Source organism: Stenotrophomonas sp. YJH_SMC_127 (genome assembly GCF_059372445.1).
In genome coordinates this window covers 108,332-164,968 of the sequence record NZ_JCAFVO010000005.1, presented here as the reverse complement: position 1 = coordinate 164,968, position 56,637 = coordinate 108,332, and the positions used below count along the sequence as shown (strand labels likewise).

Genomic DNA, 56,637 nt, shown 5'->3' with positions numbered 1-56,637 from the left:
CCGGGTCGGTCTGCAGCTTGGCGTTGACGTCGGCAATGCGCGCGGCCAGGCCCACCGCCTCGGAGCCGGAATTCAGGCACATGAAGCGCGCGAACGGGCAGCCGCCACGGCGGTGGCCGATCTCGGCGCGCAGGGCCGTGATGAAGCGCTGCTGCGACAGGCTGGGGGTCATGATGTTGGCCATCACCTGTGGGCGTGCCATCGCCTCCAGCACGGCATCCGGGGTGTGCCCGAAGCCGAGCATGCCGTAGCCGCCGGCGTCGTACAGCACCGCGCCCTTCAGGGTGACCACCCAGGGGCCACGCGCGGCCAGCGCCACGTACGGGGTCACTGCATCATCGGCGTAGAAATTGACGAAGCCGTCCTGCATCGCGTCGATCTGCGCCTGTTCGTCCTGCGCCAGCAGCGGCCCCAGGTCGGCCTGCACGCGCGCGAACTCCTCGGCGGCGGCATCCACTGCGGCGATCAGCTGCGGGTGGCGGACGGACAGGGCGGTCAGGGTGGCGTCGTCCAGGCCGGTGGTGAGGCGGGTGCCGGGCTGGGTGCGCAGGGGGGCGAGGCGTTCGATGAAGCTCATTGCAGATCTCCTGAAACGATGGGTCGCACGGGCCTTCAAAAGCAAAACGCGCGTCAACGCGCGCTTGGGGGCAGGCTCGTGCAGCGGACTTCCGACTCGATGCTAGCACTTGTTTTTTTGCGCGATAACCCCGCAAAAACCTGCTGCATAGCAGCATTTTGCGCGACGTTCGCCGCGAAGCACGCCGGCTCGCAGACGCTGGACGTACAATGCGCGCCATTGTCGACCTGTTGCCGCCCACTGCCTTGAAGAAGTCCGATTTCAACTACGACCTGCCGGCCGAACTGATCGCGCAGGCGCCCCTGGCCGAGCGTTCCGCCAGCCGCCTGCTGCTGGTGCCGCAAGCCCCCGCCGCGTTCACCGACCTGCAGGTGCGTGACCTTCCGTCGCTGCTGCAGCCGGGCGACCTGCTGGTGTTCAACGACACCCGGGTGATCCCGGCGCGCCTGTTCGGGCAGAAGGCCAGCGGCGGCCGCGTGGAGATCCTGATCGAGCGCTTGCTCGGCGGCCAGCAGGCCCGTGCCCAGGTGGGCGCCAGCAAGTCGCCGAAGGCCGGCAGCCGCATCGCGCTGGATGCCGGTGGCGAAGCCGAGGTGCTGGGCCGCGATGGCGAGTTCTACGTGCTGCAGTTCCACGTGCCCGAGTCGCTGGAGCAGTGGCTGCTGCATGCCGGCCGCCTGCCGCTGCCGCCGTACATCCAGCGCGAGCCGGGCGTGGACGACCGCGAGCGCTACCAGACCGTGTTCGCGCGTGAAGTGGGCGCGGTGGCGGCACCGACCGCGGGCCTGCATTTCGACGAACCGTTGCTGGCCGCACTGAAGGAAAAGGGCGTGGAGTTCGGCCACGTCACCCTGCACGTGGGCGCGGGCACCTTCCAGCCGGTGCGTGCCGAAGACCTGAAGGACCACGTGATGCACCGCGAGTGGCTGAATGTCGGTGCCGAACTGGTGCAGCAGGTGCGGCGCACGCGCGCCGCTGGCGGCCGCGTGATCGGCGTCGGCACCACTGTGGTGCGCGCGCTGGAAAGCGCGATGCGCGATGGCGAGCTGCTGCCGTTCGCCGGCGAGACGCAGATCTTCATCACCCCCGGCTACCGCATCCGCAGCGTGGACGCGATGGTGACCAACTTCCACCTGCCGGAAAGCACGCTGCTGATGATGATCTCCGCGTTTGCCGGCAAGGAGCGCGTGTTCGAGGCCTACCAGCACGCGATCGAGCAGCGCTACCGCTTCTTCAGCTACGGCGACGCGATGCTGCTGTTCCCGCAGGCGGGGTAGCGCGCCCCGGGAGGGCAGGGGCCCCCTGTGGGTGCGCACCTTGGTGCGCACGCCTTCTTGGGAGACAATAGGCAACTATTTGCCCCAATGACCGCTCCATGTCCCGACTGCAGTTCCAGCTCCAGACCCGCGACGGCCGTGCCCGCCGTGGCCGCCTGACCTTCCCGCGTGGCACGGTGGAAACGCCGGCCTTCATGCCGGTGGGGACCTATGGCTCGGTCAAGGGCATCCTGCCGGACCAGGTGCGCGCGCTGGGCGCCGAGATCATCCTCGGCAATACCTTCCACCTGTACCTGCGCCCGGGCCTGGACATCATCGCCGACCACGGCGGCCTGCACGGCTTCTGCCGCTGGGATGGCCCGATCCTGACCGACTCCGGCGGCTTCCAGGTGTTCTCGCTGGCGCACCGCCGCAAGATCACCGAGCAGGGCGTGACCTTCGCCTCGCCGACCGACGGCGCACGGGTCTTCCTCGGTCCCGAGGAGAGCATGAAGATCCAGAAGGTGCTCGATTCGGACATCGTGATGATCTTCGACGAATGCACCCCGTACCCGGCCACCGAGGACGTTGCCCGCCGTTCGATGGAGTTGAGCCTGCGCTGGGCGCAGCGCAGCCGCAACGCGCATGACGAACTGGGCAACGACGCGGCCCTGTTCGGCATCGTCCAGGGCGGCGTGCATACCGACCTGCGCAGCCGCTCGGCCGATGCCCTGCAGGCGATCGGCTTCGACGGCTACGCCATCGGCGGCCTGGCCGTGGGCGAGCCGGAGCAGGAGCGCAACGCCATGCTCGACCACCTGGACCCGGAGCTGCCGGGCGACCGCCCGCGCTACCTGATGGGCGTGGGCCGGCCAGAGGACTTGGTCGAGGGTGTCGCACGTGGCGTGGACATGTTCGATTGCGTGATGCCGACCCGCAACGCCCGCAACGGCCACTATTTCACCTCGTTCGGCACCGTCCGCATCCGCAACTCCCAGTACGCGCGCGACATGGACCCGATCGAGCCGGGTTGTGGCTGCGTGGCCTGCACCGGCGGCTACACCCGTTCCTACCTGCGCCACCTGGACCGCTGCAACGAGATGCTGGCGCCGATGCTGGGCACCCTGCACAACCTGTTCTACTACGAAAAGCTGATGGCCGACATCCGCGCGGCGATCGAGGCGGGAACCTTCCTGGCCTTCCGTGAGTCCTTCTACGCGGCACGCGGGGCGGTGCCCCCGCCGCTGTAACCCGAACGCCCCCTGCCAAACGGCCCAAGGACGAACGCCCGGGGCCGTGGCATACTTCAAGGCTGACCCAGATCCGCGGTCGACACCCCCGTCCCTGAAGGGACGGGAGCGCCGCCCAACCAAAGGACCAACGATGAACCTGCTTGCTTTCCTGATTCCCGCCGCCCACGCCCAGGCCGCCGGCGGCCAACCGCAGGGCATGGGCCTGACCACGCTGCTGTTCCCGATCATCCTGATCGCCATCATGTACTTCCTGATGATCCGCCCGCAGATGAAGCGGCAGAAGGAACACAAGTCCATGCTGGAGAAGATCAAGCGTGGCGACGAAGTGCTGACCAACGGTGGCATCGCCGGCAAGGTCACCGACATCGGCGACAACTTCATCACCATCGAAGTGGCCGAGAACGTGCGCATCCGCGTGCAGAAGGGCGCTGTCGGCAGCGTGCTGCCGACCGGCACCCTGGATTCGGCCAAGTAAGCCACTCCCTTTCCGAAGCACAACCGCGGCGCCGGGGATGGCGCCGCGCGGGACCCAAGCAATGCTCGAATTTCCACGCTGGAAGTACGTCGTCATCCTGATCGTACTGGCGCTCAGTGCGCTGTACGCGCTGCCCAACATCTACCAGAAGGACCCGGCCATCCAGATCACCGCCAACCGTGGCGGGCAGATCGACGATGCGCTGCGCGACCGTGTGCTGGCCGACCTGAAGAAGGCCGGGGTCACTGCCATCGGTGCCGAAAAGGAAGGGGAAAGCCTGATCGTCCGTCTGCCGGACCTGAAGTCGCAGTCTGCGGCCAGCGATGCCCTGCGCGACACCGTCGGCGAGAAGTACACGGTGGCCCTGAACCTGGCCTCGACCGTGCCGGACTGGCTGGCCCGGCTGGGCGGTCGCCCGATGGTGCTCGGCCTGGACCTTCAGGGTGGCGTGCACTTCGTGCTGCAGGTCGACCAGAAGGCCGCCCTCGACAAGCGCCTGGATGCCTACACCGAAGACGTGCGCAGCACCCTGCGTGACGCCCGCATCGCCTACCAGTCGGTGGAGCGCCGTGCGGACAACAGCATCGTGGCCAACCTGAGCCCGTCCGCCGGTGACGACGCCGCGCAGCGTGCCCGTGCCGCCCTGGTCAAGGCACAGCCGACGCTCGGCTATGACGTCAGCGGCAACCGCATCACGGCCACCGTGCCGGAGACCGAGATCACGCAGATCGCCAACGGCGCCATCGAGCAGAACATCAACACCCTGCGCAACCGCGTGAACCAGCTCGGCGTGGCCGAGCCGATCATCCAGCGCCAGGGTGCCGACCGTGTGGTCGTGCAGCTGCCGGGCGTGCAGGACACCGCCGAAGCCAAGCGCATGATCGGCGCCACCGCCACCCTGGAGTACCGCGCGGTGGTCGAGGGCAATGCGCAGGACGCCATCAATTCCGGCCGCATCCCGCCGGAAGCGAAGGTCTACCAGCAGCGTGATGGCCGCGGCCCGATCCTGCTGAACAAGCGCGTGATCGTCACCGGTGACCAGATGGTCGGCGCGCAGGCGGTGACCGATTCGAATAGTGGCTCCCCGGCCGTCAGCGTGACGCTGAACAATGTCGGCGGCCAGCGCATGTTCGACTTCACCAGCGCCAACGTGAACAAGCCGATGGCGGTGGTCTACACCGAACGCGTGCCGACCGTGACCGTCGTCGACGGCCAGGAAGTGCGTGGCTTCAAGGTCAACGAGGAAGTGATCTCGGTGGCCAACATCAACGGCGTGTTCGGCAAGAACTTCCAGACCACCGGCCTGCAGAAGAAGGAAGCCGAGGACCTGGCCAAGCTGCTGAAGTCCGGCTCGCTGGCCGCGCCGATGGACTTCGTCGAAGAGCGCGTGGTCGGCCCGAGCCTGGGCGCCGAGAACGTCAAGAACGGCATGCGCGCGGTGGTGTTCGCGTTCCTGTTCACCCTGGTGTTCTTCAGCATCTACTACCGCATGTTCGGTGTGATCACCTCGGCGGCGATGCTGTTCAACCTGCTGATCGTGGTGGCGGTGATGTCGCTGTTCGGCGCCACCATGACCCTGCCGGGCTTCGCCGGCCTGGCGTTGTCGGTGGGCCTGTCGGTGGACGCCAACGTGCTGATCAACGAGCGTATCCGTGAAGAACTGCGCGCCGGCGTGCCGGGCAAGACCGCGATCGTGACCGGTTACGAGCGTGCCTCGGGCACCATCCTCGACGCCAACCTGACCGGCCTGATCGTCGGCGTGGCGCTGTTCGCATTCGGTACCGGTCCGCTGAAGGGCTTCGCGCTGACCATGATCATCGGTATTTTCGCCTCCATGTTCACTGCGATCACCGTGTCGCGTGCGCTGGCGACGCTGATCTACGGCCGTCGCAAGAAGCTCCAGAACGTGGCCATCTGACGGGACGACACGCACAATGAAACTGTTTCCGCTGCACATCCTCCCGAACGACACCAAGATCGACTTCATGCGCTGGCGCCATGTCGCCATGGCAGTCACCATCGTGGTGTTCCTGGCCTCGGTCGCCATCATCGGCATCAAGGGCTTCAACTACGCACTGGACTTCACCGGCGGCACCCTGATCGAAACGCGTTTCGAGAAGGCCGTGGACGTCGAGCAGGTCCGCGCCAAGCTGGAGCAGAACGGCTTCGACGGTGCCCAGGTGCAGAGCGTCGGTGGCAATACCGACCTGCTGATCCGCCTGGCGCCGCACGGCGAGCATGCGCCGGGCACCGGTGATGCCGCTGCCGAGGACAAGGCCACCGCCGCGGCCGTGGTGAAGGTGCTGTCCAGCGCCGACAACCAGGCCACGGTGATGAGTACCGCATTCGTCGGCCCGCAGATCGGCAAGGACCTGGCGAAGAACGGCCTGTACGCCACCATCTTCATGCTGGCCGGCTTCCTGATCTACATCGCGGTGCGCTTCGAATGGAAGTTCGCGGTCACCGCCAGCATCGTGGCGATGTTCGACCTGATCGTGACGGTCGCCTACGTGTCCCTGCTGGGCCGTGAGTTCGACCTGACCGTGCTGGCCGGCCTGCTGTCGGTGATGGGCTTTGCGATCAACGACATCATCGTGGTGTTCGACCGCGTCCGCGAGAACTTCCGCAGCCTGCGCGTGGACTCGATGGAGGTGCTGAACCGTTCGATCAACCAGACGCTGTCGCGTACGGTGATCACCGCGGTGATGTTCTTCCTGTCGGCGCTTGCCCTGTACCTGTACGGCGGTGCGTCGATGGAAGGCCTGGCCGAGACGCACATGATCGGTGCGGTGATCGTGGTGCTGTCCTCGATCCTGGTCGCGGTGCCGATGCTGACGATCGGCTTCCTGCGCGTCAGCAAGCAGGACCTGCTGCCGAAGGCGAAGGACGTCGAGGCCCTGGCCCGTCGCCCGTAAGCATCTGCTGCATGCGGCACACAGAGAACCCCGCGCAAGCGGGGTTTTTTGTGTGCAGGGCTTGCAGCCCTGCACCCACGGTAGTGCCGGCCGCTGGCCGGCAACAGCAACAGCAACAGAGTGCATTCCGTGGTTGGGCGGGACGGTGTCGGAGTGCGGGGACGCCGCAAGTACGTCCGTGTAGGCTTGGCAGCCGCATCCATGCGGCTGACACCCCGCACTCCGACACCGCCCCGTCTCTGACAGATTCCTGCGGCTGTTGGTAGGTGTCGACCTTGGTCGACACATCTGTCAGATATCGATAATCAAACTGGAATCAGATCTACCGTGTCGACCAAGGTCGACACCCACCAGAGAAGAATGCTGTCCCGACAGGTCGCGGAAGTCTGTCGAAGGCGGGGTGGGTCCGGTTGCGGGGGCGTGAGCCGCATGGATGCGGCGACCGAGCTTACATGGACGTACTTGCAGCGCCCCCCCGCAACCGAATCCACCCCGCCAACCCACAGGAACCCCGCTTTTGACGCTGCTGTTGAGGTTGCCGGCCAGCGGCCGGCACTACCGCGTGTGCAGGGTGCAGCCCTGCAAAGAGAAACCCCACCCTACGCCAGCGTCGGTTGTGCAATCGTCCCCCGCGCACTACGATCCTGCGGTTCGCGCGCGCAGGCGCGCGCCCGTATTCCTGCTGAGCGCCCCGTGCGCCGCATCTGCCAACCCGAGGTATCCATGGTCATCAAACCGCGCGTCCGCGGCTTCATCTGCGTCACCACCCACCCGACCGGCTGCGAGGCCGCGGTCAAGCAGCAGATCGACTACATCCGCGCGCGCCCACCGATCCAGAACGGTCCCAAGCGGGTGCTGGTGATCGGTGCGTCGACCGGCTACGGCCTGGCCGCGCGCATCACCGCTGCCTTTGGCAGTGGCGCCGCCACCCTCGGCATCTTCTTCGAACGGCCGGGCAGCGAGACCAAGCCGGGCACGGCGGGCTGGTACAACTCGGCTGCGTTCCACAAGTACGCCGACGAAGCCGGCCTGTATGCCAAGAGCATCAACGGCGATGCCTTCTCCGATGAAGTGAAGGCGAAGACCATCGAAATGATCAAGGCCGATCTCGGCCAGGTCGACCAGGTTGTCTACAGCCTGGCGGCGCCGCGCCGCAAGCATCCGAAGACCGGCGAGATCATCAGCTCCTCGCTGAAGCCGATCGGCGAGCCGATCACCCTGCGTGGCCTGGATACCGACAAGGAAGTGCTGACCGAGACCCACCTGCAGCCGGCTACCCCGGAAGAGATCGCCGGTACCGTCGCGGTGATGGGCGGCGAAGACTGGCAGATGTGGATCGACGCGCTCGCCGATGCCGGCGTGCTGGCCAACGGCTGCACCACCACCGCCTTCACCTACGTGGGCGAAGAGATCACCCAGGCGATCTACTGGAATGGCTCGATCGGTGCGGCCAAGAAGGACCTGGACACCAAGGTGCTGGGCCTGCGCGAGAAGCTGGCCAAGATCGGTGGCGATGCACGCGTATCGGTGCTGAAGGCGGTGGTGACCCAGGCCAGCTCGGCCATTCCGACCATGCCGCTGTACCTGTCGCTGCTGTTCAAGGTGATGAAGGAAAAGGGCACCCACGAAGGCTGCATCGAACAGCTGGACGTGCTGTACGACATCCTCTACGGCGGCAAGGCCGACGGCGTGGCGATCGATCGCCTGCGCCACGACCTGGTCGATGGCGATGGCCGCACCGTTGCGCTGATCGATGAGGAAGGCCGCCTGCGCGCCGATTACAAGGAAATGGCCGCAGATGTGCAGGGCAGGGTGGTCGCGCTGTGGCCGCAGGTGACCAACGAGAACCTGTACGAGATCAGCGACCTGGCCGGCTACAAGGCCGACTTCCTGCGCCTGTTCGGCTTCGGCGTGGAGGGCGTGGACTACGAGGCCGACGTCAATCCGGACGTGAAGATCGAAAATCTGGTCGACATGACCTGATCAACGAAAAGGCCGGCGAACGCCGGCCCTCTCGTTTGTGTAGAGCCGAGCCATGCTCGGCTGCTCTTCGCTTGAGTCCCGCAGCCGAGCGTGGCTCGGCTCTACAGAGAGGCGTCACCCGAACTCGAAGCCCATCTCCGGCAGCGCCGGGCCGACGAAGTCGCCCTGCACGTAATCCACGCCGGCACTGAACAGCAGCGTCATCGAGTTGGCATCGCTGACGAACTCGGCAATGGTGCGGATACCCGCTTCCTGTGCGCGCGCGGTGATCTGGCTGATGCGGTCGATGTTCTCGCGCGTGGCGGCCAGGTCGCTGGTGAAGCCCCGGTCCAGCTTGAGGAACTGCGGCTGGAAGTGGGCCAGCAGCTGGAATGAATCCAGCCCCGAACCGAACTGCTCCAGGCCGATGCGGCAGCCCAGCGGCGCCACTTCGGCTAGGAACTGCTGCGCACTGCGCAGGTGGGTGAAAACCTTCGCTTCCGGCGCATGCAGCCACAGCCGTTCGCCGGGCACGCCCTGTGCCTGCAGTTCGCGGCGCAGCGTGGCGATCATCTGCGGGTCCTCGAACGATTCCGGCGTCACCTTCACCAGCACCTGGGTGGCGTTGCCCTCGCGTGCCCGCTGGCCGAGCACCGCGATGGCCTGCGAGACCACCCAGCGGTTGATGTCGGCCAGCAGGCCGTGTTCCTCGGCGATGCCCAGGAACGCGGTCGGGCTCAGCAGCTCGCCATTGTTCTCCAGGCGCAGGTAGGCCTCGTACAGCTCCAGTGGCTCGCCCTGCAGGTTCAGCACCGGCTGGTAGTGCAGCTGGAAGCCGTCGCCAGACAGCGCCTCGCGGATGCGCGCAACCCAGCGCTGTACGCGTTCTTCCTCGACACGGTCGGCGGCAGCCGGGTCGAAGATGCGGCAGGTGTTGCCCAGTTCGGCGGCGGCCTGGGTGCAGTCGCTGGCGCGCGCCAGCACCTGGCCGATGCTGGCGATCTTCTCGCCCACCTGCACGCCACCGATGCTGACCGTCACCGTGGCCGAGCGTGCGCCGATGCTGAAGACATGTGCGGCATAGGCTTCGCGGATGCGCTCGGCCAGCGCCACGGTCTGCGCGTAGGGCCCGGCCTGCAGCACGGCGAAATTGTGTTCGCCGAAGCGGGCCAGTTGCGCGTCCTCGCCGACCACCTCGGCCAGCAGGGCGGCGAGGGCGCCGATCAGGATGTCGGCCGACGCCAGGCCGATATCCGGCAGCAGGCGCGCGTAGTGGTCAGGCTCGATCAGCAGCAGGCCGAACTGACCCTCGCTGCGCCCGGCCTGGGCCACCGCGCTTTCCAGCTGCAGCATGAAGGTCGGGCGATTGAGCAGGCCGGTGACCTGGTCGCGCTGGCGCAGGTCCTCGACCTCGCGTGCCAGCTCGGGGTCGAACTCCATGCGGCGGCGGAGCACCACCTGCAGGCAGGACTCGCCCTCGTAGGTGGCCGCGGCAAATTCCATCGTCGCCGGGAAGGAACTGCCGTCCTCGTGGCGCGCGTCGAGCTGGTACTGCGGCGGCGGCGCCTCGCCACGGCTGAGGCCTTTGAGCAGCTGTTTGAAGCCCTCCACGTGCTGGGCGGCGACCATGTCCAGCAGCGAAATGCCTTCGATGTCCTCGAAATGCTCGTAGCCGAACATCTCCAGATAGGCGTCGTTGGCGCGGATGTGCATGCCTTCATGCACATAGGCGATGGGGTCGCGCGAGGAGGCGATCAGCGCGTCACAGCGGCGCTCGGTCTCGCGCATCTGCGCCTCGATCCGGCGCAGGCCGCGACGCGCCTGCAGGTCGACCCACTGGTCGCGGACCACGGCGAGCAGATGCTCGGGGCGCTGGCGCAGGGCGAGGGCGCGGATGCCATGGCTGCTGGCCTGCACCAGTTCGTCCTCGTCGATGCGCTCGGCCAGCAGCACCAGCGGGATGTCCTTGCCGCTGGCGGCGATGTGCTGGGCCGCCAGCTGCAGCGGGATGCCCTGCGAAGGCGAGGCCAGCACCAGGTCGATGGCCTGGCTGGCCAGCACCTGGGCCAGCTCGGCCGCATCCTGCGGACGCCACGGGCGTACCGCGATGCCGCTGTTGCGCAGGGTGCTGACGATGGCTTCGGCATTCTCGCCGCTGTCATCGACGATCAGCAGGCGGATGGTGATGTCGTTCGCGTTCTGCATGCACTGCTCCCCAATCTGCGAATCTAGATACACGATGCGCGGCGAACCGTCCATGCGCGCGCCCCTGGCGCGCGTCGAACGGCGAAGTGGTTCACACCACGCCGCCCGCTGCGTGGCCGCTGGCCCAGGCCCATTGGAAGTTGTAGCCGCCCAGCCAGCCGGTCACGTCCAGCACCTCGCCAACGAAGTGCAGGCCGGGCACGCGCTTGGATTCCATCGTCGAGGATGACACTTCGGCGGTGTCCACGCCGCCCAGGGTGACCTCGGCGGTGCGGTAGCCTTCGGTGCCGCTGGCCACCAGCGGGAATGCGCCCAGCAGCTGCGCGGCCTGGCGCAGCACCGGCTCGTCCAGCTGGCGCACGGGCCGATCGGGCAGCCAGTGCTCGCACAGGCGTTGCGCCAGCCGCTTCGGCAGTACCTCGCCCAGCACCGTGCGCAGCTCGGCGGCCGGGCGGTCGCGCTTCATCTGGCGCAACCACTCGCCGGCATCCTGGCCCGGCAACAGGTCCAGCTCCAGCGCATCGCCGGGCTGCCAGAACGACGAAATCTGCAGGATGGCCGGGCCGCTTACGCCACGGTGGGTGAGCAGCATGAAGTTCTGGAAACTCTTTCCGTTGCAGCGCGCCTCGATCGGCAGTGCGACGCCGCTGAGGTCGGCCAGCCGTTCCTGGTGCTTGCCGCTGAGGGTCAGCGGCACCAGCCCGGCGCGGGTCGGCAGTACCTGGTGGCCGAACTGGCGGGCCACCTCATAGCCAAAGCCGCTGGCCCCCATGCTGGGAATCGACAGGCCACCGGTGGCAACCACCAGCGAGGCGCAATGGAACAGGCCCTGGGTGGTGTGCACGCGGAAACCATCGCTGCCGTGCTCGATGCGCTGCACGCTGCACTCGGTACGGATCTGTACGCCGGCCGCCTGGCACTCGTCCACCAGCATCTTCACGATCTGCTTGGACGAGATATCGCAGAACAGCTGCCCCAGTTCCTTTTCGTGATAGGCGATGCCGTGCTTGTGCACCAGCTCGATGAAATGCCAGGGCGTGTAGCGGGCCAGCGCCGACTTGCAGAAGTGCGGGTTGGCCGACAGGAAGTTGGCCGGGGTGGTGCCGGTGTTGGTGAAGTTGCAGCGGCCACCGCCGGACATCAGGATCTTCTTGCCGACCTTGTTGGCATGGTCGATCACCTGCACCTGGCGGCCGCGCTGGCCGGCAGTGATCGCGGTCATCAGCCCGGCTGCGCCGGCACCGATGACCACCACATCGCAACGGATGGTGCTCATGCCTTGGCGCGCTTGCGCCAGTCCGGGATCACGTCGAGCTGGATCTGGTCGTTGAGCAGCTGCACTTCGCCGTCCTGGATCAGCACGCTCCAACGCATGGCACGCTGGATCTGCTGGCCCCAGCGCTCGACGAATTCGCCGTCCAGAGCGACCACCGAAAGATTGTCGAAGCGCGCCAGGCCCTTGCCCTGCTTGCTCCACCAGATCTCCGAGGCGTTGCCGCCGTAGTTGACCACCTGCACCTGGCGGCTGCGATTGCTGGCCTTGCGGATGCGCGATTCGTCCGGATGGCCCAGGTCGATCCACTGCAGGATGTCGCCGGTGTAGTCGTGTTCCCATAGATCGGGCTCGTCATCGGTACTCAGGCCGCGGCCGAACTCCAGGCGATCGCCGGCGTTCAGCGCGAAGGCGAGCAGGCGCACCATCAGGCGCTCGTCGGTCTCGGACGGATGCTGGGCCAGGGTCAGGTTGTGGGTCGCGTAGTAGCCGCGATCCATGTCGCTGATCTGCAGTTCGGCCTTGCGGATGGTGGCGGTAAGAGCCATGGGGGATCCGTGGACTAAAGAGGACAATGATAGAGGTTTGCTCCGGGGGTGTCCGTGGCCGGACTGTCTGCGCGCCGTCAACGGTGGCACTCTTGCGCTCTTTCCCGTGGCCGGAGTGGACGCCATGAGCTTGCCCAGCCGGTTGCAGCTGCCGCCCGGCCCCTGGGCCACCCTGCTGGATGGCCTGTGTGCGCGTTTTCCGCGCATCGCGCGCGCGCAATGGCAGGATCGCTTCGCGCGCGGCCGCGTGCTGGACGCACAGGGCAGGGCGCTCACCGCGGACATGCCCTGGCAGGTCGGGCTGGACATCCAGTACTTCCGCGAGGTGGCCGACGAACCGGTGATCCCCTTCACCGAAACCATCGTCCATCTGGATGCGCACCTGCTGGTGGCCGACAAGCCGCATTTCCTGCCGGTGACACCGGCGGGCGGGCATGTACGCGAGACGCTGCTGGCGCGGCTGGTCGCCCGCACCGGCAATGCCGATCTGGTGCCGCTGCACCGGCTGGATCGGCTGACGGCCGGGTTGGTGCTGTTCTCGACCCAGCGTGCGTCGCGCGATGCTTACCAGCGCCTGTTCCGTGAGCGGCGCATCGAAAAGACCTATGAGGCCTTGGCACCGGCGCTGCCGGGGCGGGAGTTTCCGCTGCAGCGGTACAGCCGCCTGGTGCCGGGCGAGCCGTTCTTCCGCATGGCCGAAGTGCCCGGCGAGGCCAATGCGCGCAGCCGGATCGAGCTGATCGAGGCCGAAGGGCCGATCTGGCGCTACCGGCTGCTGCCGGAAACCGGCCGCAAGCATCAGCTGCGCGTGCACATGGCCATGCTGGGGGCGCCGATCATGGGTGACGACCTGTACCCGCAGCTTCGGCAACGGGCACCGGACGTAGCCGAGGCGCCGCTGCAGCTGCTGGCGCGGGCCCTGGCTTTCGATGACCCGTTGAGTAGTGCACGACGGATGTTCAGCAGCGGCTGCAGCCTGAGCCTTCCGGCTTAGGGCGGCCAGGCGCTCAGCGGGCCGGGCGTCGCGCCAGCCAGCGGTCCAGCTCGGCGGCGAACAGCTGCCGGTCGCGGGGGCCCAGGGGCGGCGGTCCGCCGGTCTGGACCCCGGCGCCGCGCAGTTCCTCCATGAAATTGCGCATCGACAGTCGCTCGGCCATGTTGTTCGGTGTGTACAACTGGCCGCGCGGGTTCAGCGCGACGGCCTGCTTCTCCAGCACCAGCGCGGCCAGCGGGATGTCCTGGGTGACCACCAGGTCCCCCGCGGCGACCCGCTCGACGATGGCGCTGTCGGCCACGTCCAGCCCCTGCGGCACCTGGATCGAGCGCAGCCAGCGCGAGGGCGGGGTGCGGATCCACTGGTTGGCGACCAGGGTCAGTTCGATCCCGACCCGTTCAGCCGCACGGAACAGGATGTCGCGGATGACGGTGGGACAGGCGTCCGCATCCACCCAGATGCGGGGAGAGGCGTGTTCAGCGGGGGTTTCAGCTTCAGTCATTTACCCAGTGTAGGGTAGGAAAAACCTGAATGGGGACTCGGAGTTAGCCGCGAGAGGCTGCCAACCCTTGTCACGCCTAGCGGGTGACGTATTCCCATGAACGTCGGGGCTATCGCTTTTTGCAGAAAACACGCGTATCGTGCGACCCACTGTGTTTGCTAGGGTCACCGTGAATCGTGGCCTGGTGCAGTTGATCTCACGATCCGCTCATCGATCCGCTTTACCAACGCCTGCAACTCAGTCTCGGCCCCGATACCCGGTGGCTGCGATTTTTTTCAACATGTGTTTCAGGAGTTAGTAAAAATGTCTGAACGTCAGACCGGTACCGTCAAGTGGTTCAACGACGCCAAGGGCTTCGGCTTCATCACCCCGGAAAGCGGCCCGGACCTGTTCGTGCACTTCCGCGCGATCCAGGGCACCGGCTTCAAGACCCTGCAGGAAGGCCAGAAGGTTACCTTCATCGCCGTCCAGGGTCAGAAGGGCATGCAGGCTGACCAGGTGCAGGCGGTCTAATCCGTCTGCTACCGTTGGGTAGCCAGAACGCCGGAAGCGAAAGCTTCCGGCGTTTTTTATTGCCCGCCGTTTTTTTGTAGAGTCGAGCCATGCTGGACTGCGCCCAAAGACAGTCGAGCATGGCTCGACTCTACAAAGGACATGCAGCCGGCGCGGTACGATGCGCGTCTCCCCAAGGGATCACCCCCATGCGCATCGTCCACCACCTGGAAAACTCCCGTTCGCTGCGCGTGCTGTGGATGCTGGAGGAGCTGGGATTGGACTACGAACTGCGCCGCTATCCGCGCGATCCGAAGACGCTGCTGGCGCCGCCGGAACTGCGCAGCGTGCATCCGCTCGGCAAGTCGCCGGTACTGCAGGATGGTGAGCTGGTACTGGCCGAGTCCGGCGCGATCCTCGACTACCTCGCTGACCGTTACGACACGCAACGCCAGCTGTCGCCGTCACCGATGCCGGCAGACGGGGCCGAACGCATCGCTTACCGCTACTGGCTGCACTACGCCGAAGGCTCGGCGATGCCACCGTTGCTGCTGACCCTGGTGATGGGCCGCATACGGAACGCGCCGATGCCGTTCTTCGCGCGCCCGATCGCACGCAGCATTGCCGACAAGGCCGAGCGCGGCTTCATCGGCCCGCAGCGGCGCCTGCACCTGGACTGGATGGAGCGCCGCCTGGCCGAAAGCCCGTGGTTTGCCGGCGATCGTTTCAGTGCGGCCGACATCCAGATGAGCTTCCCGATCCAGGCCGCTGCCGCGCGCGGTGGTGGCCTGGACGACAAACCGGCACTGCGTGGCTTCCTCAAGCGTATCGGTGAACGCCCGGCCTACCAGCGTGCCGAGGCCCACGGCGGCCACCTGCAGGCGCTCGGCGGCAATTGAGGAGGGCGGCCGTCGCCCTCATCTCCAGCACCATGGATACCGACACTCCCCGTTTCGACAACCGCCTGCTGCACACCCTGCCGGGCGACCCCGAATCCGGCCCGCGCAGGCGCGAAGTGCTGGGCGCCGCCTGGTCGCCCGTGATGCCGACCCCGGTGACGGCGCCCACGCTGTTGGCCTGGGCGCCGGACGTCGCCGAAATGCTTGGCTTCGATACCGCTGAAGTCGAAAGCGAAGGTTTCGCGCAGGTATTCGGCGGCAATGCGCTGTACGCCGGCATGCAACCGTGGGCAGCCAACTACGGTGGCCATCAGTTTGGCCACTGGGCCGGCCAGCTCGGCGACGGGCGTGCGATTTCGCTGGGTGAGCTGGTTGCGCCGGATGGCCAGCACTGGGAGCTGCAGTTGAAGGGGGCCGGGCCAACGCCGTACTCGCGGGGGGCCGATGGACGGGCAGTGCTGCGCTCATCGATCCGCGAATTCCTGTGCAGCGAGGCGATGCATCACCTTGGCGTGCCGACTACGCGCGCGTTGTCACTGGTCGGCACCGGTGAGGACGTGGTGCGCGACATGTTCTATGACGGCCATCCGCGTGCCGAGCCAGGCGCCATCGTATGCCGGGTCTCGCCGTCGTTCCTGCGCTTCGGTTCGTTCGAACTGCCGGCCTCGCGCGGTGAAACCGCCCTGCTGCAGCAGCTGGTGGATGCCTGCATCGCCCGCGACTTCCCCGAACTGCAGGGGCAGGGCGAGGCGCTGTACGGCGACTGGTTCGCGCAGATCGCGGTGCGCACCGCCGAGATGATCGCGCACTGGATGCGTGTCGGCTTCGTGCACGGCGTGATGAACACCGACAACCTGTCCGTGCTCGGTGTGACGCTGGATTACGGCCCCTATGGCTGGGTCGAGGACTTCGATCCGGACTGGACGCCGAACACCACCGACGCCCAGGGGCGCCGCTACCGCTTCGGCACCCAGCCGCAGGTGGCGTACTGGAACCTGAGCCGATTGGCGCAGGCGCTGTCGCCGCTGTTCGCCGATGTCGCACCGCTGCAGGCAGGCCTGGCGGCTTACCAGTCCACGTTCGTGGCCTGCACGCGTCGCGATGCTGCAGCGAAGCTGGGGCTGGCTGCTGCCGACGATGATGACCTGCAGCTCTACCAGCGCTGGCAACAGCTGATGCAGGAGGGCGCAATGGACATGACCCTGGCTTGGCGCGCACTGATGCGCATCGACCCGGCGGCAGCAGATGCGACGGTTCTGGACGCGGTGTACTACGACGAGGCGCGGCGACAGGCAGTGCAGGCACCGCTGCAGCACTGGCTGCAGGACTACGCAGCGCGCCTGCGCCGCGATCCGCTGGCGGCCAGCGAACGCCAGGCGAAGATGGCAGCGGCCAACCCGCTGTACGTGCTGCGCAACTGGCTGGCCCAGGAAGCGATCGACCGCGCAGAGCAGGGGGATCTCGGCGGCGTCCATGCACTGCAGGACGTGCTGCGCGACCCGTACACCGAGCGTGCCGGCCTGGAACACTTCGCTGGCAAGCGCCCGGCGTGGGCCGACAATCGCGCCGGTTGCTCGATGCTGTCCTGCAGTTCCTGAGGGTGGGTTTCGGCAGGGCTGCGCCCTGCACCTGCGGAGGCCAGATCAACAGCCAGAGCAAAAGCGGATTCCGTGGTTTGGCGGGGCGGTGTCGGAGTGCGGGGACGCTGCAAGTACGTCCCTGTAAGCTTGGCAGCCGCATCCATGCGGCTGACACCCCGCACTCCGACACCGCCCCACCTCTGACAGATTCCCGCGGCTGTGGGTAGGTGTCGACCTTGGTCGACACATCTGTCAGATATCGAATGAAATTCCGGGGTCAGATCCGTTTTCCTTCGTAAAACGGATCTGACCCCATGAGAAATTCCGACAGATCGCAGGAAACTGTCGAAGGCGGGGTGGGTCCGGTTGCGGGGAGGTGAACGCCATGGATGGCGCGACCGAGCCTACGCGGACGTATTTACGGCGTCACCCGCAACCGGACCCGCCCCGCCATCCGCCGGAATGCAGGCTGTTGCTGTTGCTGTTGCTGTTGCCGTTGCCGTTGCTGTTGAGGTTGCCGGCCAGCGGCCGGCACTACCGCAGGTGCCGGGCGCAGCCCGGCCGCCCCCCTCAACAGGCAGGCGGCGCCCGGAACAGGTACCCTATGCCGCCATCAGATAGCCAATGTGACATGACCGACGCCATCGTCGCTCCGCAGTGGGCCTCCCGCCTGCGCGACATCGCCGACTTCCCCAAGCCCGGCATCCTGTTCAAGGACATCATGCCGCTGCTCGCCCATGGCGAGGATTTCCGCGGCGCGATCACCGCGATGGCCGACCGTTGGCGCGACCAGAAGCTGGACGCAGTGGTCGGCATCGAATCGCGTGGGTTCATCCTCGGTGCCGCGATGGCGCTGGAGCTGGGCGTCGGCTTCGTGCCGGTGCGCAAGCCGGGCAAGCTGCCGGGCCAGGTCCTGCGCGAGGAATACACGCTGGAATACCGCAGCGACTGCATCGAAGTGCATGCCGATGCGCTGCCGGCCGGCGCCCGCGTGGTGATCATCGACGACGTGCTGGCCACTGGCGGCACGCTGGTCGCTGCGCTGTCGCTGGTGCGCCGCCTGGGCGTTGAAGTGGTCGGCGCCGGTGTACTGGTCGAGCTGGACGGCCTCGGTGGCCGTGCGCGCTGGGAAACGGACCTGCCGCTGCACACCGAACTGGTGTTCTGATCGAAGGGCAGGTGCCAACCAAGGTTGGCATCTACCAGAGCGAATGGCCGGGAGCCGGTAGTTGCCAACCTTGGTTGGCAGCACTTTTCGCGACGGGTGCCATGGACGGGCCAACCAAGGTTGGCCGCTACCAGGCCAGATCGTTACCAACCGTGGTTGGCAACGCTGCTTCAATCACATCATCCGCACGCGGAAACGACGGCCCTTGATCTTGCCGGCTTCCAGCTTGGCCACGGCCTTGTTGGCCTGCTCACGCGCGATCGCCACATAGGAGCGGGTCGGGAAGATCGCGATCTTGCCGATGAACTTGCTCGACAGGCCGGCATCACCGGTCAGCGCACCGAGGATGTCGCCCGGGCGCAGCTTGTCGGTCTTGCCACCGTCGATGCGCAGCGTGCGCATCGCGGCCTGCGGCAGTTCGGCCGGGCGCGAGGTTGCCAGCGGCGTCTTCTGCCAGTCCAGTGGCTGACCCATCTGCGCTTCGATGGCGTCGGCGCGGGTCTTCTCGCGGCCGGCCACCAGGCTGATCGCCAGGCCGCTGGCACCGGCGCGCCCGGTACGGCCCACGCGGTGCTGGTAGCTCTCCACGTCGGTCGGCAGTTCGTAGTTGATCACCGCCGCCAGCTCTTCCACGTCCAGGCCGCGCGCGGCGACGTCGCTGGCGACCAGCACGTTGCAGCTGCGGTTGGCCAGCAGCAACAGCACTTCCTCGCGGTCGCGCTGCTCCATGTCGCCATGCAGGGCCAGTGCGGAGAAGCCGAACTGCTGCAGCGAGTTGGCCACTTCGTCCACGTCCTTGCGGGTGTTGCAGAACACGACCGCCGATTCCGGCGTGTACTTCAGCAGCAGGCCGGCCAGCGCCTTCTGGCGATGCGCCGGTTCCACCTCGCAGAACAGGTGGCGGATGGCCGGTGCCTGGTCGGCGCCTTCCACGGTCACTTCCACCGCGTCGCGCAGCAGGTCACGCGCCATGGCGCGGATGCTGTCGGGGAAGGTGGCGGAGAACAGCAGGCTCTGGCGGTCCCTATGGGTGCGGCCGGCGATCTCGCGGATCGGCTCCTCGAAGCCCATGTCGAGCATGCGGTCGGCCTCGTCCAGCACCAGCGTGCGCACCGCGCCCAGGTTCAGCGCGCGCTTGCGTGCCAACTCCTGCACGCGGCCGGGCGTGCCGACCACCACATGCGGATCGTGGCCTTCAAGCGAGGCCAGCTGCGGGCCCAGCGGCACGCCGCCCACCAGCAGCAACAGCTTCAGGTTGGGGATGCCGGTGGCCAGCTTGCGGATCTGCTTGCCGACCTGGTCGGCCAGTTCGCGGGTCGGGCACAGCACCAGCGCCTGCACGCGGATCAGGCTGGGGTCGATGGACTGCAGCAGGCCAAGGCCGAAGGCGGCGGTCTTGCCGCTGCCGGTGGGTGCCTGTGCGATCACATCACGGCCATCGAGGATGGCCGGCAGGCTCTGCGCCTGCACGGGGGTGAGGGTGGTGTAGCCGAGGGCATCCAGGCCGGGCTGCAGGGCCGGGCTCAGCGGCAGGGTCGAGAAGTCAGTCATGGCGCATTGTACCTGCCTGCGCGGCCGGTCCCGCCTGATCGGATGGGGTCGAATCCCTTTCCGCAGGAAAGGGCTCTGACCCCATCGGAGTCGTCATCCACGCAGGGCGTGAATACACCGGGGGGCATCCACGCATGGCGTGGATCTACGGGTGGATGCCGACCTGGGTCGGCACGCTCCTGCTCAGCCAAGCACCGCCAGTACACCCTGATGGATCGCCAGGCCACCGAACAGCAGCCAGGCGAACAGGATCAGCGCCAGCAGCAGTGGCTTCAGCCCGGCCTGGCGCAGCGCCGAGACGTGGGTGGTCAGGCCCAGCGCGGCCATCGCCATCGCCAGCAGCACGGTATCCAGCTGCACCAGCCCCGCCTGCAGGCCCGCCGGCAGCAGATGCAGCGAGTTGAACCCGGCCACCGCCACGAAACCAAAAGCGAACCACGGCACCACGATGCGCGCCTTGCTGCCGTCGGCGCTGGCCTTGCCGCCACGCGCCAGCCACAGCGACAGCGCGACCAGGAACGGCGCCAGCAGCATCACCCGCACCATCTTGGTGATCACCGCCGTGTCGGCTGCTGCTTCGTTGACCGCGCGGCCTGCCGCCACCACCTGTGCCACTTCATGCACCGTCGCACCGGTGAACAGGCCGTACTGCCGCGCGTCCATTGCCAGCCAGCCGTGCGACTGCACCAGTGCATACAACGCCGGGTACAGGAACATCGCCAGCGTGCCGAACACCACCACCGTAGAGACCGCGACGGTGACCTGCGCAGCGCGGCCGCGCACCACCGGCTCGGCGGCCATCACCGCCGCCGCGCCGCAGATCGCGCTGCCGGCGCCGATCAGCATCGCCGCTTCGCGCTCCAACTTGAACACGCGCATGCCCAGCCAGCAGGCCAGCCCGAAGGTGCTGGCGACCACCAGCACGTCCATCAGCACGCCGGCCACGCCGACGTGGCCGATGTCCTGGAAGGTCAGGCGCAGGCCGTACAGCACGATGCCGGCGCGCAGCAGCCAGTGCTTGGAGAAGCCGACACCGGCCGCGCTGCTCGGCGCCAGCCGCGGGTAAAGGGTGTTGCCGACGACGATGCCGGCGACGATGGCCACGGTCAGCGCGCTCAGGCCATGCGCCTGGAGCCAGGGAAGCTCGGCCAGGTACAGCGACGCCGCCGCGATCAGGCCCACCAGCAGCAGGCCGGGCAGGCGAGGCTGCCAGCGTTGGCGCAGGGCGGGCAGGGACCAGGAGGAGAGAGCGGTGGCGTTCATGGCGCGACAGGACTGGGGTGATGGGCCAAGCGTGCGCCTGTGTCACTGACCTGTAAAACGAATAATATGGGTGAAACCTACCTATAAAGCGGGTACATTCCATGCGCCTGACCTTGCGCCAGCTGCAGGTGTTCGTCGCCATCGCCGACCATGGCACCACCACTGCCGCCGGCCAGGCCGTCGCGCTCTCGCAGTCGGCCAGCAGCGCCGCCCTGCAGGAACTGGAGGCGCACTTCGGCACCCCGCTGTTCGACCGCATCGGCCGCCGCCTGGCGCTGAACGGGCACGGCCGCGCACTGCTGGAGCCGGCGCGCACCTTGCTGGTCAACGCCGCCGATCTGGAGCGGCAGCTGGCCGCCGGCGGCAACCCGTCGCAGGGCGCACCGCTGCGGCTGGTGCTGGCCGCCAGTACCACCATCGGCAACTACCTGCTGCCGCCACGCATCGCCGAACTGCTGCGGCAGGCGCCGCAGGCCGAGGTCGATCTGCGCATCGACAACAGTGCCGGCGTGGTCGCCGCGGTACAGCGCCTGGACGTCGACGCCGGCCTGATCGAAGGCCCGTGCCATGAGCGTGGCCTGCAGGTGACCGCCTGGCAGCAGGACCCACTGGTGATCGTGGCTGCCGCCGATGCCCGCGCACGCTGGTCGCTGGATGAGCTGCGCCGCGCACGCTGGCTGCTGCGTGAGCCCGGCTCCGGCACCCGCGAAGCCGTGGAACAGGCCCTGCTGCCGCACCTGCGTGGCTTCGCGCAGACCCTGCAGCTGGGCAATACCGAAGCGATCAAGCAGGCCGCCATCGCCGGCCTCGGCCTGGCCTGCCTGTCGCGCCACGCGCTGGAAGAGCCGCTGGCCCTGGGCCGCCTGCGCGTGCTCGAGACTCCGCTGCCGGCCCTGCAGCGCACCCTGTGGCTGGTGCGCCACCCCGGCAAGCAATGGCTGCCGGGGTTGCAGGCGTTGCTGGGGGAGGTGGGGTAGCCATCAGATTTCCAGTCGACTCCATCCATCGACCCTTCTTGTAGCGCTCATCCACGCATGGCGTGGATCTACCGTGTCGACCAAGGTCGACACCCACCAGAGCAGAATGTAGTTCCGACAGATTGCAGGAATCTGTCGAAGGCGGGATGGGTCCGGTGGCGGGGGTGTCCGCGGCATGGATGCCGCGGCCAAGCCCCCAGGGACGGGTTTACGGCGTCCCCCGCGACCGGACCCATCCCGCCATCCCACAGGAAACCAGCTTTTGACGTTGCCGTTGAGGTTGCCGGCCAGCGGCCGGCACTACCGCGGGTGCCGGGTGCAACCCGGCCGACGCCCCCAACCCGTACAATATCCGGATGCCTCTGATTACTCTGCAGAACGTCGACTTCAGCGTCGGCGGCCCGTTGTTGCTGGAAAAGGCCGAACTGTCGATCGAGCCGGGCGAACGCATCGCCCTGATCGGCCGCAACGGCGCCGGCAAATCCACCCTGCTCAAGCTGCTGTCCGGCGACCACAAGCCCGATGACGGCGAAGTCCGCGTGCAGCAGGGCGTGCGCGTCACCCGCCTGGAGCAGGAAGTGCCACACGGCGCCGCCGGCTCGGTGTTCGACGTCGTTGCCGATGGTCTCGGTGAACTGGGCCAGTGGCTGGCCGAGTTCCACCATCTCAGCCATGCCGAGGTCTTCGATGGCGAAGCGCTCGGCAACGTGCAGGCCAAGATCGACGCCGCCAACGGCTGGGGCCTGGACCAGCGCGTCAGCGAAACGCTGACCAAGCTCGACCTCGACGGCGATGCCGAATTCGGCCGCCTGTCCGGCGGCATGAAGCGCCGCGTGCTGCTGGCCCGTGCACTGGTCTCCAGCCCGGACGTGCTGCTGCTGGACGAACCGACCAACCACCTGGACATCGAAGCCATCGACTGGCTCGAAGCGTTCCTGAAGGGCTGGAGCGGCAGCGTGGTGTTCGTCACCCATGACCGCCGCTTCCTGCGTGCGCTGGCCACCCGCATCGTCGAGATCGATCGCGGCCAGGTCACCAGCTGGCCGGGCGACTGGGCCAACTACGAGCGCCGCCGCGAGGAACGCCTCAATGCGCAGGCGCAGGAAAATGCCCGCTTCGACAAGCTGCTGGCGCAGGAAGAAGTCTGGATCCGCCAAGGCATCAAGGCCCGTCGTACCCGCGACGAGGGCCGCGTGCGCCGCCTCAAGGCGATGCGCACCGAACGCTCGCAGCGCCGCGACCTCAGCGGTAACGTCAAGATGGAAGCCGCGCAGGGCGTCAGCTCCGGCAAGAAGGTCATCGACGTCAAGGACATTTCGTTCGCCTTCGGCGAGCGCACCATGGTCCGCGATTTCACCACCACCATCCTGCGTGGCGACCGCATCGGCCTGATCGGCCCCAACGGCAGCGGCAAGACCACGCTGCTGAAGCTGCTGCTGGGTGAACTGCAGCCGGCCAAGGGTGAGGTCAATGCGGGCACCAACCTGCAGATCGCCTATTTCGACCAGTACCGCGCGGTGCTGCGCGAAGACTGGAGCGCGATCGAGAACGTGGCCGAAGGCCGCGATTTCCTCGAGTTCAACGGCAAGCGCAAGCACGTGCATGCCTACCTGCAGGACTTCATGTTCACCCCCGAGCGCGCGCGTGCGCCGATCACCCGCCTGTCCGGTGGCGAGCGCAACCGCCTGCTGCTGGCCAAGCTGTTCGCGCAGCCGTCCAACCTGCTGGTGATGGACGAACCGACCAACGACCTCGACGTGGAAACCCTGGAGCTGCTGGAAGAGCTGCTGGGCGAGTACACCGGTACGCTGCTGCTGGTCAGCCACGACCGTGACTTCATCGACAACGTGGTGACCTCCACGCTGGTGATGGAAGGCGACGGCGTGATCGGCGAGTACGTCGGTGGCTACAGCGACTGGCAGCGCTATGCGGCCAGCGTGGCTGCGCCTGCCGCGGCCCCGGCTGCCAAGCCGGCGACTGCTGCACCGGCCGCTGCTGCGGCCGCGACTCCCGCAGCCCCCAAGCGCAAGCTGGCGTACAAGGAAGCGCGCGAGCTGGAGCAGCTGCCAAAGACCATCGAGAAGCTGGAAGGCGATGTCGAAGGGCTGACCTCGGCGATGAACGACCCATCGTTCTACACCCGCAGCAGTGCTGAAGTGACGGCGCACACCCAGCAGCTGGCCAAGGTGCAGGCCGAACTGGATGCCGCTTACGCGCGCTGGGAAGAGCTGGAAGGCTGAGCGTTGACCGGCGCCAGCGATCGCGCCGATTGATGTAGAGCCGAGCCCACGCTCGGCTCAGCAGATCCACGCCATGCGTGGATATCCGGAATCTGTGCGGACCAACGGTCCGCACCTACCAACCGACGGTCCGCGCCGACCGGGGGGCGGCCGTCATTTGACCCCGTGCAGATCCCGCAGCTGGCTCGGCCGGCTGCCGAAGTACGCCGCCAGATCGGCGATGTCCTGATCACTCAGGTCCTTCGCCTGCGGCGTCATCAGCGCATGCTGGCGGTCACCGGCGCGGTAGGCCTGCAGCGCGTGCGCCAGGTAGTCACCGTACTGCCCACCCAGCTTCGGATAGGTCGGATCGATCGGCGCATTGCCGTCGGCCCCATGGCAGTCGATGCAGCTCTGGTTGGTGGCTTTGCCCTTCACCTTGGCGCGGGCCTCACCGGCGGCCTCGCGACCTGCCGGCAGGCCGGCGGAGGACGATGAACCGTGCTCGCCGCTGGCATGGCCCGGGTCGGCGGCCGATTTTTCGCTGTTTTCCACCTGCGACTGTGAGCAGGCGGCCAGCAGCAGGGCAACGGACAGGGCGATGGCGTGACGCATCGGATGCGCGGCTTTCGACATGGGCGGGCCTTACTTGACGGTGGACAGGTAAACAGAGAGATCGGCGATCTCCTGTTCGCTGAAACTCATCGACTGCGCCTGCATCGTCGGATGCCGGCGCTTGCCCTGGCGGTACTCGGTCAGGGCCTGGGCCAGGTACTGCTGGGTCTGGCCGCCGATCTTCGGCACCCGGTAACTGGGGTAGGCGTTCTTGTAGCCGGTGATCCCGTGGCAGCCCTGGCAGGTGTAGGCCAGGACGCGGCCATTGTCGAAGTTGCCGGTGGGTGCGGCGGGCGCTGGCGCAACGGCGGGAGCCGGGGCCGGGGCGGGTGTGGCAGGAGCAGGAGCGGGCTGTGCGGCGGCCCCAAGGGGCAGGAGGACGGCCAGAGCGAGACAAGCGGCGAGCGGCTGCGGGCGCATGGTGTCGTTTCCGGGGATTCGGGTCTGGTCGTTCCGGCGTGGGGTACGGAACGACCCGAGTATAGCCTCAGGTTTCATCTAGCTGAAATGGGGGCGCGCCGACCAGCGGCGTGAAGGCACCATGACCTTTGGGATATGGTGTTGCCGTGAAGTGGTGAATTACTTTGCTACCACACCTGTCCACGCATCCTTCAGGGACCCGACGATGTCGCACCCAACCTTCCTGTCCGGCCGTCGCAGCGGAATCTGCGCTGCCGCACTGCTGATCTCCACCTCCCTGCTGCTGGGCGGTTGCGCCGCAGGGCCCAATTCCGAAGCCAAGGCCGCCGAGACCAAGGAGGAAAAGAAGGTCGATGCGGTCCCGGTCGAGGTGGCGGTGGCCAGCCATCGTGCCGTCGCGGCCAGCTACACCGGCACTGCCGCGCTGGAACCACGCGCCGAGTCGCAGGTGGTCGCCAAGACCTCCGGCGTGGCGCTGGCGGTGCTGGTCGAGGAAGGGCAGCGGGTCACCGCCGGCCAACCGCTGGTGCGGCTGGACCCGGATCGTGCACGGCTGGCCGTTGCACAGAGCGAAGCGCAGATGCGCAAGCTGGAAAACAATTACCTGCGCGCACAGAAGCTGGTCGGCCAGCAGATGGTCAGCGCCGCCGATGTCGACCAGCTGCGCTACGACCTGGAAAACGTCCGTGCGCAGTACCGGCTGGCCACGCTGGAGCTGTCCTACACCACGGTGGTGGCACCGATTTCCGGCGTGATCGCATCGCGTTCGATCAAGACCGGCAACTTCGTGCAGATCAACACGCCGATCTTCCGCATCGTCGACAACTCGCGGCTGGAAGCCACCCTCAACGTGCCCGAGCGTGAACTGGCCACCCTGCGCGCCGGCCAGCCGGTGACGCTGGCGGCCGACGCGCTGCCGGGGCAGAGCTTCACCGGCACCGTTGATCGCATCGCGCCGGTGGTGGATTCGGGCAGCGGCACGTTTCGCGTGGTCAGCGCCTTCGACGGCGCCGCACACGCGCTGCAGCCCGGCATGTTCGGTCGCATCCGCATCGACTACGACCAGCGTGCCGATGCGCTGGTCGTACCGCGCCTGGCGTTGCTCGACGACGGTGAGCCGGCGGTGTTCCGCGTGCGCGAAGGCAAGGTCGCACGCGTTCCGGTCAAGCTGGGTTACGCCGAGGGCCCGTGGGTGGAGATCCGTGATGGCCTGGCGGCCGGTGATCAGGTGGTCACCGCCGGCAAGGTCGCCCTGCGCGACGGCACCACGGTGCAGGTGATTGCCGATCCGAAGGCGAAGACGGTCGCTGCGGCCGCCAAGCCCGCAGACAAGGCCGGGAGCAAGCAATGACCGCCCCGGGCCACGACCACGGTGCCTCGCCGGCGAGCGACGGCGCCGCCGCCGGCATGCGCGGCGGCCTGGTGGAGTTTGCCACCCGCCGCCGCGTGACCATCGCCATGTGCACGGTCACGCTGCTGCTGTTCGGCCTGATCGCGCTGGGCAATCTCAAGGTCAACCTGCTGCCCGACCTGAGCTACCCGACGCTGACCGTGCGCACCGAATACACCGGTGCAGCGCCGACTGAAATCGAAACCCTGATCACCCAGCCGGTCGAAGAAGCGGTCGGCGTGGTCAAGAACCTGCGCAAGCTGAAGTCGGTCTCGCGCACCGGCCAGAGCGACGTGGTGCTGGAATTCGCCTGGGGCACCAACATGGACCAGGCCAGCCTGGAGGTGCGCGACAAGATGGAAGCGCTGAACCTGCCGCTGGAGGCCAAGGCCCCGGTGCTGCTGCGCTTCAATCCGTCAACCGAGCCGATCATGCGCCTGGTGCTGTCGAACAAGACGGCGTCGACCAGCGATGCCGATGCGGTGCGCGAGCTGACCGGCCTGCGCCGCTATGCCGATGAAGACCTCAAGAAGAAGCTGGAGCCGGTCACCGGTGTGGCGGCAGTGAAGGTGGGCGGCGGCCTGGAGGACGAGATCCAGGTCGACATCGACCAGCAGAAGCTTGCCCAGCTGAACCTGCCGATCGACACCGTCATCAAGCGCCTGAAGGACGAGAACATCAACATTTCCGGCGGCCGCCTGGAGGAGGGCTCGCAGCGCTTCCTGGTGCGTACCGTCAACCAGTTCGCCGACCTGGAGGAGATCCGCAACCTGCTGGTGACCACCCAGGCCGCCAATGGCAGCGCGGCGGACTCGGCGCTGCAGCAGATGTTCAACATCGCCGCGTCGACCGGTTCGGCGGCCGCCATCGCGGCGGCGTCGGCGGCACAGAGCGCATCGTCCGGCGGTGGCTCCAGCGTGGTTGCCAACGGCGTGCCGGTGCGCCTGAAGGACGTGGCCACCGTGCGCCAGGGCTACAAGGAGCGCGAAGCGATCATCCGCCTGGGCGGCAAGGAGTCGGTCGAGCTGGCCATCTACAAGGAAGGCGACGCCAACACCGTGTCCACCGCTGAAGCGCTGCGCAAGCGCCTGGAGCAGATCAAGGGCACGTTCCCGTCCGATGTCCAGCTGACCACCATCGAGGACCAGTCGCGCTTCATCGAGCACGCCATCGCCGACGTCAAGAAGGATGCCGTGATCGGCGGCCTGCTGGCGATCCTGATCATCTTCCTGTTCCTGCGCGATGGCTGGAGTACGTTCGTGATCAGCCTGTCGTTGCCGGTCTCGATCATCGCCACGTTCTTCTTCATGGGCCAGCTCGGCCTGAGCTTGAACGTGATGTCGCTGGGTGGCCTGGCATTGGCCACCGGCCTGGTGGTGGATGACTCGATCGTGGTGCTGGAGAGCATCGCCAAGGCCCGTGAGCGTGGCCTGGGCATCCTGCAGGCGGCGATTGCCGGCACCCGTGAAGTGAGCATGGCCGTGGTCGCCTCGACCCTGACCACCATCGCGGTGTTCCTGCCGCTGGTGTTCGTCAATGGCATCGCCGGGCAGCTGTTCCGCGACCAGGCGCTGACCGTGGCGATCGCCATCGCGATCTCGCTGCTGGTGTCGATGACCCTGATCCCGATGCTGAGCTCGCTGAAGGGACGGCCGCCGCTGGCGTTCCCGGAAGAGGCGCCGAACGCAGCATGGCAGCCGCAGAAGCGTTGGCAGAAGCCGGTTGCACTGGGCCGCCGTGGCCTGCTCGCCAGCGTGCGCTGGAGCTTCTATGCGCTGGCCTGGCTCGTGGTGCGCCTGTGGCGCGGCGTGGTGGCGGTGGTCGGCCCGGTGATGCGCAAGGCCAGCGACCTGGCGATGAAGCCCTATGCAGGCGCCGAGCGAGGCTACCTGCGCCTGCTGCCGAGTGCGCTGGCGCATCCCGGCAAGGTGCTGGGCGTGGCAGCCATCATTTTCGTGGCGACCATGGCGCTGGTGCCGATGCTTGGCGCCGACCTGATCCCGCAGCTGGCGCAGGACCGTTTCGAAATGACGGTGAAGCTGCCGGCCGGCACGCCGCTCAAGCAGACCGATGCGCTGGTGCGCGAGCTGCAGCTGGCGCATGGCAAGGGCGAAGGCGTGGCCTCGCTGTATGGCGTCAGTGGCAGCGGCACCCGGCTGGATGCCAGCCCGACCGAAAGCGGCGAGAACATCGGCAAGCTGACCGTGGTGATGGAAGGTGGCGGCAATGCGCACACTGAAGCGGCGATCACCGAGCGCCTGCGCGGCACCATGAGCCAGCACCCGGGTGCCCAGGTCGACTTCGCGCGGCCGGCGTTGTTCAGCTTTTCCACGCCGCTGGAAATCGAACTGCGCGGGCAGGACATGGCGACCCTGGAAGTGGCCGGCCAGCGCCTGGCGGCGATGCTGCGCGGCAACGCCCACTACGCCGACGTGAAGTCGACGGTGGAAGAGGGCTTCCCGGAAATCCAGATCCGCTTCGACCAGGAGCGCGCCGGTGCACTGGGCCTGACCACCCGCCAGATCGCCGACGTGGTGGTGAAGAAGGTGCGTGGCGACGTCGCCACCCGCTACAGCTTCCGTGACCGCAAGATCGACGTGCTGGTGCGCGCCCAGGAAGGTGACCGCGCCAGCGTGGAGAGCATCCGCCGGCTGATCGTCAATCCGGGCAGCACCCGCCCGGTGACCCTGGACGCGGTGGCCGACGTGGTCGCCACCACCGGCCCCAGCGAGATCCATCGTGCCGATCAGACCCGGGTCGCGGTGGTATCGGCCAACCTGCGCGACATCGACCTCGGCGCCGCCATGCGCGAAGTGCAGCAGATGGTGGCCGAGCAGCCGCTGGGCGCGGGCGTCGGCCTGCACATCGGCGGCCAGGGCGAGGAACTGGCGCAGGCGGCGAAGTCGCTGATCTTCGCCTTCGGCCTGGCGATCTTCCTGGTCTACCTGGTGATGGCCTCGCAGTTCGAATCCCTGCTGCACCCGTTCGTGATCCTGTTCACCATCCCGCTGGCGCTGGTCGGCGCGATCCTGGCGCTGATGCTGACCGGAAAGCCCATTTCGGTGGTGGTGTTCATCGGCCTGATCCTGCTGGTCGGCCTGGTCACCAAGAACGCGATCATCCTGATCGACAAGGTCAACCAGCTGCGCGAGGCCGGCGTGGCCAAGCATGAGGCGCTGGTGGAGGGTGCGCGCTCGCGCCTGCGGCCGATCATCATGACCACGCTGTGCACGCTGTTCGGCTTCCTGCCGCTGGCGGTGGCGATGGGCGAGGGCGCCGAAGTGCGTGCACCGATGGCGATCACCGTGATCGGTGGCCTGCTGGTGTCGACGCTGCTGACGCTGCTGGTGATCCCGGTGGTGTACGACCTGATGGATCGTCGCGGCGACGCCTACTACCGTGAGCGCGGCCGCAAGCACGCCGGTGAAGGCCTGCATGGCGACGAGGGCGGCACAGCGGGTGTGGAGGAACCGGCATGAGTGTTGCCGAGTTTTCCATCCGCCGTCCGGTCACCACCATCATGTGTTTCGTGTCGTTGGTGGTGATCGGCCTGATCGCTTCGTTCCGGCTGCCGTTGGAGGCGCTGCCGGACATCTCCGCGCCGTTCCTGTTCGTGCAGATTCCCTACACCGGCTCGACCCCGGAAGAAGTGGAACGGACCATCATCCGTCCGGTCGAGGAATCGCTGGCGACGATGACCGGCATCAAGCGCATGCGCTCGTCGGCCACCTCCGAGGCGGCGCTGATCTACATCGAGTTCAGCGACTGGGACCGCGACATCGCCATTGCCGCGTCCGACGCGCGCGAGCGTATCGACGCGATCCGCAGCGACCTGCCCGACGACCTGCAGCGCTACAACGTGTTCAAGTGGTCCAGCAGCGACCAGCCCGTGCTGAAGGTGCGGCTGGCCAGCACCACCGACCTGACCACCGCCTATGACATGCTCGATCGTGAGTTCAAGCGGCGCATCGAGCGTATTCCCGGTGTGGCCCGCGTCGATATCACCGGTGCGCCGCCGAACGAGGTGGAGATCGCCATCGATCCGAACCGGCTCAACGCGCATGGGTTGAGCATCAACGAGCTGAGCGAGCGCCTGCGCACGCTGAACTTCTCGATCTCGGCCGGGCAGATCGATGACAACGGCCAACGCGTGCGCGTGCAGCCGGTAGGCGAGATCACCGACCTTCAGGAGATGCGCGACCTGGTGATCAACGCCAAGGGCCTGCGCCTGGGCGACATCGCCGACGTCCGCCTGAAGCCGGCGCGGATGAACTACGGGCGCCGCCTGGACGGCAACCCGGCGGTGGGCCTGGACATCTTCAAGGAACGCAGCGCCAACCTGGTGGACGTTTCGCGTGCGGCACTGGCCGAGGTCGAGGCGATCCGCGCGCAGCCGTCGATGCGCGACGTGCAGATCAAGGTGATCGACAACCAGGGCAAGGCAGTGACGTCCTCGCTGCTGGAGCTGGCCGAGGCCGGCGCGGTCGGCCTGATCCTGTCGGTCACCGTGCTGTTCTTCTTCCTGCGCCATTGGCCGTCGACGCTGATGGTGACCCTGGCCATTCCGATCTGCTTCACCATCACCCTCGGCTTCATGTACTTCGTCGGGGTGACACTCAACATCCTGACCATGATGGGCCTGCTGCTGGCCGTCGGCATGCTGGTCGACAATGCGGTGGTGGTGGTGGAGAGCATCTACCAGGAGCGCGAGCGCATGCCGGGGCAGCCACGGCTGGCCTCGATCATCGGCACCCGCAACGTGGCCATCGCGCTCAGCGCCGGCACGCTGTGCCACTGCATCGTGTTCGTGCCGAACCTGTTCGGCGAGACCAACAACATCAGCATCTTCATGGCGCAGATCGCGATCACCATCTCGGTCTCGCTGCTGGCCTCGTGGCTGGTGGCGGTCAGCCTGATCCCGATGCTGTCCGCGCGCATGGCCACGCCCAAGCTGGTGCACTCGCAGACCGGCCTGATCGCGCGCCTGCAGCGACGCTATGCGCAGCTGCTGGACTGGTCACTGCATCACCGCGGTTGGAGCCTGCTCGGCATCCTGCTGGTGGTGCTGGTCAGCCTGGTGCCGATGAAGCTGACCAAGGTCGACATGTTTGGTGGTGAGGGTGGCAAGGACATCTTCATCGGCTACATGTGGAAGGGCGCCTACACCTACCGCCAGATGTCCGAGGAAGTGGCGCGGGTGGAGACCTGGATCGACCAGAACCGCGAACGCCTGCACGTGAAGCAGGTGTATTCCTGGTACAGCGAGCAGGAAGGCAGCTCCACGGTGGTCACCCTGGACGAAAAGTACGCCAAGGACATCAAGTCGCTGCAGGAGGAACTGCGCAAGGGCCTACCGAAGTCGGCCCGCACCGATTACTTCGTCGGCAACCAGGGCGGCGATGGCGGTGGCGGCAGCAACCAGGGCGTGCAGGTGCAGCTGGTGGGCGACTCCAGCTCGATGCTGCAGGAGATCGGCCAGGAAGTGGTGCCGTTGCTGGCGCAGCGTGCCGAGCTGCGTGACGTGCGCATCGACAACGGCGAGAAGGGCGGCGAGCTGAAGGTGCGCGTCGACCGCGAGCGTGCCGCAGCGTTCGGCTTCAATGCCGAGCAGGTGGCCAGCTTCGTCGGCCTGGCGCTGCGCGGCGCGCCGATGCGCGAGTTCCGCCGCGGTGACAACGAAGTGCCGGTGTGGGTGCGCTTTGCCGGCGCCGAGCAGAGCAGCCCGGAAGACCTGGCCGGTTTCAGCGTGCGCACCGGCGATGGCCGCAGCGTGCCGCTGCTGAGCCTGGTCACCGTGGACGTTGGTTCGTCGGCCACCCAGATCGGCCGCACCAACCGCCAGACCACGTTGACCATCAAGGCCAACCTGGCCGAGAAGGTCACCGCGCCGGACGGGCGCAAGGCGATCGAAGCCGTGCTCAAGCCGATGAACTTCCCGGCCGGCTATGGCTTCACCTTCGACGGCGGCGACTACGGCAACGACGACGAGGCCATGCAGCAGATGGTGTTCAACCTGCTGATCGCACTGGTGATGATCTACGTGGTGATGGCGGCGGTGTTCGAGTCGCTGCTGTTCCCGGCGGCGATCATGAGCGGAGTGCTGTTCTCGATCTTCGGCGTGTTCTGGCTGTTCTGGATCACCGGCACCTCGTTCGGGATCATGTCCTTCATCGGCATCCTGGTGCTGATGGGCGTGGTGGTGAACAACGGCATCGTGATGATCGAGCACATCAACAACCTGCGGCGCAGCGGCATGGGCCGCACCCAGGCGCTGGTGGAAGGCTCACGCGAACGCCTGCGCCCGATCATGATGACCATGGGCACGGCGATCCTGGCGATGATCCCGATCTCGCTGACCGATACGCAGATGTTCGGCAATGGCCCGGAGTATTCGCCGATGGCGCGCGCGATTGCGGGCGGCCTGGCGTTCTCGACGGTGGTCAGCCTGCTGTTCCTGCCGACGATCTATGCGGTGCTCGATGACCTGCGCAATGCCGTGACGCGGTTGATCCGCCGTGCACGCGGGCTGGAGAGGATGGAGCCGGGCGCTGCCCGGCTGTAATGCGCGCCAACGTGTTGTGGTGTGGGGGAGGCCGGTCGTAGTGGGGCGGTCTCCCCCTTTTTTTCTGCTCGCCGCGTCGCGGCGTCGCCCGAGCATGGGCTCGGGTGCTACAGATTCTGTGGCCGGTTGAGAGGCTTACCCCGCCACCTTGCCCCAGACCTTGAAGGTGGTCAGCCACAGGCCGAGCATGCTGCCGATGTTGGTCAGCATGAAGGTCAGCACCACGCGGGTAACGCGATTGCGGTACCAGCCCTTCAGGCTCTGCGCATCGTCGCGCAGCTTCAGGAAGTCCTCGTAGGCCGGCTTGCGCAGGCGCGCTTCCACCAGCGCCGAGAATGCGCCGGTCGGGATGCTCAGGCGGAACGGCTTGAACGGGGCCACCGCGATCGCGGTGAGGATGCTCAGCGGGTGACCGCCTGCCAGCAGGCAGCCCAGGCCCGCCAGGCCGCCGGTATACATTGCCCAGGTCGCCAGCAGTTCGGTGCCCACGCCCAGGCCGCCGCGGTAGAAGCCCACGCCGATGCCGGTCGCCACGATCGCCAGGATGCCGAGCGTGAACCACGGGATGTTGCGCTTCTTCGGCACCGCCTCCAGCTCGGCGCGCAGCGGCGCCGGTGCCTCGGTGTCGGTTTCCAGATAGCGCGCCAGCCCGGCCAGGTGACCGGCACCGACCACCGCCAGCACTTCTCGCTGCTGCGGGTCGTGCTCCTCGCGCAGGCGCGTGGCCATGTAGCGGTCGCGCTCGCCGATGATGGTTTCGTACAGCGCCGGGCTCTCGCTGGCGAACTCACCAAAGCTCGACTCCAGCATGTCGCCCTGCTTGAGCTTCTCGATCTCGTTCTCGCCCACTTCTTCCGACGAGAACAGGCCGGCGCCCAGCCCGGCAACCAGCTTCAGCTTGCCGAAGAAGCCCAGACGTTGCGACGCCCGGCGGAAGGTCAGGCCGACCTCGCGGTCGATCAGGTGCACCGGCAGGTCGCGTTCGCGCGCCAGCTCCACCGCACGCTTCAGCTCGGCACCGGGCTCGATGTCGAGCTGTTCGGCCAGGCGGCGCTGGTAGGCGGACAGGGCCAGGTTGGCGGCGAACAGGGCGACGCGGCCCTTGCGGATCACCTCGACCAGGTCGAGCTTGGCCAGCGTGTCCGGGTCGCTCAGTGCCTGCAGGCGCTGCGGGTCCAGTTCAACGGCCACGGCGTCGAAGCGACCGCTGTCGATGGCTTTCTCCACCGCCTCGACGCTGGCGCGGGAGACGTGGGCGGTGCCCAGCAGGGTGTAGCGCACGCCGTCGCGTTCGACGACGCGCACCGGCTGGCCGGCGAACAGGTCGTCACCGGTCTCGGGAAGGGTTTCGGTCATGGGTTCATTCATTGGAAGGTGCGGTGTCGGCGCCATCGCCGAGCGCGCGCTGCATCTGCACGGTGTCCAGCCAGCGGCCATGCTTGCGGCCGAGGCCACGGAACACGCCCACCAGTTCGAAGCCGAAGCGTTCGTGCAGCTTGATTGAAGCAGTGTTGGTCGGCTCGCCGATCACCGCCACCATCTGCCGGTAGCCACGCGCGATGCAGGCGTCGATCAACGCCTGCAGCAGGCCGGTGCCGACGCCCTGGCCCTGGAAGCGGGCATCGACGTAGACCGAGTTCTCAACGGTCCACTGGTAGGCGACGCGGGTGCGGTAGGTGTTGGCGTAGGCATAGCCGGCCACCTGGCCGTCAATCTCGGCGACCAAGTAGGGGAAGCCGCGATCGACGATGTCGCGCATGCGGCGCAGCATCTCGGTCGCGTCCGGAATGTCGTACTCGTAGGTGTTGACGAAGTCAGTCACTTCCACCGCATAGATCGCGGTGATCGCGTCGATGTCGGCCGGGCCGGCATCACGGATGAGGACGGCCATGCGCGGGCTCCGGCTCAGTCGATGTAGCGCTTGAGCAGGTCGCCGTAGGCATCGATGCGGCGATCACGCAGGAACGGCCAGATGCGGCGCACGTGCTCGCTGCGCTGCAGGTCGACGTCGCACAGCAGCACGGTGGCCTCGGTGCCGGCCTCGGCCAGGAACTCGCCCTGCGGGCCGAGCACGTGGCTGTTGCCCCAGAACTGGATGCCCGACGCGCCCAGCGGCGAAGCCTCGTGGCCGACGCGGTTGCAGCTCAGCACCGGCAGGCCGTTGGCCACCGCATGGCCGCGATGGCTCAGCACCCAGGCGTCGCGCTGGCGGGTCTTCTCGTCCTGCACGTCGTCCGGATCCCAGCCGATCGCAGTCGGATACAGCAGCAGCTCGGCGCCAGCCAGCGCCATCAGGCGCGCCGCTTCCGGGTACCACTGGTCCCAGCACACCAGCACGCCCAGGCGGCCCACCGAGGTATCGATCGGCTTGAAGCCGATGTCGCCCGGGGTGAAGTAGAACTTCTCGTAGAAGCCCGGGTCGTCCGGGATATGCATCTTGCGGTACTTGCCGAGCAGGGTACCGTCCTTCTCGAACACCACGGCGGTGTTGTGGTACAGCCCGGCAGCGCGGCGCTCGAACAGCGAGCCGACCAGCACCACGCCATGCTGCTTCGCCAGCGCGCCAAGGCGCTCGGTGCTCGGGCCCGGAATCGGCTCGGCCAGGTCGAACTCGTCGACCGATTCGTGCTGGCAGAAGTACGGGCCGTTATGCAGTTCCTGCAGCAGCACCAGCTTGGCACCCTGCGCAGCCGCCTCGGCCACGCGTGCTTCGATCACCGCCAGGTTGGCGGCGGCATCACCGTGGTTGCGCTCCTGGATCAGGGCGACGGTAAGGGGGCTGCGCGAGTTCATGCGGGGCGTTCCTGCGGGGGAAAACCAGCATGTTAGCGCGGATGGGCGGCGACGGCGTGTCGCGCGCTGAATGGCGCAGCGGGTAGTGCCGGCCGCTGGCCGGCAATCCCGTGGATCCATCAGGCATTGCAGGGTTGCCGGCCAGCGGCCGGCACGACCGTTACGCCTTCAACAGCCCTTCCGGCAGCTGCATGGTGATGCAGTGCAGGCTGCCGTTCTGCCAGATCAGCGAGCGGCAGGGGACCTGCACGATCTCGCGGTCCGGGTGCGCCTGTGCCAGCACGTCGCGGGCCAGGTCATCGGCCGGGTCGCCATAGGCCGGCATCAGCACCGCGCCATTGACGATCAGGTAGTTCGCGTACGACGCAGCCAGGCGACGGCCTTCGTCGATCACCGGCCGGGCCCACGGCAGCGGGAACAGGCGGTACGGCTGGCCATCCCTGGTGCGTAGCGCGGCCAGCTCATTGCCCATCGCCTGCAGTTCGGCGTAATGCGAGTCGCTCTCGTCGTCGCAGGCCTGGTAGACGATGCTGTCAGCGGAGGCGAAGCGGGCGAGGGTATCGATGTGCGCGTCGGTGTCGTCGCCTTCCAGGTAGCCGTGGTCCAGCCACAGCACGCGGTCCTGCTGCAGCCAGTCGGCCAGGTCGGCGCTCAGGCTGGCGCGGTCGCGGTCCGGGTGGCGCTCGTGCAGGCACTTCCAGGTGGTCAGCAGGGTGCCTTCACCGTCGGTCTCGATGCCGCCGCCTTCCAGCGCGAACGGAATGCTGCGGACCGGCGCATCGTTGAATACGCCGGCCTGGTCGAGCACGCCCACCAGCTGGTCATCCAGGGTGGCGTCGAACTTGCCGCCCCAGCCGGTGAAGCGGAAATCCAGCAGCTGGAAGCCGCCGTCGGCACGGCGCAGGGTGATCGGGCCGGAGTCGCGCAGCCAGGTATCGTCGTAGGCCGCCGTGGTGAAGTGGACCTTGTCCATGTCGATGCGGTTGGAGCGCAGTCGCATCTCGGCGTAGGTCTCCACATCGTCGTCGGCCACGCAGATCAGCACCGGCTGGAAGCGGGTGATGGCCGCGACCAGGGCGATGTAGGTCTCTTCCACCTGGCCCAGGCGGTCAGCCCAGTCGGTATCGGCGGTGGGCCAGGCAATCAGGACGCCGCTCTGGGCTTCCCACTCGGCAGGAAAACGAAGGGTCTGGTTCATGGTCTCGCTACACAGGCCCGCCCACGGCGGGTAATGGGATCAACGGATCGGCGGTTTCGGGCCGATTTCGTTCGGGTCCGCCTGGTTGGCCACCACGTCGATCACCTTCTGCTTCTCGAAGTAGACGGTGAACTGCGGGTACACCCAGCGGTTGATGGTCGGCCATTGCCGTTTCTGCCCGCCACGCGGCTGCAGCTGCTCGCTGGGCGCGCCGAACTGCGCCTGCACCTGCTGCATGCTCTGGCCGCGCACGGGCAGGGCACCGGCCGGCTTCTCGCGGGCGCGGTCGACAAGCAGGGTATCGGCCAGTGCCGGTGTGGCGGCGGCCAGAGTGGCCATCACGGCCAGGGCGGACAGGTAACGCTTCATCTCGATCTACTCCCCAGTGGTCAAGAAAGGCGATTACAGCAAAAACGGCAGGAAAAAGCCGCATAAACAAAAAACCGCCCGAAGGCGGTTTCTTGCATCGGGTCGGCCCCGCGTAGGGCCAGCCGCAGCCGGAAGGCTGTGAGGCTTAGCGCTGACGCGCCTTGAAACGCGGGTTCGACTTGCAGATGACGAAGATCTTGCCACGACGACGCACGACCTTGCAGTCACGGTGACGGGCCTTCGCCGACTTCAGGGAGGACAGGACTTTCATGGCATACCTCGGCGTAAACAGTAGTTGTTCGGGTGGAGCGTGGCCGCGATATGCGAAAGACAATCGGCAGTTGACGCTCGTTCAAGCCCGCCATTCTACCGGGCTTTTCCTCGTGGTTTCAAGTGGTTGCACAAAAGATCCCGCTGGGGGCGTCTGGCAGGGGCTAGAATGGCCTCTTCACACGCTCTGGGACCCCCATGAATCCACTCGCTCCCGTCCTGACCATCGACGGCCCATCCGGGGCCGGCAAGGGTACCATCAGCCGCATCATCGCGCGCCGGATGGGCTGGCATTACCTGGATTCGGGCGCGCTGTACCGGGCGGTGGGCGTGGCCGCAAGCTGGGCCGACATCGATACTTCCGACGCCTCGGCGCTGGTGCGTTGCACCTTCGACACCCACGTTCAGTTTGTCGAGCAGGGCGATGCCATGCGGGTCATGGTCAACGGCACCGATGCCACCGACGAGCTGCGCCTGGAGACCACCGGTGCGCTGGCCTCGGCCATTGCCGCCATTCCCGAGGTCCGCGCTGCCCTGAAGGAGCGCCAGCGCGCATTCAGGGAGCTGCCGGGCCTGGTCGCCGACGGCCGCGACATGGGCACGGTGATCTTCCCGGACGCCTCCTACAAGGTCTTCCTGACCGCCAGTGCCGAGGAGCGCGCCGAGCGCCGGCATAAGCAGTTGAAAGACAAGGGGGTTTCTGTTAACTTTGATGACCTCCTGCGCGAGATCATGGCCCGCGACGCCCGTGATGCCCAGCGTACCGTGGCGCCCCTGAAGCCGGCAGACGATGCTGTCCTCATCGACACCACAGGCATCGGCATCGATGATGTCGTTGCCAGAGTGATGGATCTGCTTCCGGTTCCGGCTGCCTGATCCGTTCGCGCGGGAGCGCTGCCAGCAGCATCGGCGGTGGTCGCGCATAGCAGTGCTGTACCAGCTCCGTCGCGCAATGATGCGTGGCGGTTTTCCTACTACACACGACCTGCGTTTCCGGGGTCGACCAACAGGCGGGCGGTCGCCATTCCCCTGAAGGGGACGCCACCGACCCATGTGTCCAACAGAGTAAATCTAATGACCGAATCATTTGCCGAACTGTTTGAAGCCAGCCAGGCCAATCTGGCCAAGCTGAAGCCGGGCGCCATCGTCAGCGGTACCGTTGTTGAAGTCCGCGGCGACGTCGTGGTGATCAACGCTGGCCTGAAGTCCGAAGGCATCGTGCCGATCGAACAGTTCCGTAACGACGCTGGCGAAATCGACGTCGCCGAAGGCGACATCGTCAAGGTCGCCCTCGACTCGATCGAGAACGGCTTCGGCGAAACCGTCCTGTCGCGCGAGAAAGCCAAGCGCGCGATGGTGTGGGACGAGCTGGAAGAAGCGTTGGAAAAGAACGAAACCATCACCGGCCGCATCAGCGGCAAGGTCAAGGGTGGTTTCACCGTGGACATCAAGGATGTCCGCGCCTTCCTGCCGGGTTCCCTGGTCGATGTGCGCCCGGTGCGCGATCCGGCCTACCTGGAAGGCAAGGAACTCGAGTTCAAGCTCATCAAGCTGGACCGCAAGCGTAACAACGTCGTGGTCTCGCGCCGCGCTGTCGTCGAAAGCGAGCACTCGGAAGAGCGCGAGCAGCTGATGGACAAGCTGCAGGAAGGCGCGATCCTGAAGGGTGTCGTCAAGAACCTGACCGATTACGGCGCGTTCGTGGACCTGGGCGGTATCGACGGCCTGCTGCACATCACCGACATGGCGTGGAAGCGCGTGCGTCACCCGTCGGAAGTCGTGAACGTCGGCGACGAGCTGGACGTCCGCGTGCTGAAGTTCGACCGCGAGCGCAACCGCGTTTCGCTGGGCCTGAAGCAGCTGGGCGAGGATCCGTGGGACAACATCGGCCGTCGTTACCCGGCCAACAGCCGCGTCTTCGGCAAGGTCTCCAACGTCACCGATTACGGTGCGTTCGTTGAGATCGAGCCGGGCGTCGAAGGCCTGGTGCACGTCTCGGAGATGGATTGGACCAACAAGAACGTCAACCCGTCCAAGGTTGTCCAGGTTGGTGATGAAGTCGAAGTGATGGTGCTGGACGTCGATGAAGAGCGCCGCCGTATCTCGCTGGGCATGAAGCAGGTTGCCGCCAATCCGTGGGAAACCTTCGCTGCCACCCACAAGAAGGGTGACAAGGTGTCGGGCCAGATCAAGTCGATCACCGACTTCGGCATCTTCATCGGCCTGGACGGCGGCATCGACGGCCTGGTCCACCTGTCCGACATCAGCTGGAACACCACCGGCGAAGACGTCGTTCGCAACTTCAAGAAGGGCGATACCCTGGACGCCGTCGTCCTGGCTGTCGATCCGGAGCGCGAGCGCATCTCCCTGGGCGTGAAGCAGCTGGAGCAGGATCCGTTCGGCCAGTACATGGCTGCCAATCCGAAGGGCTCCAAGGTCGAAGGCGTGGTGAAGGAAGTCGACGCCAAGGGCGCGATCATCGAGCTGGCTGACGGCATCGAAGGTTACGTCTCGGCCCGCGACATCGCCAACGAGCGCGTTGACGACGCCACCCAGCACCTGAAGGTCGGCGACAAGGTCGAAGCCAAGTTCGTGGGCATGGACCGCAAGGGCCGCACCCTGCAGCTGTCGATCAAGGCCAAGGACGACGCGGAAATGCGCGAAGTGCTGGAGGAATACCAGTCCTCTTCGGCTTCCAGCGGCACCACCCAGCTGGGCGCGCTGCTGCGTGCACAGCTGAACGGCAACAAGTCCGAGTAATCGGCCTTACGCTGTTCGTTGTTTCCTGGACGGCCCGGGCATTGCCCGGGCCGTTTCAGGCTGAGATGCCCCTGATGTGAGCCGGTAATGACCAAATCCGAACTGATCGAAATCCTTGCGCGCCGCCAGGCGCACCTGAAGGCCGATGATGTCGATCTGGCGGTGAAGTCGTTGCTGGAAATGATGGGCGGATCGCTGTCCGCCGGGGATCGCATCGAAATCCGTGGATTTGGCAGCTTCTCGCTGCACTATCGTCCGCCGCGCCTGGGTCGCAACCCGAAGACCGGCGAATCGGTTGCCCTGCCGGGCAAGCATGTCCCCCATTTCAAGCCGGGCAAGGAACTGCGCGAGCGGGTCAGCAGTGTGCTGCCGCTGGACGCTGATCCGGCCTGAGCCTTCCGTCGCGCCACCGCGTGCGAATCCAGCCGCGAGTCGGATAAGCTACGGACTCCTGCCACTGGAGCTGTCGCATGAAGGTTTTTCGTCTGCTGGTCCTGCTGGCGGTACTCATTCTTGGGTTGATCATCGGTGCCATGAACATGGACGAGATGACCATCAACCTGCTGTTCACCCAGCTTAAGACCTCGGTCGGCGTGGCCATCATTGCCGCGTTGCTGATCGGCGTCATCGTTGGCGCTGGCCTGGTGCTGGTGAGCGTGGTCATTCCGCTCTACAGCCAGCTGCGCCGCGCCAACAAGTCCGCTGCCGCCACGCCGGCACCGGTTGCTTCCCCTCAATCTTTTGATGGACGCTGATCGAAGATGGATTTCGTCACCGAGTGGTTCTGGTTCTTCCTGTTCGTTCCGCTGGCCGCCCTGGCTGGGTGGGTGATCGGGCGGCGCGGTGGTCAACGCCACGGTGACAGCCAGGTCAGCCGCCTGTCGAGCACCTATTTCCGTGGCCTGAACTACCTGCTCAACGAGCAGCCGGACAAGGCCATCGAGCTGTTCCTGCACATCGCCGAGCTGGACAAGGAAACCTTCGAGACCCAGGTCGCGCTGGGCCACCTGTTCCGCCGCCGCGGCGAAGTCGACCGTGCCATCCGCCTGCACCAGGGCCTGGTCAACCGCCACGACCTCAGTGATGCACAGCGCGTGCAGGCCCTGCTGGCGCTGGGCGAGGACTACATGAAGTCCGGCCTGCTGGACCGTGCCGAGACCGTGTTCACCGAGCTGGCGCAGCTGGATCAGCGTGCACCGCAGGCACTCAAGCACCTGATCGGCATCTACCAGGCCGAGCGCGACTGGGAAAAGGCGATCGACAACGCGACCCGTTTCGAGGACGTCACCGGCGAGCCGATGGGCAAGCTGATCGGACAGTTCGAATGCGAACTGGCCGAACGTTTCCGTGGCGCCGGCAAGCTGGAAGAGGCGAGGGCAGCGATCGCCCGCGCCTACCAGGCCGACGCGATGTCGGTGCGCGCCGGCATCATCGAGGGCCGTCTGGAAACCGACGCGGGCAATCCAGAGGCCGCTGTGCGCGCCTTCGAGCGCGCCGCGCGCAACGATCCCGAATACCTGCCGGAACTGCTGCCGGCACTGATGCAGAACTATCGCAGGGTCGGCGATCTGGCAGGTGCACGCGCGTTCCTGTCGGAGATGACCGAGCACTACCGCGGCATCGCCCCGGTATTGGCGCTGACCCGGTTGATGGAAGAGCAGGAAGGTGTGGCGCCGGCCCGTGCCTACCTCGGTCGCCAGCTCAAGGATCGCCCGTCGGTACGTGGCGAATCCGCGCTGATCGACTTGACCCTCGCCGAGGGAGCCGATTCCACCGCCACCCTGCATGACCTCAAGCACATCACCGACCAGCTGCTGGTGCGCAACCCGGCCTATCGCTGCACGCGCTGCGGCTTCGGTGCGCGTACCCACCACTGGCAGTGCCCGAGCTGCAAGGAGTGGGGAACGGTCAAGCCGCTGCTGAACTACGCGGTGCTCTGATCCATGCCCTGGCTTGTGATGGGCGCGCTGCTGGGGCTCGCCCTGCTCAGCGCGTTGCTGACCTGGGCTGCGCGGGGCTATGCACTGCGCCAGCAGTTGATGGACCAGCCGGGCGAGCGTCGCAGCCATAGCGTTGCCACCCCGCGCGGTGGCGGCATCGCCATCGTCATCAGCCTGCTGGTGACCGCCGGCGTGGCCATCTGGGCCTGGCCCGAAAGCACGCCGACGGTGCTGGTGGCCAGCCTTGGGCTGGTGCTGGTGGCCGGTATCGGCTGGTGGGACGACCACAAGCCCCTGCCGGCGATGCGTCGCCTGCTGGTGCATTTCATCGCCGCAGCGCTGTTGGCCGGCCTGGTCAAGGTGAATGGTGGCAGCTGGCTGTTGGCGGTGCTGGTGCTGCTGTTCACCGCGTCGCTGATCAACATCTGGAACTTCATGGACGGCATCAATGGCATCGCCGCCAGCCAGGCCGTTGTGGCGATGCTGGGGCTGGCGCCGGTGCTGCCGTGGCCCTATTCACTGGCCGCCGTGGCCCTGGGCCTGGCATGCCTTGGATTCCTGCCGTTCAACTTCCCTCGCGCCCGGATCTTCATGGGCGATGTCGGAAGCGGTGCGCTGGGGTATGCGGTCGCAGTGGTGCTGGCGATCGCCAGCGTGCGTACCGATATCAACTGGATCCTGCTGCTGGTACCGGTTTCGCCCTTCCTCGTGGACGCGGGCTTCACACTGCTGGCGCGCATCATTTCCGGACAACGCTGGATGGAACCCCATACCCAGCATGTCTACCAGCGCGCGGTGAAGGCAGGAGCCAGTCACCCCCAGGTGACAGGGATGTACTTTGCTTTGGGTCTGTTCAGTATTACAGTGTTCAATGTCTGCTCCAATTTGCAGCCGAGGTGGGAGGCTGTCGTGGCGATCGCGTGGTTCATCGCGCTGAGCGTCCTCTGGCTCCTCCTGCGCAATGGAATGCGCCACCGACAAGGAATTACCTGAATTATGGCTTCACCCTGGCGGGACAGAATCCTCGGCCTGATGCCGCGTTCGGCCATCGTCTGCCACGACCTCTTCATGGTCTGGGCATGCTGGCAGCTGCTCCATGCAGGGCGTTACTCGATCCTGCCCAACGCCCCGGCGCTGCCCCTGTGGAACGTCGATACCACCCTGGTCCTGCTGCTGCAGGGCCTGGTGTTCTGGCGCGTGGGCCTGTACCGCGGCCTGTGGCGGTTTGCCAGCGTCAGCGACCTGCTGAACATCTTCAAGGCCAGCTTCATCGGCATGGTGGCCATCATCCTGGTGCTGATGTGGAAGCGCTTCGACGGCGTACCCATGTCGGTGCTGGTGATCTACCCGTTCGCGCTGTCGGCACTGCTCGGCGCGCCGCGCCTGCTGTACCGCGCCTGGAAGGACTACCAGGCACTGCAGTCCGATTCCAGCGCCCGCCGCGTGCTGATCCTCGGCGCCGGCCAGGCGGCCGAGACCCTGGTGCGCGACCTGCGCCGCTCCGGCAACTTCGAGCCGGTCGGCCTGCTCGACGATGCACCGCACCTGCGGGGTGCCAAGCTGCAGGGCCTGCCGATCCTGGGCACGCTGGATGACGCGCCGACGGTGGTCCGCGAGACCGCTGCCAAGCTGCTGGTCATTGCCATGCCGTCGCTGGACGCCGCAGGCATGCAGCGCGTCGTCGCGATCTGCGAAAGCACCGGCGTGCCGTTCCGTACCGTGCCCAAGCTCAGTGACATCCTGCAGGGCCAGTCGCTGCCGGGCCAGCTGAAGGAAGTGGCGATCGAGGACCTGCTGGGGCGCAAGCCGATCATGCCGGACTGGAACCTGATCCGCGGCTGGTTGGGTGGGCGCACCGTGATGGTTACCGGCGCCGGTGGTTCGATCGGCTCGGAGCTGTGCCGCCAGTGCGCGCGGCATGGTGCCGGTCGCATCATCCTGCTGGAGATCAGCGAACTGCTGCTGCTGACCATCGAAGGCGAGCTGCGTCGCAGCTTCCCCGATGTCGAGATCGAGGCGGTGCTGGGCGACTGTGGCGACCCGGCGGTGATCCGCCACGCGCTGTCGCTGCACCCGGTCGATACCGCTTTCCATGCGGCCGCCTACAAGCATGTGCCGGTGCTGGAACGCCAGCTGCGCGAAGCGGTGCGCAACAACATCCTGGCGACCGAGAACGTCGCGCGCGCCTGCCTGGAAGCCCGCGTGGAGCATTTCGTGTTCATCTCCACCGACAAGGCGGTCGACCCGGTCAATGCGCTGGGCGCGAGCAAGCGCTACGCCGAGATGATCTGCCAGAGCCTGGACCAGAAGTCCACGCATACCCGTTTTGTCACGGTGCGCTTCGGCAACGTGCTGGCATCGGCCGGCAGCGTGGTGCCGCTGTTCCGCGAGCAGATCCTGCGCGGTGGCCCGGTCACGGTCACCGACCCGGAAGTCAGCCGCTACTTCATGACCATTCCCGAGGCCTGCCAGCTGATCCTGCAGGCGGCCGCATCGGCGTCGCATGGTGCGATCTATACCCTCGACATGGGCGAGCCGGTGCCGATCCGCGTGCTGGCCGAACAGATGATCCGCCTGACCGGCAAGCAGCCGTACAAGGACATCCAGATCATCTATACCGGCCTGCGTCCGGGCGAGAAGCTGCACGAGACGCTGTTCTATTCGGACGAAGATTACCGCTCCACCGCGCACCCGAAGATTCTCGAGGCCGGCGTGCGTACGTTCTCGCGCGACCTGGTGCTGGGCAACGTTCCGCGCCTGCGCGAGGCGATTGCCAGCTACGACACCGCCCGCATCCAGGAAATCCTGTTTGCGACGATGCCGGAATTCTCGCCAATCGAACAGGATGCTTACATTTCATCCGCTAAAGTCGTGCCTTTTCCGGCACGTGAGGCCAACAGGCACCAATGAGCAAGCGAATTCGCAAAGCAGTTTTCCCGGTGGCAGGATTGGGGACGCGTTTTTTGCCAGCAACCAAGACTGTGCCGAAGGAGATGCTGCCGATCATTGATCGGCCGCTGATCCAGTACGCGGTGGATGAGGCGATCGAAGCCGGCTGTGACACGCTGGTGTTCATCACCAACCGCTACAAGCACGCCGTTGCCGACTATTTCGACAAGGCGTACGAGCTGGAGCAGAAGCTTGAGCGCGCTGGCAAGCAGGAGCAGCTGGAACTGATCCGGCACGTGCTCCCCAATGGTGTGCGCGCGATCTTCGTGACCCAGGCCGAGGCGCTGGGCCTCGGGCACGCGGTGCTGTGTGCCAGGTCGGTGATCGGTGACGAGCCGTTTGCCGTACTGCTGCCCGACGACCTGATCTGGAACCGCGGTGCGGGCGCGCTGAAGCAGATGGCCGACCTCAACGAAGCCAGTGGCGCCAGCGTGATCGCGGTCGAAGACGTGCCGCACGATAAGACCGCCAGTTACGGCATCGTCGCCACCGATGCGTTCGATGGCCGCAAGGGCCGTATTTCGCAGATCGTCGAGAAGCCGAAGCCGGAGGACGCGCCGAGCGACCTGGCGGTGGTGGGTCGTTACGTGCTCAGCCCGAAGATCTTCGAGCTGCTGGAACAGACCCAGACCGGTGCCGGCGGCGAGATCCAGCTGACCGATGCGATTGCCGAGCTGCTGAAGACCGAAGAAGTCGATGCCTATCGTTTCGAGGGCACCCGCTTCGACTGCGGCACGCACCTGGGTCTGGTGGAGGCGACGATCCGCTTCGCGCTGGACAACCCGAAGCTGGCTGGCCCGGCGCGGGAGAAGCTGGCGGCGATGCTGGCGGAATAATGGTTTTATCAAGCGCTCCGTGCGGCGCCTTGATTGATACGTGGGGGAGGGGGCGGGGGCCCTCTCCAAAACACGCCAAAGCCCTTCCATGGTGCTCGATGGCGCCATCCATGGCGCCAACGGTTTTGGAGAGGGCCATCCGCCCCCTCTCGACAGTTTCCGTGCGGCGCGGACGGGAAGGGCGGAATCAAAGGCAGAAGCAAAAGCAAAAAGGCAGCCACTGGCTGCCTTTTTTCGTGGGTTGGGGTCAGATCCCTTTGCGCAGCAAAGGGATCTGACCCCAGCCTTTGACCCTGCCTTTGCTCATCCCTCCGCCGCGGGGAGGCTGGAAGGGCCGGGTTGGCAGGGCTGCCCGGGACCGTTGGCGCCATGGATGGCGCCATCGAGCCCCCATGGAAGGGTTCACGGCGTGTCCCGGGCAGCCCTGCCAACCCGACCCACGCCATGAAGCCCAACGAGGCAACGCCTTGAACCTTACAGCGCCTCGAAAATACCCGCCGCACCCATGCCGGTGCCGATGCACATCGTCACCATGCCGTACTTCTGCTGGCGACGACGCAGGCCGTGCAGCAGGGTGGCGGTACGGATCGCGCCGGTCGCACCCAGCGGGTGGCCCAGGGCAATCGCGCCACCCAGCGGGTTGACCTTGCTCGGGTCCAGGCCGCAATCGCGGATCACCGCCAGCGACTGCGCGGCGAACGCTTCGTTCAGTTCAATCCAATCCAGCTGGTCCTGGGTCAGGCCGGCCTGCTTCAGTGCCTTCGGGATCGCGGCGATCGGGCCGATGCCCATCACTTCCGGGCGCACGCCGGCCACCGAGAAGCTGACGAAACGGGCCAGCGGGGTCAGGCCGTAGTCCTTGATCGCCTGTTCCGAGGCCAGCAGCACGGCACCGGCGCCATCGCTCATCTGCGACGAGTTGCCGGCGGTCACAGTGCCGCCGAACTGGCCGTTGCGGAACACCGGGCGCAGCTTGGCCAGGCCTTCAGCCGAGGAATCCGGGCGCGGACCTTCGTCGGTGTCGGCGATCTTGTTGCGGGTGATGATGCGCTGGCCGTCGGCCAGGTCCGGCAGGTGCGAGACGATCTCGTACGGGCTGATCTCGTCCTTGAACTCGCCGTTCTGGATCGCGGCCATGGCCTTCTGGTGCGAGGCCAGGGCAAAGGCGTCCTGGTCTTCGCGCGAGACCTTCCACTCTTCGGCGACCTTCTCGGCGGTGATGCCCATGCCGTAGGCGATGGCAACGTGGTCGTTGTCGAACACGCTCGGCGCCATGGCGATCTTGTTGCCCATCATCGGCACCATCGACATCGACTCGGTGCCGCCGGCCAGCATCAGGTCAGCGTTGCCCAGGCGGATCGCGTCGGCGGCCTGCGCCACGGCCTGCAGGCCGGAGGAGCAGAAGCGGTTCACGGTCTGTGCGGCGATGGTGTTCGGCAGGCCGGCCAGCAGCACGCCGATGCGGGCCACGTTCATGCCCTGCTCGGCTTCCGGCATGGCGCAACCGATGATGGCGTCATCGATGCGGTTGACGTCCACGCCCGGGGCCTGGGCGACGACGCTGCGCAGCACGTGCGCAAGCAGGTCGTCGGGGCGGGTGTTGCGGAACATGCCCTTGGGCGCCTTGCCAACCGGGGTACGGGTGGCGGCGACGATGTAGGCGTCCTGGATTTGCTTGGTCATTGCAGTGATCTCTTGAATTTTTTAGCCGGAGTGCCGACCAACGGTCGGCACCCACCGGAAGCAGGGATGGGCGATCAGTTACGCAGCGGCTTGCCGGTCTTCAGCATGTGCGCGATGCGGGCCTGGGTCTTTTCCTGCTGGGCCAGTTCGACGAAGTGCTTGCGCTCCAGGGTCAGCAGCCACTCTTCGTCGACCAGGGTGCCGCGGTCGACCTTGCCACCGCACAGCACGGTAGCGATGCGCTCGGCGATCTCGTAGTCGTACGGGCTGATGAAGCGGCCTTCCAGCATGTTGACCAGCATCATCTTGAAGGTGGCGATACCCACGTCACCGGCCACCTGGATGCGGCGTGCCGGCAGCGGCGGGCGGTAACCCGCTTCGGCCAGGGCGCGTGCTTCGGCCTTGGCGATGTGCAGGGCCTCGTAGCTGTTGAACACCACCTTGTCGGTGCTGCGCAGCAGGCCCAGTTCCTTGGCGTTGACCGCCGAGTTGGACACCTTGGCCATCGCCACGGTCTCGAAGGTCTTCTTCAGTTCGGCGAACACGTCGCCGCCCGGGCCCGCGGCCTGCGAGGCGCACACGGCCAGTTCCTTCAGGCCACCACCGGCCGGCAGCAGGCCGACGCCGGCCTCGACCAGGCCGATGTAGCTTTCCAGGAAGGCCACGGTCTTGGCGCTGTGCATCTGGAACTCGCAGCCGCCACCCAGGGCCAGGCCGCGCACGGCAGCCACCACTGGCACCAGCGAGTACTTGATGCGCTGGCTGGTGCGCTGGAAGTTGGCAACCATTTCTTCGAACTGGTCGACCTTGCCGGCCTGCAGCAGGCCGAGGGCACCGGCCAGGTCGGCACCGGCGGAGAAGGGTTCCTTCTGCTGCCAGATCACCAGGCCCTGGAAGTCCTTCTCGGCGCGGCTCACGCATTCCTGCAGGCCGTCCAGCACCTGGTCGGACACGGTGTTCATCTTGGTCTTGAAGCTGACCACGGCGATGCCATCACCGTCGTGCCACATGCGCAGGCCGTCGTTCTCGAACACGGTCTCGCCCGGCGCGAACGTTTCGCCCAGCAGCGGATCCGGGAAACGCTGGCGCTGGTACACCGGCAGCGACGAGCGCGGCAGCTTGGCGTTGCGCGACGGGCTGTAGCTGCCCTCGGCGGCGTGCACGCCATCGCGGCCATCGAACACCCAGTCCGGCAGCGGCGCGCTGCTCATGCTCTTGCCGGCCACGATGTCATCGGCGATCCACTGTGCGACCTGCTTCCAGCCGGCAGCCTGCCAGGTCTCGAACGGGCCCAGCGACCAGCCGTAGCCCCAGCGGATGGCCAGGTCGACGTCGCGCGCGGTCTCGGCAATGTCGGCCAGGTGGTAGGCGCTGTAGTGGAACAGGTCGCGGAAGGTCGCCCACAGGAACTGCGCCTGCGGGTGCTGGCTCTCGCGCAGCTTGGCGAACTTTTCGGCCGGGTTTTTGATCTTCAGGATCTCGACCACTTCCGGCGCGGCAGCGCGATCGGCCGGACGGTAGTCCTGCTTCTCCAGGTCCAGCACCACAATGTCCTTGCCGACCTTGCGGAAGATGCCGGCACCGGTCTTCTGGCCCAGCGCGCCCTTGGAAATCAGCGCGTCCAGCCACTTCGGCGACTTGAAGAATTCATGCCACGGGTCATTCGGCAGGGTGTCGCCCATGGTCTTGATGACGTGGGCCATGGTGTCCAGGCCGACCACGTCGGAGGTGCGGTAGGTGGCCGACTTCGGGCGGCCGACCAGCGGACCGGTCAGGCCGTCCACTTCATCGAAGCCCAGGCCGAACTGCTGGGTGTGGTGGATGGTGGACAGGATCGAGAACACGCCGATGCGGTTGCCGATGAAGTTCGGGGTGTCCTTGGCGTACACCACGCCCTTGCCCAGGGTGGTGACCAGGAACTCTTCCAGGCCTTCCAGCACGGCGGCGTCGGTGGTGGTGGCCGGGATCAGCTCGGCCAGGTGCATGTAGCGCGGCGGGTTGAAGAAGTGCACGCCGCAGAAGCGGTGGCGCAGCTGCTCGGGCAGTACGTCGGCCAGCTTGTTGATGCCCAGGCCCGAGGTGTTGGAGGCCAGCACCGCGTGGTCGGCCACGAACGGCGCGATCTTCTTGTACAGGTCCTGCTTCCAGTCCATGCGCTCGGCGATGGCCTCGATGATCAGGTCGCAGTCCTTCAGCTGCTCCAGGCCGGACTCGTAGTTGGCCGGAGTGAGGGCTTCGGCCAGCGACTTGCTGGCCAGCGGTGCCGGGCTCAGCTTGCCCAGGTTGGCGATCGCCTTCAGCACGATGCCGTCGGCCGGACCCTCCTTGGCGGGCAGGTCGAACAGCACGGTGTCGACGCCAGCGTTGGTGAGGTGGGCAGCGATCTGGGCACCCATGACGCCGGCACCCAGCACGGCGGCGCGGCGGACTAGCAGGGAATTGGACATGGTGTAGGGCCTTTGTTGGTCAGCAGTTACTGGGTGGAATCAAAGGGAAGCGGGCAGGACGCTGGCGCGAGCGGCGGCGCGGAACCCGGCTTCGGCGAAATGGATCAGTTCGTGGGCGGCATGGGCACGATGCGCCGCTTCAGTGACACCGGCGGGACGCTTGATCAGCCCGAAGTCGGCCATGGCATAGGTGAGCGAGCCGGCCAGGAAATCCAGGCGCCAGTACAGCTCTTCCTTGCTCAGGTCGGGTACGCACTCGCCGATGGCCTTGCCGAACGCACGCAGCACGTGGCCGTAGTGGTCGGACAGGAACTTGCGCAGGTTGTCGTTCTTCTCGGCGTAGGCGCGGGCGATCACGCGCACGAAGGCACCGCCGTTCTGGCGGTCCTGGGCCAGCGCCAATGCCGGCTCGACGAAGGCGGCCAGCACCGGGCGCAGCTGCCCGGGGTGTTCGCTGCGGGCGCGTTCGAGCTGCGACAGGCGGGCGCCGGTCATCTCGTCCATGCGGCGGCGGAACACCTCGTTGACCAGGTTTTCCTTGGAGCCGAAGTGGTAGTTGACCGCTGCGATGTTGACGTCGGCCTGGCTGGTCACCTGGCGCAGCGAAGTGCCGGCGAAGCCGTGCTGTGCGAACAGCTCCTCGGCCGCGCCGAGAATGCGGTCCTTGGTCGAGAAGTGGGCGGGTTTGGCCATCGGCGGGCGGACCTTAATCAAACGATTGTTTGATACTAGGACCAGACGGTAGCGTATGGCATTTTGCAGTGCAGCAAAAATGGCCCGGACGGTCAGAATCCACTCAGCTGGGTGAATGGGGTAGGGGTCGGGTCCCCGCAGGGGCTCCGACCCCGACACTGGGCCCGGAATGGGGTCAGAGCCCCTGTGGGGATCTGACCCCTGCCATGAGGGTTTGCCGGCCGGCGACCGGCACTACCATGCCAGCGCTTTATCTTTTACAATTCGCCTACGTTTATCAGGCTAAGCCCGCGTCCCGACGCGGGTTTTTTTCATGTTACCCTTCGGGCCATCAGCGGCCCGATTCCATTGGAGACATCCCATGGCGCTGGAGCGCACCCTTTCGATCATCAAGCCGGACGCCGTTGCCAAGAACGTCATCGGCGAAATCTACGCCCGCTTCGAGAAGGCCGGCCTGAAGGTCGTGGCCGCCAAGTACAAGCAGCTGTCGCGCCGTGAAGCCGAAGGCTTCTACGCCGTGCACCGCGAGCGTCCGTTCTTCAACGCGCTGGTCGAGTTCATGATCTCCGGCCCGGTGATGATCCAGGCCCTGGAAGGCGAGAACGCCGTCCTGGCCCACCGCGACCTGCTGGGCGCCACCAACCCGAAGGAAGCCGCGCCGGGCACCATCCGCGCCGACTTCGCCGAATCCATCGATGCCAACGCCGCCCACGGCTCGGACTCGGTCGAGAATGCCGCGATTGAAATCGCCTACTTCTTCGCCGCCACCGAAGTCGTTTCGCGCTGAGAGTAATGCCGTGAACGAGGTCGTACAGTCCCCCGCCATTCAGCCGCTGCCGAAGTCGGCACCCACGGCTGGCAAGCAGAACCTGCTCGACCTCGATCGCGCGGGCCTGGAGAAGTTCTTCGTCGAGGTTCTCGGCGAAAAGAAGTTCCGTGCCCACCAGGTGATGAAGTGGATCCACCATCGCTACGTCACCGATTTCGATGAAATGACCGACCTCGGCAAGGTCCTGCGCGCCAAGCTGCAGGCCCATGCCGAGGTGCTGGTTCCGAACATCGTGTTCGACAAGCCCTCCGCCGACGGCACCCACAAGTGGCTGCTGGCGATGGGCGTGGATGGCAAGAACGCCATCGAGACCGTGTACATCCCGGACAAGACCCGCGGCACGCTGTGCGTGTCCTCGCAGGTCGGTTGCGGCCTGAACTGCACGTTCTGCTCCACCGCCACCCAAGGCTTCAACCGCAACCTGACCACCGCCGAGATCATCGGCCAGGTGTGGGTTGCCGCGCGCCACCTGGGCAACGTGCCGCACCAGATGCGCCGCCTCACCAACGTGGTGATGATGGGCATGGGCGAGCCGCTGATGAATTTCGACAACGTCGTGCGCGCCATGAGCGTGATGCGCGACGACCTGGGCTACGGCCTGGCCAACAAGCGCGTGACCCTGTCGACCTCCGGCCTGGTGCCGCAGATCGACCGCTTGTCCGCCGAGAGCGACGTGTCGCTGGCGGTGTCGCTGCATGCGCCGAACGATGCGCTGCGCGAAACCCTGGTGCCGCTCAACAAGAAGTACCCGATCGCCGAGCTGATGGCCTCGTGCGCACGCTACCTGCGCGCCAACAAGCGCCGCGAATCGGTCACCTTCGAATACACCCTGATGAAGGGCATCAACGACAAGCCCGAGCATGCCCGCGAATTGGCCCGCCTGATGCGCCAGTTCGACAACGCGGTGCAGGCCAAGGATTCGGGCAAGGTCAACCTGATTCCCTTCAATCCGTTCCCGGGCACCCGCTACGAGCGTTCGGAAGAAGCGCACATCCGCGCCTTCCAGAAGATCCTGCTCGACAGCAACGTGCTGACCATGGTCCGCCGCACCCGTGGCGACGACATCGACGCCGCCTGTGGCCAGCTCAAGGGCCAGGTGATGGACCGCACCCGCCGCCAGGCGGAGTTCAACAAGACGCTGCAGGCGGGGAAGGGGAGCGATGCCGCGGCCTGACCGCCTCTGGCTGGCGCTTCTCGCAGGCGTGCTGGCCGTTGCGGTCGGCGGCTGCAAATCCCATCCCAAGGCCAAGCTCGGTCCGAGCCAGGCGCCGGTCTATTCGGTGGGTGACCCGGAAAGCGTGCGGCGCGAAGTGCGCTGGCGCGACCTGTTGACGCTGGCGACCCGCGACATGCAGGTCGGCAATCTCGATGCCGCCGAGCGCAAGGTGCGCGAAGCACTGAAGCTGGCGCCCGAGGCGCCCGATGCGCTGGTGCTCCAGGCTGGCATCGATGACCGTCGTGGCCGCACCCGCCAGGCCGGTGAGAACTTCCGCAAGGCCGCCGAACTGGCGCCGCAGCGCGGCGACGTGCTCAACAACTACGGTGCCTGGCTGTGCCAGCAGGGCCAGCCGGCCGAATCGCTGGTCTGGTTCGACCGCGCGTTGCAGGCGCCGGGCTATGCCACCCCGGGCGAAGCCCAGGCCAATGCCGGCAGCTGCGCACTGGATGCGGGCCAGCTTGAACGTGCCGAACGCGACCTGCGTGCGGCGCTCGTGGCGGCCCCGGCCAACCCGGTCGCGCTGGAGTCGATGGCCCAGCTGAGCTACCGCCAGGGCCACTACATGGAGGCCCGGGCCTTCGCCGAACGTAGGATTGCGGCTGCACCCGCAACGCGTTCCGTGTTACAACTTGCGTCTCAAATCGAAGTGAAGCTGGGCGATCGGGCGGCATCTGATCGTTATCTGCAGCGGATTCGACAGGAATTTCCGCAGGACGCGGGCTCCTAACTCCAGGGTTGATGCATTGTGATTGATGACCAGACTGTGAGCGCTCTCGAGACTGCGGCCGGCTGCGGCACCCGCCTGCGCCAGGCCCGCGAAGCGGCCGGACTGACCCTCGAAGATGTCGGCTCGCGCCTGCGCATGCCGGTCCAGGTGGTCAAGTCGCTGGAAGAGGAACAATGGCAGAAGCTGGGGGCGCCGGTGTTCGTGCGTGGCCAGCTGCGCAGCTATGCGCGCCTGCTCGACGTGGATGTCGGCCAGCTGCTGGAACAGGCCCAGGTCGGCCCGGTGGTTCCGCCCACCCTGGTCAGCCATACCCATACCCCGCGTGCGCGCCGCATCGCCGAGAACCTCGGCCGGCGCGTGCTGTATGTCGGCATCACCGCGGTGCTGGCGGTGCCGGTGTGGTTCGCCACCCGTGGCCACTTCGACGGCAGCGCGACCCCGTCGCCGAGCACCGCCTCGCTGGATGTGATCCCGGCCGCCGTGCCGGTCACCCCGTCCACGGCCGGTGCCGAGGCTGTCGCGCCGGCCGAAGCGGCCACCGCCCCGGCCAGCAAGCCGGCGGCCACCCCGTACGTGGCCTCGCTGGCCCCGGTGCCGCGCCCGGCGCCGGCTCCGGCGGCTGCCGGCAACGCGCTGGAAATGCAGTTCAGCGGCGACAGCTGGGTCGACATCGGGGGCCCGGACGGCAGCACCGTCGAGAAGGCGCTGATCAGGTCCGGCGAGACCCGCAGCTTCACGCCGGGCCAGGTGACCCGGGTGACCCTGGGCAACGCCTCGGCGGTCCAGGTTCAGCAGAACGGCGCTATCGTCGATCTGACCCCCTACCAGCGAGCCAACGTGGCACGCTTTCAGGTATCCTCTGAAGGCTCCGTTGTCCCGGTTTCGCACTGAGGCGCGGTTTCACCACCTTCGATAATCCCAATGGTCCCTCCCGACGGGCGGGGCGAGAGTACGCATGGCGATCGACGATCTGCTCGACGAGCACGAACAAAGTGAACGCGTCCGCAGCTGGCTGCGGAAGAATGGCGCCAGCATCCTCGGTGGCGTAGTCATCGCCATCGGTGCCATTGCTGGCTGGCAGTGGTACCAGAAGGATCAGGGCGGCAAGCTGGCCTCGGCCAATGTCGAGTACCAGAAGGCCCTGCAGGGCCTGCAGCAGAACAAGCTTGACGACGCCGCCAAGGCGGTCAAGGCGCTCGAAGCCGGCCCGTCCAGCATCTACGGCGACCTCGCGGCGCTGCAGCTGGCCAAGGCCCAGGTCGACGCCGGCAAGAATGAAGAGGCACTGGCAACCCTGCGCAATGTGAAGGTCGAAGGTGACCTGCAGCGCGTGGTCGACCAGCGTGTGGCCCGCCTGCTGGTGGCCACCGGCAAGAGCGACGAGGCCATCAAGCTGCTGGGCAGCGCCACCGACAGCAGCAGCCTGGAAATCCATGGCGATGCGCTGATGGCGCAGGGCAAGCGCGATGACGCCCGTGCACAGTACGAGAAGGCGCTGAAGACGCTGGACGTGGCAGCGCCGCAGCGGCGCCTGCTGGAAACCAAGGTTATGGACGCCGGCGGCACCGTCGCCGCCCCTGCGGAGTCGGTTTGATGAGTCAGAAGGTCATGATCACCCGCGTCGCCACCGTGCTCCTGATGGGCATGGCCCTGACCGGCTGCAGCACCATGAAGGGCTGGTTCGCCGGCAAGGACGCGGCCGCGAAGAAGGCACAGGAACCGGCTGAGCTGGTCAAGTTCGAGCCGACCGTGAAGGTCAGCAAGGCTTGGTCGGTCAACCTCGGCAAGGGCGAGCGCCGCATCGGCGTGCGCCAGGGCCCGGCAGTGGCCAACGGCCACGTGTTCGCTGCGGCGATCACCGGTGGCGTGCACGCCATCGACCTGCAGACCGGCAAGAAGGTCTGGACCTGGGAGCCGAAGAAGGAAAAGAAGAAGGCCAAGCTGCGCCTGTCCGGCGGCCCGGGTGTCGGTGAGAACCTGGTCGTGATCGGCACGCTGGATGGCCAGGTCATCGCGCTGGACATCAACGATGGCAGCGAGAAGTGGCGCGCCCGTGTTCCGGGTGAAGTCATCGCCGCGCCGGCCGTTGCCCAGGGCATGGTCTACGTGCGCAGCAACGACGGCCGCGTTACCGGCTTCGATGCCGGCAACGGCACGCAGAAGTGGTTCAACCCGAGCGAGCTGCCGGCGCTGACCGTGCGTGGCAACGCGCCGGTGGTGACCGGCCCGGGCGTGCTGTTCATCGGCAAGGACGAGGGCGCGGTTGCGGCCCTGGCCCAGCAGGATGGCCGCACGCTGTGGGAACAGAACCTCGGCAACGGCGAAGGCCGCACCGAGCTGGAGCGCATGGCCGACGTCGACGGCGCTCCGGTGCTGGAGGGCAACACCCTCTACGTGAGCAGCTTCAAGAACCAGACCATGGCCATCGAAGGCCCGACCGGTCGCCCGCTGTGGGCGCGCGACCATGGCGGTGCCGGTGGCGTGGCGGTGTCGTCGGGCAATGTGTTCGTCACCGACAACAAGGGCGGCGTGTTCGGCCTGGACAAGGCCAGCGGCGCGGCCATGTGGTCGCAGACCGCGCTGGCCCGTCGTTCGCTGACCGGCCCGGCGCTGCACGGCGACTACGTGGTGGTCGGCGACTACAAGGGATACGTGCACTGGTTGCAGGCGTCCGATGGTGCGATGGCGGCACGGGCAAAAAGTGGCGGCGACGCCCTGCTGGCCCAGCCGGTCGTCGCAGACGGGGTGCTGCTGGTGCAGAACGTTGATGGCAAGCTGACCGCCTTCCGGTTGGCAAATTAAAAATTGGAGTAATCGCGATGCTGCCT

General features: G+C 66.6%; 49 protein-coding genes (2 of these 49 only partly in view). 31 read left to right on the top strand and 18 right to left on the bottom strand.

The annotated features are described in order from the left end of the window. Window positions 1–577 carry the 5' portion of an aminotransferase class III-fold pyridoxal phosphate-dependent enzyme gene (locus AC5QAB_RS13555; protein WP_014646824.1) on the bottom strand. It extends 920 nt beyond the left edge of the window, so 577 of the gene's 1,497 nt are visible here — the first part of the coding sequence; it begins with the start codon at window positions 575–577; its stop codon lies off the left edge, out of view. 209 nt (window positions 578–786) lie between these two features. On the opposite strand from AC5QAB_RS13555, the gene queA reads away from it, so the two are divergent. From queA to fabV, 6 genes are all read left to right on the top strand, one after another. Continuing rightward, window positions 787–1,854, top strand: coding sequence for a tRNA preQ1(34) S-adenosylmethionine ribosyltransferase-isomerase QueA (queA, locus tag AC5QAB_RS13550; protein ID WP_014646825.1), 1,068 nt, complete (start codon window positions 787–789; stop codon window positions 1,852–1,854). Window positions 1,855–1,952: 98 nt separating this feature from the next. After that, the gene (gene tgt / locus AC5QAB_RS13545) at window positions 1,953–3,083 is read left to right on the top strand and encodes a tRNA guanosine(34) transglycosylase Tgt (protein ID WP_197561276.1); all 1,131 of its coding nucleotides are present in this window, start codon (window positions 1,953–1,955) and stop codon (window positions 3,081–3,083) included. Between the two features lie 133 nt (window positions 3,084–3,216). Then, entirely contained in the window at window positions 3,217–3,561 is a 345-nt protein-coding gene (gene yajC, locus AC5QAB_RS13540; protein ID WP_014036867.1) for a preprotein translocase subunit YajC, read from the top strand. A gap of 61 nt (window positions 3,562–3,622) precedes the next feature. After that, window positions 3,623–5,479: a protein translocase subunit SecD gene (gene secD, locus AC5QAB_RS13535; RefSeq protein WP_197561277.1), complete on the top strand. Its 1,857-nt coding sequence runs from the start codon at window positions 3,623–3,625 to the stop codon at window positions 5,477–5,479. Between the two features lie 16 nt (window positions 5,480–5,495). Then, complete coding sequence (gene secF, locus AC5QAB_RS13530) at window positions 5,496–6,476, top strand: protein translocase subunit SecF (protein ID WP_014646828.1); 981 nt, start codon at window positions 5,496–5,498, stop codon at window positions 6,474–6,476. Between the two features lie 723 nt (window positions 6,477–7,199). Then, window positions 7,200–8,459 carry an enoyl-ACP reductase FabV gene (gene fabV, locus AC5QAB_RS13525; RefSeq protein ID WP_041863324.1) on the top strand — a complete coding sequence of 420 codons (1,260 nt, stop codon included), beginning with the start codon at window positions 7,200–7,202 and terminating at the stop codon, window positions 8,457–8,459. 114 nt (window positions 8,460–8,573) lie between these two features. Here fabV and AC5QAB_RS13520 read toward each other — a convergent pair whose 3' ends face one another. The 3 genes from AC5QAB_RS13520 to AC5QAB_RS13510 form a co-directional block, all read right to left on the bottom strand. Then, window positions 8,574–10,643 carry an EAL domain-containing response regulator gene (locus tag AC5QAB_RS13520; protein WP_049404199.1) on the bottom strand — a complete coding sequence of 690 codons (2,070 nt, stop codon included), beginning with the start codon at window positions 10,641–10,643 and terminating at the stop codon, window positions 8,574–8,576. 91 nt (window positions 10,644–10,734) lie between these two features. Next, a complete protein-coding gene (locus tag AC5QAB_RS13515) occupies window positions 10,735–11,919 on the bottom strand; it encodes a BaiN/RdsA family NAD(P)/FAD-dependent oxidoreductase (protein ID WP_032960467.1) in 1,185 nt (394 codons plus the stop codon). Next, entirely contained in the window at window positions 11,916–12,464 is a 549-nt protein-coding gene (locus tag AC5QAB_RS13510) for a YaeQ family protein (RefSeq protein ID WP_014646832.1), read from the bottom strand. Before AC5QAB_RS13510 ends, AC5QAB_RS13515 begins: the two co-directional genes overlap by 4 nt. 124 nt (window positions 12,465–12,588) lie before the next feature. Between AC5QAB_RS13510 and AC5QAB_RS13505 the strand changes: the two genes are divergently transcribed. Further along, window positions 12,589–13,458: a pseudouridine synthase gene (locus AC5QAB_RS13505; protein WP_197561974.1), complete on the top strand. Its 870-nt coding sequence runs from the start codon at window positions 12,589–12,591 to the stop codon at window positions 13,456–13,458. A gap of 13 nt (window positions 13,459–13,471) precedes the next feature. Here the strand turns inward: AC5QAB_RS13505 and AC5QAB_RS13500 are convergent, their stop codons facing one another. Continuing rightward, window positions 13,472–13,960 (bottom strand): YaiI/YqxD family protein, encoded by a 489-nt coding sequence (locus AC5QAB_RS13500; RefSeq protein ID WP_014646834.1) that lies wholly within the window; start codon window positions 13,958–13,960, stop codon window positions 13,472–13,474. A 303-nt stretch (window positions 13,961–14,263) separates the two neighbouring features. Between AC5QAB_RS13500 and AC5QAB_RS13495 the strand changes: the two genes are divergently transcribed. The 4 genes from AC5QAB_RS13495 to AC5QAB_RS13480 all read left to right on the top strand — a co-directional run bounded on the left by AC5QAB_RS13495 (window position 14,264) and on the right by AC5QAB_RS13480 (window position 18,099). Then, entirely contained in the window at window positions 14,264–14,473 is a 210-nt protein-coding gene (locus AC5QAB_RS13495; protein ID WP_005416210.1) for a cold-shock protein, read from the top strand. A 188-nt stretch (window positions 14,474–14,661) separates the two neighbouring features. Further along, the gene (locus AC5QAB_RS13490; protein ID WP_197561973.1) at window positions 14,662–15,351 is read left to right on the top strand and encodes a glutathione S-transferase N-terminal domain-containing protein; all 690 of its coding nucleotides are present in this window, start codon (window positions 14,662–14,664) and stop codon (window positions 15,349–15,351) included. Between the two features lie 32 nt (window positions 15,352–15,383). Next, window positions 15,384–16,949 carry a protein adenylyltransferase SelO gene (locus AC5QAB_RS13485; RefSeq protein ID WP_134967155.1) on the top strand — a complete coding sequence of 522 codons (1,566 nt, stop codon included), beginning with the start codon at window positions 15,384–15,386 and terminating at the stop codon, window positions 16,947–16,949. Window positions 16,950–17,562: 613 nt separating this feature from the next. After that, the gene (locus AC5QAB_RS13480) at window positions 17,563–18,099 is read left to right on the top strand and encodes an adenine phosphoribosyltransferase (RefSeq protein ID WP_014646837.1); all 537 of its coding nucleotides are present in this window, start codon (window positions 17,563–17,565) and stop codon (window positions 18,097–18,099) included. Window positions 18,100–18,273: 174 nt separating this feature from the next. Here the strand turns inward: AC5QAB_RS13480 and dbpA are convergent, their stop codons facing one another. Then, window positions 18,274–19,650, bottom strand: coding sequence for an ATP-dependent RNA helicase DbpA (dbpA, locus tag AC5QAB_RS13475; RefSeq protein WP_032960452.1), 1,377 nt, complete (start codon window positions 19,648–19,650; stop codon window positions 18,274–18,276). A gap of 183 nt (window positions 19,651–19,833) precedes the next feature. Beyond that, window positions 19,834–20,913 (bottom strand): YeiH family protein, encoded by a 1,080-nt coding sequence (locus AC5QAB_RS13470; RefSeq protein WP_241884834.1) that lies wholly within the window; start codon window positions 20,911–20,913, stop codon window positions 19,834–19,836. A gap of 101 nt (window positions 20,914–21,014) precedes the next feature. Here AC5QAB_RS13470 and AC5QAB_RS13465 point away from each other — a divergent pair, with 101 nt between their 5' ends. Then, window positions 21,015–21,890, top strand: coding sequence for a LysR substrate-binding domain-containing protein (locus AC5QAB_RS13465; RefSeq protein ID WP_164111366.1), 876 nt, complete (start codon window positions 21,015–21,017; stop codon window positions 21,888–21,890). 356 nt (window positions 21,891–22,246) lie between these two features. After that, complete coding sequence (locus tag AC5QAB_RS13460; RefSeq protein ID WP_014646841.1) at window positions 22,247–24,130, top strand: ATP-binding cassette domain-containing protein; 1,884 nt, start codon at window positions 22,247–22,249, stop codon at window positions 24,128–24,130. 153 nt (window positions 24,131–24,283) lie between these two features. On the opposite strand, the gene AC5QAB_RS13455 is transcribed toward AC5QAB_RS13460, so the two are convergent. Further along, the gene (locus AC5QAB_RS13455) at window positions 24,284–24,745 is read right to left on the bottom strand and encodes a c-type cytochrome (RefSeq protein ID WP_005416218.1); all 462 of its coding nucleotides are present in this window, start codon (window positions 24,743–24,745) and stop codon (window positions 24,284–24,286) included. Window positions 24,746–24,754: 9 nt separating this feature from the next. Then, window positions 24,755–25,144 carry a c-type cytochrome gene (locus AC5QAB_RS13450; RefSeq protein ID WP_014646842.1) on the bottom strand — a complete coding sequence of 130 codons (390 nt, stop codon included), beginning with the start codon at window positions 25,142–25,144 and terminating at the stop codon, window positions 24,755–24,757. A gap of 205 nt (window positions 25,145–25,349) precedes the next feature. Between AC5QAB_RS13450 and AC5QAB_RS13445 the strand changes: the two genes are divergently transcribed. From AC5QAB_RS13445 to AC5QAB_RS13435, 3 genes are read left to right on the top strand one after another with little or no spacing between them, the layout of a single operon-like run. Continuing rightward, window positions 25,350–26,495, top strand: a complete 1,146-nt coding sequence (locus AC5QAB_RS13445; RefSeq protein WP_197561860.1) for an efflux RND transporter periplasmic adaptor subunit — start codon at window positions 25,350–25,352, stop codon at window positions 26,493–26,495. After that, window positions 26,492–30,013, top strand: coding sequence for an efflux RND transporter permease subunit (locus AC5QAB_RS13440; RefSeq protein ID WP_197561859.1), 3,522 nt, complete (start codon window positions 26,492–26,494; stop codon window positions 30,011–30,013). Before AC5QAB_RS13445 ends, AC5QAB_RS13440 begins: the two co-directional genes overlap by 4 nt. After that, window positions 30,010–33,096: an efflux RND transporter permease subunit gene (locus AC5QAB_RS13435; RefSeq protein ID WP_197561858.1), complete on the top strand. Its 3,087-nt coding sequence runs from the start codon at window positions 30,010–30,012 to the stop codon at window positions 33,094–33,096. The genes AC5QAB_RS13440 and AC5QAB_RS13435 overlap by 4 nt, the downstream gene beginning before the upstream one ends. A gap of 135 nt (window positions 33,097–33,231) precedes the next feature. Here AC5QAB_RS13435 and AC5QAB_RS13430 read toward each other — a convergent pair whose 3' ends face one another. The 6 genes from AC5QAB_RS13430 to ykgO all read right to left on the bottom strand — a co-directional run bounded on the left by AC5QAB_RS13430 (window position 33,232) and on the right by ykgO (window position 37,727). Beyond that, window positions 33,232–34,452, bottom strand: coding sequence for a TraB/GumN family protein (locus AC5QAB_RS13430; RefSeq protein ID WP_125895765.1), 1,221 nt, complete (start codon window positions 34,450–34,452; stop codon window positions 33,232–33,234). Between the two features lie 4 nt (window positions 34,453–34,456). Beyond that, window positions 34,457–34,987: a GNAT family N-acetyltransferase gene (locus AC5QAB_RS13425; RefSeq protein ID WP_134967159.1), complete on the bottom strand. Its 531-nt coding sequence runs from the start codon at window positions 34,985–34,987 to the stop codon at window positions 34,457–34,459. 14 nt (window positions 34,988–35,001) lie between these two features. After that, a complete protein-coding gene (locus tag AC5QAB_RS13420; RefSeq protein WP_032960744.1) occupies window positions 35,002–35,889 on the bottom strand; it encodes a carbon-nitrogen hydrolase in 888 nt (295 codons plus the stop codon). Between the two features lie 160 nt (window positions 35,890–36,049). Beyond that, a complete protein-coding gene (locus tag AC5QAB_RS13415; RefSeq protein ID WP_164232865.1) occupies window positions 36,050–37,087 on the bottom strand; it encodes an agmatine deiminase family protein in 1,038 nt (345 codons plus the stop codon). A gap of 39 nt (window positions 37,088–37,126) precedes the next feature. Beyond that, window positions 37,127–37,426: a hypothetical protein gene (locus AC5QAB_RS13410; RefSeq protein WP_227837998.1), complete on the bottom strand. Its 300-nt coding sequence runs from the start codon at window positions 37,424–37,426 to the stop codon at window positions 37,127–37,129. Window positions 37,427–37,601: 175 nt separating this feature from the next. Then, on the bottom strand, window positions 37,602–37,727 hold the full coding sequence (gene ykgO, locus AC5QAB_RS13405) for a type B 50S ribosomal protein L36 (protein WP_005409283.1): 126 nt from the start codon (window positions 37,725–37,727) through the stop codon (window positions 37,602–37,604). Window positions 37,728–37,924: 197 nt separating this feature from the next. Here ykgO and cmk point away from each other — a divergent pair, with 197 nt between their 5' ends. From cmk to galU, 8 genes are all read left to right on the top strand, one after another. Further along, complete coding sequence (gene cmk, locus AC5QAB_RS13400) at window positions 37,925–38,602, top strand: (d)CMP kinase (protein ID WP_014036894.1); 678 nt, start codon at window positions 37,925–37,927, stop codon at window positions 38,600–38,602. A gap of 198 nt (window positions 38,603–38,800) precedes the next feature. Beyond that, window positions 38,801–40,486, top strand: a complete 1,686-nt coding sequence (gene rpsA / locus AC5QAB_RS13395; protein ID WP_005416230.1) for a 30S ribosomal protein S1 — start codon at window positions 38,801–38,803, stop codon at window positions 40,484–40,486. Window positions 40,487–40,573: 87 nt separating this feature from the next. Next, window positions 40,574–40,879, top strand: coding sequence for an integration host factor subunit beta (locus tag AC5QAB_RS13390; RefSeq protein WP_005409286.1), 306 nt, complete (start codon window positions 40,574–40,576; stop codon window positions 40,877–40,879). Between the two features lie 77 nt (window positions 40,880–40,956). Beyond that, window positions 40,957–41,241: a LapA family protein gene (locus AC5QAB_RS13385; RefSeq protein WP_014646849.1), complete on the top strand. Its 285-nt coding sequence runs from the start codon at window positions 40,957–40,959 to the stop codon at window positions 41,239–41,241. A 6-nt stretch (window positions 41,242–41,247) separates the two neighbouring features. Further along, complete coding sequence (gene lapB, locus AC5QAB_RS13380) at window positions 41,248–42,426, top strand: lipopolysaccharide assembly protein LapB (RefSeq protein WP_014646850.1); 1,179 nt, start codon at window positions 41,248–41,250, stop codon at window positions 42,424–42,426. 3 nt (window positions 42,427–42,429) lie between these two features. Then, entirely contained in the window at window positions 42,430–43,419 is a 990-nt protein-coding gene (locus AC5QAB_RS13375; RefSeq protein WP_495233449.1) for an MraY family glycosyltransferase, read from the top strand. A 3-nt stretch (window positions 43,420–43,422) separates the two neighbouring features. Continuing rightward, on the top strand, window positions 43,423–45,336 hold the full coding sequence (locus AC5QAB_RS13370) for a polysaccharide biosynthesis protein (protein WP_014646852.1): 1,914 nt from the start codon (window positions 43,423–43,425) through the stop codon (window positions 45,334–45,336). Next, a complete protein-coding gene (gene galU / locus AC5QAB_RS13365; RefSeq protein ID WP_032960751.1) occupies window positions 45,333–46,211 on the top strand; it encodes a UTP--glucose-1-phosphate uridylyltransferase GalU in 879 nt (292 codons plus the stop codon). Before AC5QAB_RS13370 ends, galU begins: the two co-directional genes overlap by 4 nt. Before the next feature lie 474 nt (window positions 46,212–46,685). Here galU and AC5QAB_RS13360 read toward each other — a convergent pair whose 3' ends face one another. From AC5QAB_RS13360 to AC5QAB_RS13350, 3 genes are all read right to left on the bottom strand, one after another. Further along, window positions 46,686–47,894, bottom strand: a complete 1,209-nt coding sequence (locus AC5QAB_RS13360; RefSeq protein ID WP_495233448.1) for an acetyl-CoA C-acyltransferase — start codon at window positions 47,892–47,894, stop codon at window positions 46,686–46,688. 74 nt (window positions 47,895–47,968) lie between these two features. Beyond that, entirely contained in the window at window positions 47,969–50,341 is a 2,373-nt protein-coding gene (locus AC5QAB_RS13355) for a 3-hydroxyacyl-CoA dehydrogenase/enoyl-CoA hydratase family protein (protein ID WP_495233447.1), read from the bottom strand. A gap of 39 nt (window positions 50,342–50,380) precedes the next feature. Then, window positions 50,381–51,034 (bottom strand): TetR/AcrR family transcriptional regulator, encoded by a 654-nt coding sequence (locus AC5QAB_RS13350; protein ID WP_134967079.1) that lies wholly within the window; start codon window positions 51,032–51,034, stop codon window positions 50,381–50,383. Window positions 51,035–51,395: 361 nt separating this feature from the next. Here AC5QAB_RS13350 and ndk point away from each other — a divergent pair, with 361 nt between their 5' ends. From ndk to der, 7 genes are all read left to right on the top strand, one after another. Continuing rightward, window positions 51,396–51,821, top strand: a complete 426-nt coding sequence (gene ndk, locus AC5QAB_RS13345) for a nucleoside-diphosphate kinase (protein WP_005409295.1) — start codon at window positions 51,396–51,398, stop codon at window positions 51,819–51,821. A 10-nt stretch (window positions 51,822–51,831) separates the two neighbouring features. After that, a complete protein-coding gene (gene rlmN, locus AC5QAB_RS13340; RefSeq protein ID WP_005409296.1) occupies window positions 51,832–53,037 on the top strand; it encodes a dual-specificity RNA methyltransferase RlmN in 1,206 nt (401 codons plus the stop codon). Then, entirely contained in the window at window positions 53,024–53,809 is a 786-nt protein-coding gene (pilW, locus tag AC5QAB_RS13335) for a type IV pilus biogenesis/stability protein PilW (RefSeq protein WP_495233446.1), read from the top strand. Before rlmN ends, pilW begins: the two co-directional genes overlap by 14 nt. A gap of 18 nt (window positions 53,810–53,827) precedes the next feature. Then, the gene (locus tag AC5QAB_RS13330) at window positions 53,828–54,700 is read left to right on the top strand and encodes a RodZ domain-containing protein (RefSeq protein ID WP_032960759.1); all 873 of its coding nucleotides are present in this window, start codon (window positions 53,828–53,830) and stop codon (window positions 54,698–54,700) included. A 64-nt stretch (window positions 54,701–54,764) separates the two neighbouring features. After that, complete coding sequence (locus AC5QAB_RS13325) at window positions 54,765–55,403, top strand: YfgM family protein (RefSeq protein ID WP_032960761.1); 639 nt, start codon at window positions 54,765–54,767, stop codon at window positions 55,401–55,403. Then, window positions 55,403–56,611, top strand: a complete 1,209-nt coding sequence (bamB, locus tag AC5QAB_RS13320) for an outer membrane protein assembly factor BamB (protein WP_046430197.1) — start codon at window positions 55,403–55,405, stop codon at window positions 56,609–56,611. Before AC5QAB_RS13325 ends, bamB begins: the two co-directional genes overlap by 1 nt. Window positions 56,612–56,628: 17 nt before the next feature. Beyond that, a protein-coding gene (der, locus tag AC5QAB_RS13315; RefSeq protein ID WP_014646861.1) for a ribosome biogenesis GTPase Der crosses the window boundary here: on the top strand, window positions 56,629–56,637 show its 5' portion. Its footprint extends 1,389 nt past the window's final position; only the first 9 of its 1,398 coding nucleotides appear in the window; the start codon lies at window positions 56,629–56,631; its stop codon lies beyond the right edge, outside the window.

Excerpts from the sequence above, each read along its gene's own strand:
- AC5QAB_RS13430 (WP_125895765.1), bottom strand. The coding sequence starts at position 34,452 with ATGACCGAAACCCTTCCCGAGACCGGTGACGACCTGTTCGCCGGCCAG.
- secD (WP_197561277.1), top strand. The coding sequence starts at position 3,623 with ATGCTCGAATTTCCACGCTGGAAGTACGTCGTCATCCTGATCGTACTG.
- secF (WP_014646828.1), top strand. The coding sequence starts at position 5,496 with ATGAAACTGTTTCCGCTGCACATCCTCCCGAACGACACCAAGATCGAC.
- dbpA (WP_032960452.1), bottom strand. The coding sequence starts at position 19,650 with ATGACTGACTTCTCGACCCTGCCGCTGAGCCCGGCCCTGCAGCCCGGC.
- AC5QAB_RS13410 (WP_227837998.1), bottom strand. The coding sequence starts at position 37,426 with ATGGCCACTCTGGCCGCCGCCACACCGGCACTGGCCGATACCCTGCTT.
- AC5QAB_RS13435 (WP_197561858.1), top strand. The coding sequence starts at position 30,010 with ATGAGTGTTGCCGAGTTTTCCATCCGCCGTCCGGTCACCACCATCATG.
- AC5QAB_RS13385 (WP_014646849.1), top strand. The coding sequence starts at position 40,957 with ATGAAGGTTTTTCGTCTGCTGGTCCTGCTGGCGGTACTCATTCTTGGG.
- AC5QAB_RS13455 (WP_005416218.1), bottom strand. The coding sequence starts at position 24,745 with ATGTCGAAAGCCGCGCATCCGATGCGTCACGCCATCGCCCTGTCCGTT.
- queA (WP_014646825.1), top strand. The coding sequence starts at position 787 with ATGCGCGCCATTGTCGACCTGTTGCCGCCCACTGCCTTGAAGAAGTCC.
- AC5QAB_RS13480 (WP_014646837.1), top strand. The coding sequence starts at position 17,563 with ATGACCGACGCCATCGTCGCTCCGCAGTGGGCCTCCCGCCTGCGCGAC.
- AC5QAB_RS13440 (WP_197561859.1), top strand. The coding sequence starts at position 26,492 with ATGACCGCCCCGGGCCACGACCACGGTGCCTCGCCGGCGAGCGACGGC.
- cmk (WP_014036894.1), top strand. The coding sequence starts at position 37,925 with ATGAATCCACTCGCTCCCGTCCTGACCATCGACGGCCCATCCGGGGCC.
- AC5QAB_RS13370 (WP_014646852.1), top strand. The coding sequence starts at position 43,423 with ATGGCTTCACCCTGGCGGGACAGAATCCTCGGCCTGATGCCGCGTTCG.
- AC5QAB_RS13450 (WP_014646842.1), bottom strand. The coding sequence starts at position 25,144 with ATGCGCCCGCAGCCGCTCGCCGCTTGTCTCGCTCTGGCCGTCCTCCTG.
- AC5QAB_RS13520 (WP_049404199.1), bottom strand. The coding sequence starts at position 10,643 with ATGCAGAACGCGAACGACATCACCATCCGCCTGCTGATCGTCGATGAC.
- AC5QAB_RS13500 (WP_014646834.1), bottom strand. The coding sequence starts at position 13,960 with ATGACTGAAGCTGAAACCCCCGCTGAACACGCCTCTCCCCGCATCTGG.
- tgt (WP_197561276.1), top strand. The coding sequence starts at position 1,953 with ATGTCCCGACTGCAGTTCCAGCTCCAGACCCGCGACGGCCGTGCCCGC.
- AC5QAB_RS13505 (WP_197561974.1), top strand. The coding sequence starts at position 12,589 with ATGAGCTTGCCCAGCCGGTTGCAGCTGCCGCCCGGCCCCTGGGCCACC.
- ykgO (WP_005409283.1), bottom strand. The coding sequence starts at position 37,727 with ATGAAAGTCCTGTCCTCCCTGAAGTCGGCGAAGGCCCGTCACCGTGAC.
- AC5QAB_RS13390 (WP_005409286.1), top strand. The coding sequence starts at position 40,574 with ATGACCAAATCCGAACTGATCGAAATCCTTGCGCGCCGCCAGGCGCAC.
- AC5QAB_RS13415 (WP_164232865.1), bottom strand. The coding sequence starts at position 37,087 with ATGAACCAGACCCTTCGTTTTCCTGCCGAGTGGGAAGCCCAGAGCGGC.
- AC5QAB_RS13425 (WP_134967159.1), bottom strand. The coding sequence starts at position 34,987 with ATGGCCGTCCTCATCCGTGATGCCGGCCCGGCCGACATCGACGCGATC.
- bamB (WP_046430197.1), top strand. The coding sequence starts at position 55,403 with ATGAGTCAGAAGGTCATGATCACCCGCGTCGCCACCGTGCTCCTGATG.
- fabV (WP_041863324.1), top strand. The coding sequence starts at position 7,200 with ATGGTCATCAAACCGCGCGTCCGCGGCTTCATCTGCGTCACCACCCAC.
- pilW (WP_495233446.1), top strand. The coding sequence starts at position 53,024 with ATGCCGCGGCCTGACCGCCTCTGGCTGGCGCTTCTCGCAGGCGTGCTG.
- AC5QAB_RS13355 (WP_495233447.1), bottom strand. The coding sequence starts at position 50,341 with ATGTCCAATTCCCTGCTAGTCCGCCGCGCCGCCGTGCTGGGTGCCGGC.
- lapB (WP_014646850.1), top strand. The coding sequence starts at position 41,248 with ATGGATTTCGTCACCGAGTGGTTCTGGTTCTTCCTGTTCGTTCCGCTG.
- AC5QAB_RS13490 (WP_197561973.1), top strand. The coding sequence starts at position 14,662 with ATGCGCATCGTCCACCACCTGGAAAACTCCCGTTCGCTGCGCGTGCTG.
- AC5QAB_RS13350 (WP_134967079.1), bottom strand. The coding sequence starts at position 51,034 with ATGGCCAAACCCGCCCACTTCTCGACCAAGGACCGCATTCTCGGCGCG.
- AC5QAB_RS13375 (WP_495233449.1), top strand. The coding sequence starts at position 42,430 with ATGCCCTGGCTTGTGATGGGCGCGCTGCTGGGGCTCGCCCTGCTCAGC.
- AC5QAB_RS13495 (WP_005416210.1), top strand. The coding sequence starts at position 14,264 with ATGTCTGAACGTCAGACCGGTACCGTCAAGTGGTTCAACGACGCCAAG.
- AC5QAB_RS13515 (WP_032960467.1), bottom strand. The coding sequence starts at position 11,919 with ATGAGCACCATCCGTTGCGATGTGGTGGTCATCGGTGCCGGCGCAGCC.
- AC5QAB_RS13465 (WP_164111366.1), top strand. The coding sequence starts at position 21,015 with ATGCGCCTGACCTTGCGCCAGCTGCAGGTGTTCGTCGCCATCGCCGAC.
- AC5QAB_RS13510 (WP_014646832.1), bottom strand. The coding sequence starts at position 12,464 with ATGGCTCTTACCGCCACCATCCGCAAGGCCGAACTGCAGATCAGCGAC.
- AC5QAB_RS13470 (WP_241884834.1), bottom strand. The coding sequence starts at position 20,913 with ATGAACGCCACCGCTCTCTCCTCCTGGTCCCTGCCCGCCCTGCGCCAA.
- AC5QAB_RS13460 (WP_014646841.1), top strand. The coding sequence starts at position 22,247 with ATGCCTCTGATTACTCTGCAGAACGTCGACTTCAGCGTCGGCGGCCCG.
- AC5QAB_RS13360 (WP_495233448.1), bottom strand. The coding sequence starts at position 47,894 with ATGACCAAGCAAATCCAGGACGCCTACATCGTCGCCGCCACCCGTACC.
- ndk (WP_005409295.1), top strand. The coding sequence starts at position 51,396 with ATGGCGCTGGAGCGCACCCTTTCGATCATCAAGCCGGACGCCGTTGCC.
- AC5QAB_RS13325 (WP_032960761.1), top strand. The coding sequence starts at position 54,765 with ATGGCGATCGACGATCTGCTCGACGAGCACGAACAAAGTGAACGCGTC.
- AC5QAB_RS13445 (WP_197561860.1), top strand. The coding sequence starts at position 25,350 with ATGTCGCACCCAACCTTCCTGTCCGGCCGTCGCAGCGGAATCTGCGCT.
- AC5QAB_RS13485 (WP_134967155.1), top strand. The coding sequence starts at position 15,384 with ATGGATACCGACACTCCCCGTTTCGACAACCGCCTGCTGCACACCCTG.
- AC5QAB_RS13420 (WP_032960744.1), bottom strand. The coding sequence starts at position 35,889 with ATGAACTCGCGCAGCCCCCTTACCGTCGCCCTGATCCAGGAGCGCAAC.
- yajC (WP_014036867.1), top strand. The coding sequence starts at position 3,217 with ATGAACCTGCTTGCTTTCCTGATTCCCGCCGCCCACGCCCAGGCCGCC.
- rpsA (WP_005416230.1), top strand. The coding sequence starts at position 38,801 with ATGACCGAATCATTTGCCGAACTGTTTGAAGCCAGCCAGGCCAATCTG.
- galU (WP_032960751.1), top strand. The coding sequence starts at position 45,333 with ATGAGCAAGCGAATTCGCAAAGCAGTTTTCCCGGTGGCAGGATTGGGG.